This window comes from Paenibacillus glucanolyticus (assembly GCF_037333485.1).
In the GTDB taxonomy this organism is placed as follows: domain Bacteria; phylum Bacillota; class Bacilli; order Paenibacillales; family Paenibacillaceae; genus Paenibacillus_AQ; species Paenibacillus_AQ glucanolyticus.
In genome coordinates, this window is sequence record NZ_CP147845.1 from 5,238,186 (window position 1) to 5,295,856 (window position 57,671).

Sequence of the window (57,671 nt, forward strand, 5' to 3'; positions counted from 1 at the left end):
ATATCATATGCATGCTCACGGGTTTGCTTACATACTCATCCATACCCATCTCTAAATACCTCTCGCGATCACCTTTAATCGCATGGGCTGTCACCGCCACGATATATGGATCTCTTTCGGATGATATGGATTCTTTAATAGCCTTGACCGCATCCATGCCATCCATGAACGGCATTTGGATATCCATGAACACAATATCATACGGATGACGTTTAAATGCCTCAACGGCCTCAAGTCCATTGTGGACCGTGGTGGAATTGTATCCCAGCTTCTCAAGCATTTTCTTAAGGACCAGCTGATTAACCTCATTATCCTCTGCGATCAAAATTCTAAGTTCATTGCCGGAAACATGATTCTCTTGGATGGTCCCGTTGTTCTGTATACCGCTAGCATTTGTTTTAAATGAGAAATCAACCGTAAACGCAAACACAGATCCTGACCCGTTAAGATTCCGTTCGTACCATATATCCCCGCCCATCAGCTTAACGAGCTTTTTACAGATAGCCAGACCCAATCCGGTTCCCTCCACCTTCCGGGTCATATAATGATCCACTTGATAGAAGGGCTCAAATAAATGGGCAACCTTCTCTTCTGGCACGCCAATGCCCGTATCCACAACGGAGAATTGGATAAGGGGCGGATTACCTTCATGGTTGAGGCACTGAACCGAGATGGAGACTGCGCCATTGGGTGTAAACTTGATTGCATTGCTAAGCAGGTTCATCAATACCTGTCGAAGCTTGGTCACATCCCCATGGACCTGATCCGGTACTTCGGAGGCTACGGAAGTGGTCACCTCGATATTTTTCTCTAGCGCCTTCGGCAGAATCATGTTCATGGTTTCGGACAGAGCGATCCTTAGACTAAATGTTTCTTCCACCAGCTCGGTTCTGCCTGATTCGATTTTTGAAAAATCTAAAATATCATTGATTATGTTCAGAAGGGTTGTCCCGCTTTTCTTGATGATCTGAACATAATCCCGCTGCTCCTCGTCAAGCTCTGTCTCCAGTATCAAGTCCGTCATCCCGATGACGCCGTTCATCGGTGTGCGTATCTCATGGCTCATCATGGCGAGGAACTCGCTCTTCGCCTTGTTGGTCTTCTCGGCCGCTTCCTTCTCGATGATCAGCCGCTTCTGCTCCGTCATGTCCTTGGCAATGATGTAGAAGCCCACGTTTTGGTTATGAATGACGATCGGCGCCAAGGTGGCCAGCACTTCAACCGTATGCCCATCCCTGTGATGGATACCGTTAATCCCTTTCTCGACAGCAACATAATCAGCCGCGGAAGAGAGTATCCGGGAAAGGTTGCGTTCACCGATTAAACGCGAGATCTTCGTTCCGATTAATTCCGGAATTTTAAAACCGGTCAGCTGTTCTGCCATCTGGTTCCCGTTAATGATCTTTCCTTCGAGGTTGAAGGAGATAATCGCATCGTGGTTATATTTTTTCAGCGAGGTATAGCGCTCTATGCTTTCCTGCAGCCTTTGCTCGGCGACTTTACTATCAGTAATATCAACGATTTGCGAAATGAAAAATAAAGGGGTATTCTCCTTGTCATCCCGAACCAGGGATACGTGCATCGATGCCCAGATCTGATTGCCGTCTTTATGTGAGAATTGTTTCTCAACCGCTATGGTTGAGGACGTATCATCCAGGGAATGGAGCAGCTTCTCTTTATTATTAATGCAATTAGAATAAACATAATCGGATGCCGGCTGTGCCATTAATTCTTCCTCTGTGTAGCCGAACATTTTGCAAGCCGCAGGATTTACGCTGATCCAATGCCCTTCTACCGTAACCAGGGCAATGCCAATTGGGGCACTTTTGTAAACATGTTCAAACAAAGCTTGATGGCCAAAAATATTGACATCACTCATACTCTGCACCTCCTGATATCGATTATTATACATCAGCATGTTCAAAATGGGGACTTTTCAGGGATTTATCGTTGGAATTAATCTTCGATAGGATCATTCGATAGGATCATCGGCATCGGTATACCATACAATAGACGCCGTGTTCTGCGTGTTCGTCAATTTAACAATCGTTTCTTGATAGTCATAGGATCTATTCAGTCGGAGAGCCTCATCCGTCAGCCCCATATCTGCCATGCCCTTTACTACACATTCCCTTAATAGCGGACGATCCAGCAAATGCCTGGATTGAGCGTCCCTGATAAAGGCAAGTCTGGATTCAACCGTAGCAGTCTTGAAGAAAAGTTCCACGTCCTCCGGATCTGGTCCATCCTTCATCGCATCAATCATCAGCCGCTCGTGCTTGTGCTCTGATGAGGTCTGAACAATTCCGATCGGGTATCTTGTCGGATAGACTACTTCTGCTTGACGTCTCTGCTCCAACCCTTCTATGTATTCCAACATATCCGCAATGGGCTCAAGGGCAAATCGCTGCTGTAATTTGTGTTTGGCCCGAACAACGCTCTCTTGAACATCCTCTACTTCCCGGTTGATTATATAAGAGGCATAGTGGCTAGTTTCGGGAAAGTAGTGGTATAGTATACTGTTCTCTGTATATACCACGCGCAAGAATTCGTGAATATTAGCTGCTACAATCCAAACCTCCTGATCCATATTCATAGGAGACACACATACGATGTACGCTTGCTCTAAATCAGCAGCCAATCCGAAATCTGTTAAGAATCCATAATGTATTCCATCTACTCCGCAAGATGCAAACGGAATTACATCAGGCGGGGTCGACATATAGCGGATATCCTCTTGTGTCATGATCAAGCCCAAATTGAAATCAAGTGATAAGTCCTCCGCACGCAGTTCCTGTTCAAATTCAAACAGCTCCCTGACCGTTTCAGGAACAGCGTATTTGCCATAGTAATTCAAGTTCAGTTGATTCATATTCGTATCCACTCCATCCCGTTTTTGCGCGACAACTCGCTAATATGCATATAAAGCAGTCCCCTTTATTCAGTTACCCGTATTTTAATCCGTCACATCATGTGAAGGTCAATCCTGATGAAACTTTTATTTTAAATGATCCCAAACAGCATAAATCCGATGATGTTGATCGCCAGATTGGCAAACATATGGACCATCCAGGACGCATAAATGTTGCCGTTTCGCTCATTCAGCCAGTTGAACAGGAGTCCCGCCACAAACAAACTGACAATGAGCAGCAGGAACAGCTCTACGGAGAACCAGCTGGTCATCATGGCAATATGATACACGGCAAATGCCCCTGCACTGAACAGATAAGCAAACCTGCGTCCAACCTGTTCCTTCAGCGTGAAAAAAGCAAACCCCCGGAAAAAGAACTCCTCCAGCAGCGAATTGACAATCGATATATAAATAGCTACGAAGATGAAGTTGCCTGCATCTACCCCGAGGTTATTCTGCAGAGCTCCCGTTACCTTGGAAAAATCAAAGAACGGCCCGATTAAGAAGTATCCGCCCAGGATCAAGGCAAATACGCCGAGTCCCAGCAGCAGAGACCTCGAAAGCCCTTTTCTCTCGAAGGTAAACAGCCTGCGAAACGGTATCCCGCCCGTGATTAAGGCATAACCGATCGGCAGCGTCAGAAACAACATGACCTTGATAATGGATTTGACCGCGTAATCCGGACGGATTACCGCATCGACAAAACTCATGGCCAGGCAGCTCAGCACCATAATCGCTATGACGGAAATGATCTTTTTTCTGGATCTCATATCGTATCTCCTTCGGCTGCTTATCGCAGTTTTCGCTATATAAGAGTTCTATGTACGGAGCATAATGCCCTCTACCAAAAAAAAGAAAGCCTCTGATACAATGATCAGAGGCTTTCCACTGTTCTCTTATGATACATAGCGGCCAAGCGCCGCTTGATATACACTCTTAGGCCGGAGTCCGATTAGTTTGTCCGTCGGTTCTCCGTTATGAAACACAATCACCGTCGGCATGGACATGATGCCGAATTGGGCAGCAAGCTCCGGGGATTCGTCGCAATCCACCTGATAGATATCGAGGCGACCCGCTTCCTCATGACTCAGTTCTTCGAGAATGGGGAGCAGCACTTTGCAGGGCGGGCACCATGTGGCCCCGAATTCAACAAGAGTGACTCCGTTGGGTTTGATCGCGCTTTGAAAGCTTGATGACTCTAATCGTGGTAAACTCATTTGTTTTCCTCCGCTTCTTCCGATTTTCGTTCGTCCAGAATCGATTGCATGCGTTCCTCCAGATTTGTCTTGATATGATTCAACTGGTGGATTTGCGCCTCGATCTCTGCGATTTTTTGCCGAAAAATCGGAAACACCTCCGTACAAAACGCCTCTTTGTTCTTCAAGACGCAGTGCAGGAACCCGGCGATCTGCTCGGTAGACAATCCAAGATTCAGATACAACTGGATGGTTCGCACCTGATCCTCGGCAAGTACCGAATATTCCCGATATCCGTTTTCGTTTCGAGCCGACGTAAGCAGCCCTTGCTGTTCGTAGTAACGAAGCGAACGAATGCTGACGCCGGTACGGGCGGCAAGTTCTCCGATTTTCATGCTTTCACGCCTCCTGGATGAACGATTGAATTCCATTGTAAACCCTGACACTAGTGTGAGGGTCAAGCGTATTTCGCCCATTCGAATCGTCCATTATTTAGAATCGATGATTGCATCTTCTATTTTTCATTTTCTTTTCTTGGATTTGCTTCTGGAGTCCTTGCGAAGCTGGGGCCGGCGATACGGCGGCACATGCTGGAGCATCGTGTGGAACACGGTTCCCCACTGCTCCTCGTTCAGCTGACCCATGGGAAGCTCACGATCCACTCTCAGCAACTTGACCAGCCTGGCTATCTGGGGAGGGGTGAATATCTCCGATAGCGCTGCGTATAACGGCAGCTTCGGGTCCCGTAGTCCATAGGTTGCCAGCGCCGAGAACATCTGGTGATGCTGCGGGGAAACAAGCGGCTGTTCCCTCCGGCGGATGGAGAGGATGGCTGAATCCACCTTGGGCGGCGGTGCAAAATGATCGGGCGATACCGTCCGAACGAGCCGGATCTCATACTGCATCCTCCAGTTTAAAATTCGCGGATTCCGAATGGAGTGCGATGTGAATCCTTTTGCCGCTCCCTTTTCCACCAAGATTACGGCTCTCTGCATCGGAACTGCCGGATGGAGCAGCTTCCCGAAGATCGGCGTTGTGATCGAATAAGGGATATTGGCGACTACAACAAAGGGTTTCGAGGGCAACGATGTTTCAAGGAAATCGCACTGCTTGACCTCAATATTGCCCCTTTCCCCCATTTTGTCCAACAATTTATGGATAAGTACTGAATCGATCTCAATAGCAAGCACCTTGGCCGCTTTCTCTGCCAGCGGAAAAGTCAGCGCCCCGGCACCTGCTCCGATATCAAGAACGGTTTCATGAGGATGAATCCGAGCCAAATCGATCATATCATGAATCAAACGTTTGCTGATGATCATATTTTGCGACGGGAAATTTGAAGATGTCTTCAACGGATCCCGATGATTTTTATTTTTTTTAAACACAAAAAAGCACCTCATTCATTTGTATAGTAATGAAAAAGGTACAGCACAAATAATCCTTCACATTTTCACGAGAAAATGCCTGGAATTAGCTGGTCTGTACCGTCATTAGCGAATACGCATGAATGAAATGCCACACATGTAAATGGAATCCTCCTTGCTGCTGCCAGATAAAATGTAACAACCACAGTGTAGCACAGGCAGTCATTGAGCTCACGGGGACGTTCTATTAAAAAGATTCTTTACCACCCAAGGCAGGTCATAAATATGGTAAGTTGAAGAAGACGTAATCTGAATACCGATATCGACACAGATTGGTGTTCTGGCAGAACTTGAAGGGGAGACGGATATGGGACTCTATTTCACGAACGAAACCATCGAAGCGGATAGCGGGGACAACAACTATGTAAGAAACCAAATGATTGAATTTAATCTGAACCATTTTCCGGACGACTTAAAAGGCAGGTACCAGGAAATAAACTTGTTGTTAAGGAATGCGGACGGTGAGATCTTGGGCGGGATTGTTGGGGAAATATGCTGGAACTGGCTGGAGATCCACTATCTGTTTGTGGATGAGCGATTCCGTAAATCGGGGTACGGCGCCAAGCTGTTAAGCGAGGTGGAAAACATGGCGAGAGAGAAACAATGCGAATTCGTGAAATTGGACACGCTGAGCTTTCAAGCCTTGGATTTTTACATCAAGCAGGGTTATGAAATATACGGCAAGATCGAGAATGCCGGCCGGCATACGCATTACTATATGAAAAAGGATCTTTAAAAATAAAAAGAAGAAAACAGCTAAGCGCTGCCTTCCCTCTCAGCTCTCAGCCGATTTCTTCTTTTTCGATTTGCTTGCTGCCTTTTTAACTCGTCTTGAAATGCTTCAATCCCGCTGAGCGCGGGGTAAAAGCCGATATGTTTCTTAAACGCCGCAAAATGCACCAGATTCCCGTGAAAGTCGAAGGTAGGCATCTGATCGCTGATTTTTTCTCTGGCTTCTGGAGCCGACTCCCTGATTACATTCCTTAATGTCTGAAGGATGCTTTGCACCTCCGGCGTACAGCTCGTGATGTACTCGTCGGGGATGCTTTCACAATATCCGGGACTTTTCAATTACAAACAGGGGTTAACACCTTACATACTTGCGTTTGAATCCAAGCTTCCCTCTCTCAACTTCTTTTCTAATATTCTCGGAAGCATGGAGGAATTTGCTCTTCCCCTTGTCCCGATTGATTTCGACTCGGCCTATTGCCTCTGCGATCTTCACCGCCTTATCATGGAGCGGCAAATAAGATATGGCCACGGTGTAAATGAAAGTATTCATTGCAGACTTCGTTCGGTCAGGTGAATCGTGAATGGTTTTTTGCACCAGTTCGAGCATGTCCGAGATTTTGCCTTCCGGGAACTCGCGATCCGGTCTGCTGCCGAGCAGCCAGCAGTAACAGCTCCATCCTGCTGACATTCTCAGCTCTTCTCCGCTTGCGATCCATTGATCCGCAACGTCTTGGGCAATATCTGCCTCTGCCAGCGTTACAGCAACCACATAATCGGACAGCATATAAAAATAAGCTGCATCCATCCAACGATCATAATCCGCTGCAGTCATCGCTTGAGGGTCTGCAATGATGCCGGCAAAGTACATAGCGTCGTAGTTCCCCGTGGCGTAGAGCTGCTCAGCCAAAGGCTGATTGATTTTGATTGTCTTGGCCATCGGCTTCATGGCGCCTGTCGCCACGCCAAAGAGCGGTTCATGCGCCCCATTGGACAGGTACATTTTTTTGAGCCGTTCCTTGCCGAGTCCTTCAAGCTCCAGCATAACGGATTCTACATTCATGGTTCGACACTCACTTCCTTCATTGGCTTAATATACGGCTGCCGGATAAGCGACCCAGCATTTCACATGACTTGAGTGTACATGAACAATGACGGGTAAGCCTAGTCCCCCCTTGGTGGAAAATAGTTCTGGATTAAAAAACGGCAATCGTTCCCCGATTGGAATCGGGAAACGATCGCCGGCTGTAGAAGTTATATAGCCTCCGGTTGCTCCGTTTGAACTTTCGGTGTCACCACCGACACAAGAAGTTCGTTGGCCGAAGAGATCGGCACCACGCCTCCTGGCAGCTTGAGCTCCCCGACATGTAAAGAATCCCCGATCTCCAGTTCAGTGATATCAATTGGAATGGCGGCGGGAATATGGTCCGGGAAGGATTCAATCTCGATGAAGGTGCTTTGGATTTGGACAACTCCTCCAGCCTTGGCTCCCTTCGCGGTGCCAATGTAATCGAGATTAACTCTCGTGCGCACAACTTCGTTTATATGGATACGTAAAAAGTCGACATGAATGTATTCACGAGTTACGGGATCACGCTGAACGGACTCCAGCAATACGAGAATTGGCTCCTGATTGTCCAAACAAAGCTCAAGGATCCCTCCCTTGCCGTTCCTTGCCCATTTGCCGAACTCACTGGCTGACAGCTGAATCATCATATTATCTTCCCCTGCGCCAAATACAATCGCCGGGATTAGTCCCGATAGGCGAAGCTGCTTCAGTCCGGTTTTGTTCATAACAGCGCGCGTTTCTGCTCGTAAATTTACTCTCATCTCAACAACACTCCTCAGATTATTATGATTTGGGCCCACTCATCCATCAATCGTCCATCATAAACTACGGATTTCTCCCCCCGTAGCAGGGAAAGCGGGAGCACCATTGCATCACCTCCAAATAGACATTTAATGTAAAACGCCTTAAATACGCGAGAAGGCACCTCGTCCCAAGGGAACGAAATGCCTAATTACTTGGTACCATATCATAGAAAAGGGCAATTGTCGAACGCATCAGATTATAGAACAATCGAAATGTTCAAATTCCTACTTATCGGCAAGAAACAGCCTGTTATGTTTATTGAAAAAATCAAAGTACACTTTGGTGTTTTCCAATTCCCACCATTGCTTGATGTCGACTGGATTCGTGTCTAAATCATATATTTTGGTAAACTCCATCGCCAGTAAAAACGGGGAGTGCGTTGCAATGATAAATTGACATCCGCAATAGTGAGCCATTTGTTCTAACATCTTGACAAGTTCAAGCTGCATTTTAGGAGACAGACTGTTCTCCGGTTCATCCAAGCAATACAATGTGTCATTTTTTAATTTGGAATTGAAATAACTCAGGGCTGTCTCGCCGTTGCTGTTCAGCTTAACCTCAGTGCCGGCGACTCTGCGAATAAACTCTCTGCGTGAGACTGATTTTTTTCTTGAAAGCACCTGTAACCTCAGTGCTTCATAATCGTCCATGCTATTCATTTTCACTGTTTTGCCGTATTTCAGATTTCCGTTACGATCTCCCCATTCCAATCTGATATCTTCGGTGCTATCCGCGATTTCCTCGTTGTTTGTGCGGACTGTAAGCATATAATCAAAAACATCATCACTTGTGATGATTCTGCTTCCATTTGGAATTCGATATTTAAATCCCTCATCGTCAAATCCAAGTTCAAATTTACAATGTTCAACGTATAAATCAAACATTTCACTTGAATTGAATGGTGCAATACGGTTGAGTTCCAATCGATTTGCTATAAGGTTTAGGAGCGTGCTTTTTCCCGAGCCGTTTCCTCCATATAAAATAGTTATTTTTGAAAAACTCAATTCGGAGAACTGACTTTTCGAGAAAATGCCGCATGGGTAAGTATTATCGATATATCCAAATTTACCGCCATTTTCTACCATTCGTTGCTGTATCAACGAGGATTCTTCATCAATGGGTAATATGAATTTATCTAGATACATTTCACTCCTCCTTCATACATCGAATCTGCTCTGTCGATTCTACAAGGTGTTTAGTGCAGTTACTTCTCTACCCTGGTAAGCAATGCTACGCACTCCACATGGCTTGTCTGCGGGAACATGTCCACCGGCTGCACCCATTCGAGCTCATATCCGCCGTCCAGAAGGACCTTGCAATCTTTCGCCAAGGTTGAAGGGTTGCAGGATACGTACACAAACCGCTTCGGCTTGGTTCGAAGCACCGTCTCTAGGAAACGCGAGTCCAGACCGGTACGCGGCGGGTCGGCTATAATAACGTCCGGCTTCATGCCTTCCTTGACCCAGCGGGGCAGCAGCTCCTCGGCCTGACCGACGTGGAAGCTGGCGTTAGCCCGTCCGTTTCGCTGCGCATTCGCCTTGGCATCCTCCACCGCTTCGGGGATCGTCTCGATCCCGCGTACTTCCTTGGCATAGGGCGCCAGCCAGAGCCCGATCGTGCCGGTTCCGCAGTATGCGTCAATAACGGTCTCTTTCCCCGTCAGTCCCGCTGCCGCCCGGACCGACTCGTACAGCTTGACCGTCTGCTGCGGATTCAGCTGGAAGAACGCTCTCGGCGATAGCGAGAATTGCAGATCGCTCAGCGATTCCTGCATGCTCTCTGCGCCCCATAGCGAAATCGTCCGGTCACCGAAGATAAGCGAGGTTTTCTTCGGATTGATGTTGAGTGAAATTCCGCTAACCTCCGGAATGGATAGGCGCAGCATGCGGACAAGATCATCCTGCCTTGGCAGCTTGCCGCCGGCCGTGACCAGTGTCACCTGCAATTCCCCGGACTGGAATCCATGACGAACCACGATGGTCCGTACGCCGTCCTTGTTTCCATTCTCCTTGTGAAGCGGAATCCGCAATTCTTCCAGTACGGATTTAACCTTCTCCACCGCTTCGTTTACCTTCGGATGCTGAATCGGGCAGCCGCTGATGTCCACAATCGTATGGCTGTCCGCTTCATAGAGTCCCGCGATCACCTCATGGCCCTTCCGTTTGAGCTGCAGCTGCGCTTTATTCCGGTAATCCCATGGGTGCTCCATGCCGAGAATCGGCTTAAACTTAACATCCTCCCGTCCCGCATACCGGCTGAACGCCTCGCGCACGATATCCGTCTTGGCCTGCAGCTGGCCCTCATAGGAGATATGCTGAATCTGGCATCCGCCGCAGATGCCGAATACCGGGCAGGGAGGTTCGATCCGGAAACGCGAACGCTTCTCCACTTCCACCAGCTGGGCCTTGATAAATTTAGGCTGTACCTCTTTCACCTCGGCTTTGACCACTTCGTTAGTGATCGCGCCGTCGATAAACACCGCCTTGCGGCGGTAATAACCGACACCTTCGCCGTTAATCCCAAGCCGCTTGATGGTAACAACAATGACATCGCCAGCCTGCAGCTCATCCGCGTGCTCCCGCCCGGCTGAAGGCCGTGGTCCCCGGACCTCTTGCTTATATTTATGAGAGGGTTTCGCCTTCGAATACGATGACTGATCCCGATTCTTCCCATGTCCCTGCTTAAAAGCCGGCTTGGCCCCAGCTTGATTCGCTGCAGCCCTCTCACCCAGCTTCTTCCCGTATGCTGTTGATTTATGGTTGTTTTGGGTTCCTTGTCCGGAACGTTTCTGCTCACTCATGCCTTGATTTCTCCATCCTTAATGGTATCGTGTCCAATATACCATGCCGAACCTGTGAATGCTAACAAGCAATCATCCATATTCCCGGATTACAGCTGTGCTCTTCGTCATTGGCGGGGTCACCTCGCCCCTCGGTGTAGCGCAAAAAATATTTTTTTCCAATTTGGAAACCATGAGCGAAACTTCAACGTATAATCCCATTATCATACATTCTATTATGGGGGTATCTTTTATGTCGTTTTTTAACAAAATGCTAGCGAGTGTAGGTATTGGAGCAGCCCAGATCGATACGCACCTTGAGAAATCCTCCTATTATCCCGGTGAGGAAGTACGCGGGGTCATTCACATTAAGGGAGGCAGTGTCGAGCAGACGGTGGACCGCATTTACTTGAAACTGATGACGGAATATACCAAGGAAAGCGACGACAAGAAATACATAGAGTCCTATACCATTGCAAAAGTTAACGTCTCAAGCCGTATCACATTGAAGCCCGGAGATCATCAGGAAATCCCGTTCTCCTTCCCTCTCCCGCCGGAAACGCCGCTCACCATCTCCAGACAGCCGGTATGGATCCATACCGGACTCGATATCGATAATGCCATCGATCCCAAGGACCGTGATTTTATCGAGGTTGAACCGAACCCGGCTGCTTCCATCGTGTTTGATGCCGTAGAGGATCTTGGCTTCAGCTTCAAAATGGCGACATGCGAATATCACCCTCGCCTTGGCCGGGGCGTTCCTTTCGTGCAAGAAATTGAATTTTATCCAGGCTCCCGGTATGCCGGTCATATCAAAGAGCTTGAATTGATCCTGTACCCGGAGCAGGACGGCATCTCGGTCCTGGTCGAGGTTGACCGCAGAGGCCGAGGGGTATCCGGCTGGCTCCAGCGCTCTCTTGATATGGATGAGCAGCATTCCTGGCTGACGCTGGATGAGCAGGAGCTTGGGCAAGGTCCTTCCCATGTAGCAGAGCTTATCGACCGGATCATTCGCCGATCGATTTAATTAGAAATGACCCGCAAGCTGGATCACTTCAAGCCAAGTGTCCATCCTGCGGGTCAATTTTTTTCATTGTACTCGCTTCATATTAATAAATCATCCGTTTCAGCTCATCGCCAATGCCGGATTTCCGGTAAAAATACGTATTGATGATATCCCGCCACTCTTTCGAATGTTCCGCCTGATGGCGAAGCCGCCCCATCACAGCCTCATGACGCTTCGGATCAACAAGCCCTTCCAGCAGACGCCAACGCTCTATCAGTGCCTCCACCCCATCCGCTCCTTCAAAATGCGAATCATAGATGTGCTGTATCACGGTTTTGCCGGAATGAAGCCGGTGCGTGTAAGGAACATGGTGGAAAAAGAGCAGCAGCTCATCCGGGCACGAATCAAGTGATTCGTAGCGCTCGGCATTTTCCGCGAAATATTGCCCCGTGTAGCCTGTTCCGTCCTTCACCGTCCGGTTTACTCCCATGCCATGACAATCGGCAAAATGGTACGTACCCCACACCGAATACTCATAACCGTCCACGTTCGGCCCATAATGATGCCCCGGATTGACCATCCAGCCTACACCCAGCGGAGATGTATAATTCTCATAAATGCGCCAGGACTCCGCAAGCATGGTTGTCAGTTGTTCCACTACGGCAGCATGGGTGCCGAAGGTCTGCTTGATCCATTCCTCCGTAATCTCGGCCTCGGACAAATCCGGATTCCAGGCCAGCCGCCCGTAACCATACAGATTGGCCTGTGCAAGTGTATGTCCAGTCCAGTTCTCATCATCGCCTACATTGATGACTGCGGTGATTCCGCAGTGCTTGTAATCATACAGCTCACCCGATGCCACCCTCTGGATCGTGGAGCCTTCTCCCCGGGCATACGTGTCGAAATCCAGCACGTCCTTCCACTGGGGAACGAGGTAGCACAGATGTTTTTGCTGTCCCGTATATTCTTGCGTGATCTGGAATTCCAGCATCTGATTGGTTTGCGGCATGGCGCCCAGCAGAGGAGATACCGCTTCTCTCACCTGAAAATCCATCGGGCCGTTCTTGATCTGCAAAATGACGTTGTCCCTGAACTGTCCATCCAGCGGCTTAAAATGATCGTACGCTGCGCGTGCCCGGTCCGTCGCCCGGTCCCTCCAGTCCTGCATGCAGTTATATACGAAACATCGCCAGATGACAACGCCCCCGTATGGAGCCAATGCCTCTGCCAGCATGTTCGAACCATCCGCATGCGTCCGGTTATATGTAAACGGACCGGGACGGTGCTCGGAATCAGCTTTAACAACAAAGCCGCCGAAATCCGGGATATAGCGATAGATTTCCTCCGCTTTTTCCTTCCACCATTGACGGACGCCAGAGTCCAGCGGATCGGCCGTCGCAAGTCCTCCGAGCTGCATCGGGCTTGCATAATTGATACTCAGGAACAACCGTATTCCATGCGCGCTGAAGATCCCGGCGACTCTGGCGACTTGAGGCAAATACTCGGCAGTAATCAGCCGTGTCTCCGCTTCATGTACGTTGACGTTATTGATGGAAATGCCATTGATTCCGATAGAAGCCATAAGCCGGGCATAATCCCGAATTCGCCCATCATCCTCTATCAAGCGCTGATCCTTGAAGAAGATCGACCTGCCTGCATATCCCCGTTCAATCGAGCCATCCATGTTGTCCCAATGGTTCATCATCCGAAGCGGATTCCGTGGATTCTCCACGAGATCGATCCGCTCCGCAGGCACCTCCATTTGCAGCAGTCTTAACAGATGGAAAGCCCCGTACAGGATCCCCTTGTCCGTCCTGCCGACAATGTAAAGGCAGCCACCGTTCTCCTTATCAGCGACATGCTTGAGAAGATAGCCCTCCTCGTTCAAATCCTGTAGAGGCAAGTCCGAATGAAGTTCATTCGGCAAAGATTCCCTAACCGTAGCGCATCTGATAAATGCGCCTTGAGCCAAGCTTTCTCCTCCAACAACGATATCAGGTGATTGTCCGCTCATCTCGCGAATGCCGTATCGCAATTCGCGAACCGCAGCTTCTACCGTATCCGACCATTCAGAGACGAAAATTCTGGACCATACAGGCAGTCCCTGTAGAGAATCCCTTGGCTCGTATCGCAGCCAGCCGCGGTCAGCAGCCGAATATGGAAGCTGTAACTCCGTGATCTCCATGACTTAAGCCATCTCCCTCCATATGTAAGCGGCAGGTGGACACGGTCATCATGCTCTTTTAGAGCAACCCGTCGTTTACGTTCGGATCGGATATCATATAAAATAATGCGGATATTTCTCGCGCAAAATATCCTGCTCCACAACGACAAGGCGCAGATGACTCTCCATCACTTTCATGGCCTGCTCCGCTTTTTTATTGACAATCAACTGATACATTTCTTTATGCTGGGAGATGATATTCTCCCAGTTGGAATCCTTGGACAGCCGAAGGAGTCGCAGACGGTTGAAATGAATGTTCAACTGCTGCAGCATCTTCCAGGTCCGTTCTTTTTGCACACCCTCAAACAGAATTTGGTGAAACTCTTCATCCAGCTCAAACAGCTTATAGAAATTATGGTTGCCCGCGCATACATCCTGGAGCGCAATATTTGTCTCCAGCCGGAAACGGAACTGTTCGGGAAAAAAATCGCAGGCAAGCGCCACGATCTCCTTCTCGATCTTCTCCCTGATGAATCGGCCTTCCTCAACATGCCTGAGATTAATACGGGATACGATCGTCCCGCTTTGCGGAATGATGTCCAGCAGTTCCTCTTCAGCAAGCTTCATAAACGCTTCCCGGACCGGCGTTCTGCTGACATTCAATTCGTCCGCAATTTCTTTTTCCGAGATTTTCGTACCCGGCTCCAGCTCCAGATGCAGTATCCGATCCTTCAATAGATGATAAGAATACTCACGGGTAGAGCCTTTAATCTTTTGCTCTGTTGACATATATCGTTACCTCTTTCTCCTATGCTCTATGTTCTCTATACTTCGTTATTATCATCGGCAGTTAGCAACGCAACTCATGCGGATCATTTCTTCCGATCACTGTTGCTGTTAGGATATTCCTCCTCTATATTACCTGAATTAACGGCTCGGACGGTATAAAATGTATGGGAATATCCGGAAAAAGGTCGCGCAGCAGTCCTGCCACGCATTCCATGCCCGGCTCCTCGCTGGCAGCATGGCCCAGCAGAAGCAGGGACAGAGACCGGCCCTGGGCCGCTGCATCGCCGATGTATTCAGGTGTTTCCCATTCCGGCCCTTCACCCGTGATGAGCAGATCCAGCTGCTCATTCAGGCAGAGCGGGATCGCATGCGATCCGCCTCCCCTATAACCCACGGCTATGCCGATTCTGCTGCATACACTGCTCTCATTTCCGGTATATCGCAGGTAAGGAATGCCCAGCTTTTTTTTCACGTTCTCCGCTATATCCTGGACAATCATCGCTTTCGGCAAAGTGACGATGGCAGCCGTCGGAAGAAACTTGATGACATCGTCTTCATAGCCCAGCGCTCTGACAAGCCCTTGCGTAATCATATCAGGAACGTACCGGTGAGGCGCATCGTGAAAACGATAGATCGTCAGCTTCCCAGATTGGATCAAGCGGAGTTTATCCTGATAAACGGGGCTTTCCGTCATTCCTTCATACTCGGCCTCATGATGGCTGTAGAACACCCCCTCATGCGTAATCAGCAGATTCGCTCCCGCCTGAAGCGTTCTCTGGATAACTGAATGCGATGCGGCAAAGGTAACGGCAATTCCGTGGACAACGGCGGCCTCGCTTCCTGCAACGACCCTGTCCACCGTGGATGCATGGGGTTCCGTCGAACCAGTTAACCGATTGATAACATCCTGAACGGTAATGCTCAATCTACAACAACCTCCTTGGATCATCGCAGCCACCGAATGAAAACAGGCCGCCCTTTCCATGACGAAACGGCAGCCTGTGATCCGTTGGTTATTTCTGCTCTTTATAGGTTTTATACGTTTTATTCGCAATTTCCAGGTATTGACCCACACCCTGGCTATCCAGCTCTGCCACGAACTTGTCGTAATCCGCGAGATCACGGTCGCCCAGAATGAACTTCAGCGTGTTTTGATCCGTGTAATCCTTGAGCGGCGTGCTGAGCAGCGTCACTCGCTCGCGTTCTTCAACCGAGTAAGGGATTGGCGGCTCCGGCTTCACCACGGTTTTGGTCTCGCTCATGCTCTTCTGGAATTGCTGCTCTTCCTCGCTGAACATGGATTGCAGCAGCTCGGTTGTACCGCCATAAGCGAACACCCCTCCGGAGAAGCCGTTCTCAATCCGCAGATCCTTTGTGCCTTTCGGATTCAGTCCGTTGTAGTTAATGTCGTCCATCAGCTTGCGAACGCCGCCTTCTTTGGTGTACGTCACCCCTTCAACGCCCCACTTCGCGAATTCCTGGCCTTGGTCGCTGTAATAGAGCCAATCGATAAACTGCAGGATCGCTTTAAAATGCTCGCTCTCTTTCACTTTAGAAGAGATCATGACCCCGTTCTCAAGACGGCTGCCGGACATCAGCTGGCCTGCGGGACCGCCGGGAACCGTGATTTTGCTAATCGCATACTTGCCTTCACCCAGCGTTTTGTCCATGTCGTTACGGTGCTGAACGACGGTCTGGGAATTACCGTTAATGATGAAGGACTTGCCGGAGACAAATTTCTGCACGGCCTGATCGTCATCCTGGGTAAAACTCTCTTTATCCAGCAAGCCTTCAGCCACCAGCTTATGGAAGTAGGTCAGCATTTCCTTATACTCTTCCGTGGCTGCCGTATAAACAAACTCATCCTTGTCTTCCAGATAAGTCAGTCCGCTGCCGAAGCCCCATCCGGCTTTCGTGCCAAAGCCCGTTGCCGCGATGTTCAGCGTGCTGTTGAATTTAAAGCGGTCGGAGAACGGCGTTACATCCGGATATTCCTGCTTGAGCTGTTTCATGGCCGTATACAGCTCATCCCAGGTCGTCGGGATGGCAATGCCATGCTTCTCGAATATATCCTTCCGCACAATCAGCGTATAGTCCGGCCATACCGCTTCATGCAGGCCCGGAAGCACATAATATTTTTTGTCCTCCTGACGGAGTCCCTCCAGTTCGCTATCCATATCCCATTTCTCGACCTTGTCCTTGAAGTTCGGCATCAGGTCAATATAGTCACTGATCGGAAGAATCGCCCCGGAAGCCACAAACGCCGATTCTTCCCCCGGGTAAGTCTTTGGAATGACCAGCGGCGCGTCGCCGGAGCTGATCAACAGGCTGCGCTTCTGGCTGTAATCGCTCATTGGCACAATGGTCGGCTTCAGCGTCACGTTTGTCATTTCTTTTAGTTTAGCAAAAAGCATCCAATCCTGCTTGTACGGGTAGGCAGGCTGATCGCTGTAGAGAATCGACAGGTCAAACGGCTCCGTTGCCTTGAATGCATCGCCTACCGCATAGGTTTCCATGGCGCCCTTATCCTGTACTTCGGCCTCTTTGCCGCCGGTTTTGTCATTACATGCAGCCAATACCACAACGATCAGCGATAACAGGAACGCTTTGCCCCAAAACAAACGAGGATTCTTTTTCATCTTTCCATTCCCCCTAAGGTATCCATAATGGCCGTTCAGATGTCCTATTGCTTAACAGATCCCAGCATGATGCCGGTTACAAAATAACGCTGCACAAACGGGTAAATCGTCAAGATCGGCAGGATGGTCAGCACCATGGTCACCGACTTGATGTTAGCGGATATCTGCGTCAAGTTATCGGCAGAGGTAGCACCAGCTGAAGTGACACCCGTTGCACCGGCAATCATGTTGCGTAAATAAATCGTGACCGGGAAGAGCTCCTTCTGATCCAGATACAGAAAGGCTGGAAACCAGGAGTTCCAGTGCCCGACTGCATAGAAGAGCACCATCGTAGCGATAACCGCTTTACTTAAAGGCAGCACAATTCGGAACAGCATGCCATACGTATTCAGGCCGTCAATGGCCGCGGCTTCCTCCAGCTCTTCCGGCATATTTTCAAAAAACGATTTCATAATGAGCATGTTGTAGATGCTGATGGCTCCCGGAATCACAATCGCCCAGATGGAGTTGCCGAACCCGAGGCTGTTGATGAGTACATAGTTCGGGATCAGGCCTCCGTTGAAGAACATCGTGAACACCGCAAACATCGTCAGGAACTTGCGGCCCAGCAGTCTTTTCTTCGATAAGGCGTAAGCAAAGATTGTGGTCAGGAACATGGATATCGCGGTACCTACCACACTGTACACAACGGTGTTTTTGTAATTCGTCCAGAACATGGCATCTTTAGTTACGGTTTTGTAGGTATCGATATTGAAGCCCCTGGGAATCAGGTTGACCTTCCCGGAGTTGATGTACGACTCGCTGCTGAAGGACTGAGCGACCACGTTCAGGAAGGGATACAGCGTGATAAAGACGATAAACAGCAGAATGATGGCATTGCACACTTTGAACACCTTATAGGATCTTGACTCCTTCATGTATGCTCCCTCCTTACCATAAGCTTCGATCCGTGAGTCTTCGAGAGATCGCATTCACAGAGAATACGAGTATCAGCCCGATCACGGATTCGAACAGCCCGATCGCCGTGGCGTAACTGAAGTTGCTCGATACGAGACCGACCCGGTACAGATAAGTCGAGATCACGTCAGCCGTCTCATAGATGACCGGATTGTACAGCAGCAATATTTTCTCAAAACCTACTGCCAGGAATGCCCCCATATTGAGGATCAGCAGCGTAACAATCGTTGGCAGAATGCCTGGAATCGTGACAAACATCGTTTGCTTCCAGCGGTTGGCGCCGTCGATTCTCGCCGCTTCGTACAGGGATTCATCAATCGTTGTTAATGCCGCCAGGTACAGAATCGCGCCCCAGCCCATGCCCTGCCAAATTTCCGAAGAGATATAGATCGTTCGGAACCACTCGGCCCGCTGCATGAAATTGATTCTGTCTCCATTGAAGAATTCCACCAGAGAGTTAATGGAGCCATTGACTGAGGTCAATTGCAGGATCATTCCGGCAACGATGACGATGGACAGGAAATGCGGAAGATAAGATGCCGTCTGGACAAACTTCTTGAACCGCTTGCTCTTTACCTCATTCAGCAGCAGCGCAAAGATAATCGGAACGGGAAACGTAAAGAGCAGAGACAATGCACCAAGCAGCAAGGTGTTTGTGAACACATTCCAGAACGCGGGATCATGGATGAACATTTTGAAATAATGCAGTCCTACCCATTTCTCTCCATAAATGTTGCCTCCAGGCATAAATCGTCGGAAGGCGATTATGTTGCCGATCATCGGCCCGTATTTGAAAATGAGCAGGTATACAATCGGCAGTACCAACAGGGAGTACAGCTGCCAATCCTTTCGGATCAGCGCCGCGAGGATCTTAAGCTTGGGTTTCTTGGCCGCTTTCACGGCTGGCAAGGGATGATTTGCGACTTTTGGCTCCATTGACGTCATTCACTCCAATCCGTAAGGCCTTTCCTTATGCTTGTTCAATCCGAACAAGACCATCATTCTTCCCATTTCAATGCAACAGCAAAATAAGTAATCGCTTTCAAAACTGTCGTTATCATCGTTCAACTTCGGCAAGCCTGGGTATGATCCACCCGGTGCATTAATCCCCCCTTTTTATATTAAGCGCTTACATTGTTGATTTAAAAAATAGACTCCAATTCATGGATGTCCTTCCGGAAAAGAAAACCAGCCTGTTCTTCCTCCTATGTAGAGAGTCAATGATTGTATACTAGTATAACTAGTATGGTAGTTGGTTTCATTGTAATGGACGTTTTCTACAATTTCAACACCTTTTTTTATCATTTATAAATTTCCGATTCTAAATTTCCAAAAAAACCGTGAGCAGATTCAGGCTACGGCCTGTTGCGTCACGGTTTATCGGATTTCATTCCTACCAAGGTATTCATCATGTATAAAGGGCAGAAGTTCTCGCTTCTGCCCCTTGAGGTTTCCCTGCCACCATTTGATTTACTTCAGCTCCGTCACATTGCCGTCAATGCTGATGCTTTTAATATCCAGATCCCCCAGAAAAACGAGGTTATTCTTGCTGTCCAGATTATACAGCCACTGAAACCCGCTCTCTGTAGTACTTGTGGAACTAGCATGAAGCCTTGTTACGGAGCCGTCCACGGCAGTCACCTTAACCTCCGGCGTATATTCCGGTAGTTTATCCAGCTTACCATCCGTACGCTTGCCTTCAATGGCCACACCGATGGAAGAAACATGAATTGTGCTGAGAGACAGTGCCTCCTCACCTTCATGGATCGCCTGATTCAGATTCAACTCTCTTTCCTTGCCGGCAGAAATAGTAAATTGAACATCCCATGGCCCATCAACAGCTTGAGTAGCGTCCGCGGCCGTGATTCGATCAGCTGTGATCCGTGCCTTTAACCCTTCGAGGTCATTCATCGCATCCATCTCAAATACGCCGACCAGCTTTTTGTTATCGTCCACAAGCTGCTGTGCCACCATATAACTCACATCATGTTCCGCTTTCAGTTCAAGTCCGGGTATCGATGCACCCACGGGGAATGGCTTACCATCCTCCTTCGTGAAGCTGACTACCAAATAACCGCTGTTGCCGACATAAACGCCTTCTTCAACAATCATGCTTACCCCCGACACGGTATCCTTCCCTTGTATAGGTGATCGTTCATCTTCCGCAATGGACGCGGATGGACCGAAGAACTGCTTCAAGCTATCCATGTATTGGCTCGCAAAAGCGGTCGTGCTAAGTATCATGATCATCGCGGCAGCGATAACGATACTGGCTTTATATTTTTTCACTTTCCTGTTTTTCAACACTATTGTTTCCTCCTCTTGAATATGGTTCATCGCTCGGTTCTTGATCCGTTCCATACTGATCTGCTCCGTCAACTCGCGTTCCTCATCCTCCGTAAGGAGGAGATTATCCAGATTCTGATTGTCGATATTGGCCATAATATCTACAATTCGCCGCTTCACTTGCATCCATCCCCTTTCGTTATCGATTTGAAGCTTCACTTCTATAGACACCATCCTTCATAGAAATCCTACGGATTCTCGGTTTCATAATGAATGCGCAGTTTGTCCCTTGCCCGGCGAATCCGCGCGGTGACGGCTTTCTCCTGCATATTCAGCCTGCTTGCAATGTCGCGGATTTTCTCCAAATAGAAATACCTGCGGATGAATATTTCGCGATCAGGTTCGCCCATCCCCTGCACCATGCCGCTTATCGTTTCTTTCTCCTGCCGCAGAATAGCCAATGCCTCGGCAGAGGGACATGAAACTGCATCATCTTCCAATTCAGATTCAATGATACGCTGTCTTTTTCGCAATGCATTCAGGGTATGATTGCGTGCGGCTATGGCCAGATAAGGCCTGAGACTATCCCCGCGCAGAATGATTTTGGGCCCGTCTGTCCACAGCCTGATGAGCACATCACCGGCTATTTCCTCCACATCGTAGGAATTAAACCGCCCACCTGCCACCTTAGCGACCACCGCGGCTATGTAGCGTGAATAGCGCTCAACCAAAGTTTCAAAACATTGCAGATCTTTCCTTGCAAGCCATCCAACAATGTCCGATCCTCCATGGATCCTCCCCCCTTAATCATCTCTTTTGGTGAACCCAGCCCCATAGATCAGGTGCTACTATATAAGACACCTATAATTCTAAAAACCCTACACACCTTTTGATAAAATGATCCTTTCACAGTACGACCAACCCAATGGAATAACTTTGTCACGACAAAAAAAAGCCGATCCATTTCGGATCAGCTTTTCTGCAAGCACATTTGAAATTACTCCATTACTGTAATGAAGGAGAAGCCTCGGATTGTTGTCTCGATATAATAAACAGCACGATCCAGATCAACAGGAAGCCCAGGAGCTGCGGACCTGTTACAACCTGCTGGAATACGATCCAGTTGATGAGCACGCCTACCATAGGGAAACTCAATTCAGCGAGTGTCGCTACAGAGGCTTTGGTCGTGGTCAGCCCTTTATAATACACAAGCAAGCTCAGAAGACCTGGCAGCAGTGCCTGACCGATAAGATTCAAGGATACCAGGGCAAAGTCGCCTGTACCCCATGCCGGCATATTCCATGCAGCGCCCTCGCTCCACGTAATGACGGTCAGAAGGGGCAGTGCCAGCACAAAGCGCAGCGAGGTTACCGTCTCGTACTTCAGCTTGCCTACCATCAGGCGTCCCATCACCGTTGAACCACCCCACAAGGCTGCTGCGCCTAATGACAAGAGGCTGCCTACCTGAATAAATTCATTCCAATGTCCAATGGGCAGGGTTAAACCGAAGGTCAGCAAATACGTACCTGCCAGAGCAATCACGAGTAAAATCCCGAAATGACGGGGGAGCTTCTCCTTAAGCAGCAAGCTGGCCAGTATAATGGCAAATAGCGGCTGCAGCTTCTGAAGAAGCAGGACGGCATTCAGATTGCCGCTCGACAGTCCCATCGTAAACAAGACGGTAGCCAATGCCGAGCCACCCCAAGAGATGAACAGCAGTGCACCAACATGATTCCATCCAAGCCCCTTTAACTCCATGCGGTTCTTCCATAATACAGGAATAGCTATCAACGAAATAATGACGTGTTCAAGCAACACAATCTGAGCAGAAGTCAGATTCTTCAGCAGAATGACCCGGAATAAAGGATCAACGCCCCACAGGGCGGCTCCCAAAACGACGAGCCAAAACCCTCCCTTAAAACGTCGGCTTGCGTGTGTGTCGGAATCGTAGGGTTTAACCTCGACTCCGGTATTAACATTACTCATCTTGCCCTCTCCTGTCTTGAATACGGAGGTCTTGCTAGCAGAAAGCCCCCGTAGACGACATGTGTCGACATATACGGGGGCTGATCAAACAAGCCTACTGTGAAACGGATGTATTCCTATCCCGTTCCACAGCAAACTCATCTTTGATCTTCTCCCATCCGGACTTTACCGTCGGCCTTGGATTTGCACCAAGTCAGTCGCTGCATTCATATTAATACCAGAACGTAGCGAGTCGCGGGCTGAGGTTCGTTCTTGTTAAGGAACGAACCATCACCGCCGGTTAGGAATTTCACCTTACCCCGAAGATCCATATTCATGTTTTATTTGGTAACGCATTAATTAACCAATAATTCCTATGAGCTTAGTCGATATATTGAAATTATAACATGAATGGTTTCATGTAAATACATCTATTTTCAAAATAAATGATTTTCGCTCCGGATTCAATGAGAAATCTCACATTCAACTAATCTTACTGAGAATTATACAGCAAGTATCAATTAGTTACCACTATGATTTTTTGCCATTTTCCCGTGATGTCTCGAATACGGCTCCACCTATAATCCCTGCTGCACCTGCCTGAAGGTTCAACAGATGGAGTGCCTCCTTCGTATTCAGACTCATTCCGCCCGTTTGAGGCAAAGGCGCCAAGAGATGAGATGAATCGGCGGCAGCCTCATCCTTGTACTGCTTCGTTTCGCTTAACAATATCTTGCTCCCATTCGATTGAACGATGTATTGGCGCAAATAGCCGCCTTCCCTTACCGTCACAAGCCTGCCTTTGTTCTCTTCTTCTTTCTTGTTCTTCTGAAAGATCTCTTCAAACCCTTCCTGCCCCGGCTTTGCGATCTTCAGCCGGGCAGAATTCCAGCTCGAATAGTCGGATTCGATACGCATATGGCCACATCCTTATCAGCTTATTCATTCACTGATATTATCGGTGACTTGGCGCTTCTGTTTAATTCATGGCAGCGCTGACCTTCACCGCAGGACAAGATCGCGCTTCAATACACGGACAACGTCAATAATTTCACAGCAGTAATAGACTGCTCCTGTGTTTGATGCTGTACGAAAAGACCGTCCTTAAGGCTCATAGAGAGCCTTAAGGACGGTCTTGTGGTTGCATGACTTCAGTTTGATTCTAGTCCATCCATTGGAGCTGGACCAGAGCACGGTTCAAAACCAGCGCCGCTTGAGCGCGGGTAACCGAGTCGAGGGCCCCATAGTTGCCACGGTGGTCACCCTGCACAATGCCTTGATCTGCCAAGCGACCGATATTTGCCGCCGCCCAGGCCGGTATGGAAGCTTGATCCTTGAATCTGTTAACAGCGTCCGTACCCTTGCCAGCTGGAGCAGATGGACTCACCGCCTCCATCGCACGGGTCAGCATCACGGCCATCTCGGCACGCGTCATGCTGGCGTTTGGCGAGAAGGCTCCTCCATTACCGCCTTCAATAATACCGTAGAGCGAGGCCGCACCAATCTCGCCAGCATAAGCGGCGTCATCACGGACATCCTTGAACTTCCCGCTCTCGATTACAGGACTGAGGCCCATGGCGCGTACCAGCATAGCTGTAAATTCGGCACGCGTGATCTCTCTGCCAGGCGCATATGCATTCGCATTCACTCCGTTCACGAGCAGTTTGGAGGCCATGGATTCAATCTGTTCCTTCGCCCAGTGACCATCAAGATCCGTAAACGTCTTCTTGAACTGCAGCAGCGTATAGATGCCGTTCCCGGCATGCTTCACTTCCATGGCAGGTTTACCGTTCCATGTGGTCTTTACAGCCGGAACAAATCGGAAGATCCCTGCTGCATCATCATAGATCACGGCTGTAACGGAATCTGAATTCGCTCCTGCCGGAAGCGGTAAAATCCGGCTGACCATCTTCTTCCCGAAATCTTTCACTTCTTGCTCTTGCCCCTGTGCTCCAACGGCAACACCGAACTTGACGGCTGTACCGTTCACCGGAGCTGCACCCATGGAAGCTGCCTTGCGTGACATATCGTTTGCCATCTCGGCGCCAATCGGACTCACAGATACTTTCACCTGAAGGCTGCTTGAACCCTGTGTCTGCTTCAATGCTCCATCCAGATTCAGCGCTGCCAGTGGAAGACGGTAAGCGCCAAGAGCGGTTTCCACAACCACGACTGCTTGCTCATTCTGTTCCACCGCTTGAATCAGCCATGCAGCCGGTATGGCCGCTTCTGCAGCGCCGGTCAGGTCGGAAGCCCGAATCACAAGCTCCTGCTGACCACTGGCTGACAATCCGGCAACGGCTTTCTTCCAGGCTGCTTCATTAACGGTAATCTGAGCCGTTGACCCACCGGAGACGTCGATCTTGAGATCATCGCCTGTCATCACGTTCGCTGCTGAATTGCCACCGGTCGAAGGAGACGTTGGCCCGGTTGTTGGCGGTGTGACAGAACCGCCGCCTCCCGATCCGCCTGATCCTGTGCCAGGCTCTGGCGACGACCCGCCATCACCAGGGTTTGCCGGTTTCTTCTGCTCGATAATCCGTCCCTCTACCTTAGGCGATACGGTTCCGCCCAACTTCGTTACATACTCCATAAAAATTTCGTAATCCGGATAGCCCAGATCCTCGTTGTATTTCCCTTCGGCAATCGCGTCGGCAAAGGATTTGTATCCATCCCCGCCCTTGGCCACAAAGCTGTTCGTAGCCATGCGGTACGTCTCCGACAGTACCAGAGGTTTGTAACTTCCGTCCTTCATAATCTGAACATCAAACACTTTGTTTCCAGCCGGTGCCGTTGAATCCCACTTGAATTTCATGCCGGCGATTTGCGGGAATTTACCCGGCAAATCCGTCAGCTTGGCACCACTGATTCCATTCTCCAGTCCGTCCTTCAACTGCTGGCCTGTAACATCCAGTACAAACAGGGTATTTCCGAAAGGCATCACCGTACGCAGTTCGCCCATCGTGATTTCACCTTCGTCGATGGCGGCGCGGATACCACCACCGTTCATTAGAGCCACATCGGCATTTTTAAGCTCTTTGGCTTTTGCCAGCATGCCGTCAGCGATGAGATTGCCCAGATTTGTCTCCTTGGAACGGACATTCTCGCGATTCCCGTCAAGCACGACTGCTGCAATACCGACAACCTGCTTCATCAGCTCTTCCAATTCCGCTTTATAAGGATCCAGCATGTCCTTGGCCTGCGTATCTTCTGCTACCGTATTGTCAACAGGGATCAACTTGCCGCCAAGCTCGCCTTCCCCAACGAGGACAACGCCGTTGTTGTCAAATTGCAGATCTACCCGGCCCAAGAATTTGCCCCATTCATTGGCTTGCACGATAACCGTTGGTGTCTGGTGATCGTTGTCGATAACCACTTCCGGTGCATTCAGCGTTGTATGGGTATGACCGCCAACGATGAGGTCAATGCCTTCAACAGCCTTCGCAAGCTCCTGGTCCCTTGCGTAACCAAGGTGGGAAAGGGCGATGATTTTGTTAAGTCCATCCTTCTCCATAGCTTCCACCGTAGCCTGAGCGGAAGTCACCGCATCCTTGAATATAACGTCTTTACCCGGGCTGGAGGTTTCAGCCGTATCTTCGGTCGTTAATCCGAACACCCCTACCTCCTGACCGTCAACCAGCAGGGTCACATAAGGATACACCCCACTGTTGGCCGTCGTTTTCGGTTGCCGGGTGTCGATCAACGCCGGATTTTTAAGCAAGTTCGAAATGTTGATATCCCGGCTCAGGTCCACGTTAGCGCTAACCAGCGGGAATTGTGCCTTGCTCACGAAATCTGCAAGCGCCTGGGTCCCTTGGTCGAACTCATGGTTTCCGAACGTCATGGCATCATAGCCCATGTAGTTCATGAAGGCCAGATCGGCCAATCCGAACCATTTGGTGAAATACAGATCGCCCGAGAATACATCCCCTGCATCCAGCAGCAGGTTGTTTCCGCCCTCGCTGCGCACTTGCTCGACCAGCGTTGCCCGTCTGGCCACTTCACTCAGATGTGCATGGGTATCGTTGGTATGCATGACCGTCAGCTTCCATGGCTCGTCTACGTCCGAACCATCCGTAACCCGGACGGGTACTTCCGCTGCACCGTAACCGTCCTTGCTCAGGACGGTGATCACGGCTTCACCCACGGACAGTGGCGTTACCAGTCCGTTCTGATCCACGGTGGCTACCGCTTCATCGGTAGAGCTCCAGACGAGCTCTGTTGAACCGCCTTGAGTCGGTTCAACCGTCGCTTGCAGCTGCGCCTTGGCACCGCCTGCAGCCAGTGTCAACGAAGACTTATCCAGCGAGATTCTACTAACTTTGAGCTCTAGCAGAGCCACAGTTCCGCTAACCTCGTTGGCAACCAGCAGCAAGGGACGTCCTGTCGGACTGTCGAAAGCCGATATAAAGTCCAATCCCTCCGGACCGGAGTCCGAGGTAATGCCGGCTGTAAAATCGCGTGTGTTGATATAGTTCAGGAATGTCGGAGCCGACGGATCACTTACGTCATATGTCATAACTCCGCCAATACGCTCCAGTCCGACAAAGGCCAGTGTTTTCTGCCCTACCTTGCCCACCGTTACATATTCCGGCTCTGGTCCTTTCTTGGAGCTGCGGCTGTCCAGATCGATTTTGTCATTACTTGCATTAAAGTATTTCGGCAGACGCTCAGCCGTAATCTTCTCGAAATCGCTGCCGCTGTCGTAGACGGGGGACATATGGTCTGCATTCCATATGGAGAATGAACGGGCACCATACATGTACAATCCGTCATTGCCCATATCGCTGGCAACCTCAACCTTATCGTAGGTACTCCCTTTGTCCGCCAGGAATTGGGCAGCCGCCGAGGATGGATTCAGGCCGGATTTCAACTTGCCAACGTCACTTTCATTGCTTCGATCGTCCCAGCCAGTTGCGTCCCCTTCATTCGCAGACAGAATGTATTGCTGTCCGTTTACGCTGTAGGTCGCGATTCCGTCCGGCATATACATCCCGTAAAAAGGGACGTTCTCAAACTTGATTTGGCCGTCCTTCAGGAGATCCAGCTCGTTCCCCGTTTGATTGAAGTCCTTGTATCCCAGTCCCCGAACCGATGTAATCGACTTGGAGGCGATATCGACTACTGCCATCGCATTGTTCTCCTGCAAAGCGACATACGCAGTCTGCTCATCCTCGGACAAGGCAATGTATTCGGGCTCCAGATCGTGGATGGCAGACGTTTTCGGTCCGCTTGTTATAATCTTGCCATCCGTTTCTACGGCTCCGCGAATGTGGACATTGTCATCGATGATCGACGGATCATCAAATTTCAGTTGGCTTACTTCGCTTGATGTTGTATCGATGATCGTGATGCTGCCTTCCGGATCTGGAGCTGTCTCTGTGCGAGGCTCACCTTCATCCGCCGTCAGGATATAGCGGCCATCCGACGTGTATTTAACCATATCCGGTTGGATGCCCGTATCGTATGACGTGATCAGGCTGCCCTCATAATCGAGGACGAGAACCTTTCCAGGCTTGGTATGATCCAGCTCCTGGACAGCAACCACAACCTTCTTGGTCTTGTTATTGATGTCTACACTGGTCAGATCGCCGTACTGGAAGCTGCCCGTTTCCGCCAGGGCCTCTACGTTAATCTGTTTATCTTTGACAAGGCTGCCATCGGCATGAAGAGATACAATCTCCAAACTTGCCGGCTGGGTAGAGCCGTTCACCAAATACAGCTTCCCATTGTCCTTGTTGTACTTCACAATCTCCGCGACACCGCCATCTTTGTTGGAGGTGCCTACAGCGTAATGTCCAATCATCTCGACAGCCAGCTTGTCTGCAACCGGCTCCGAACGTTTACCGTATACTTGCAGCGTGACCTGCGACTGCGTCGTTGCCGGTACAGATGCGCTGTCTTGCGCTGTTACATCAATTGTATATTCGCCCTTTTGTCCAGTTGCAGGTGTTCCCGTAACGATCCCTGTGTCTGCTGCCATCGACAAACCTGCCGGCAAACCTGCCGCGGTGAAGGTATACGGTGCTTGTCCGCCATACACATCAACCGTAACCGTGTAAGGCTCCTCTTCATACGCATCCGGAAAAGCTGCAGTAGAAATGCCAAAATTGGCAGCCAGTGCAGTTCCACCCTGCGCTGCTTCCACGTTGACTGGCTGAGATGCTGCCTGATTGGTATCCGCCAGCACGGTTCCCGCCGAGAATAGAGAGGCCATCGTTATTTCTGCTGCCATCCATAGCGAGACGACTTTCATGACATTACGTTTCAAGTTCATTTCCCCTCTTCTTAGACCTTATTATATTTTCAAGTGTACGTCCGAAGTGTTAACTCTCCCTCAATATTAGTCGCGGATTATGTAAAATGGCGCCTGGACGACAAGAAAACCGCCAATCAAATGACGGCGGCTTCCTTCAAAGCAGCCATTAATTAAGCCAAGCTGCCAACGCCAATTACGGTAAACACGATTCTCACGCGGCTATCCCGCCCTCCTCCAGACCCCATGTATATGCCTCTTCATTCTGCTACTGTAATACAAATCATATCATTACATTTGGAATATATAACTAATTATTCGAAGGCAAAAACGCGATGCGAAAAACCTCTCCGCACCGCGTCTATGAATCTCTCTGCTTACTCTGCCTGGTAGCGGTCATACGCCGCCTGATACACTTCCATATAGCGGTCCAGCCCCATTTTGTTGAGTGTGTTCACATACTCTTCCCACTGGCTGAACGAGGCAGATCCGTTTACGAATTTGGCTTCCATCTCCGTTACGTAGTCCTGAATGTCCTTGCCGATCGAGGACATGACATCCGTCTCCTCGATCGTGAAATTGAAGTTGTACAGAATCTCCTTCACCGCATACGGCTTTGCTTTTTCCGCAGCGGCCATGGCGCTTGGCAGTGTCTCCGAGCCCTTGAACCAGCTCTCCTTAACCAGCCCAGGGTAGCTGCCGCCGAGCCAAGTGAAATACTTGGCAAGCGCCTGATCCTGCGTCAGCCCATTGGAATTCTCCGTAATCTCCTTCACGTATTCCAGTTGACCGTCTCCACTCTTTGTATAGGTCTCGCCTTCCTTGCCCATGAAATAGAACTGGGCTCCTTCATCCCCGTAGAAATAATCCATCCAGCGAATCGTCGCTTCCGGGTTCGGATTCTTATCCGTAATGGCAAATGCGCCCACATGCACCATCGGGACTTTTACGTGAGAGTAGAGCTGATCTCCGTGCGGTCCCTTCAGCGCTCCAAGCCCGATGTATTCCTTGCGTCCCATAACGGTCTCCGGGTTCGGCACGATGGTGGAACCGAGCAGTCCCTCCTGCCCCTTGGCATTCAGTGCGCCGCCTTCAATCGTGAAAATCTCTTTGTCGAGCAATCCTTCCATGTAGAGCTTATTCACAAACTCCAGCATCTCCTTGTATTCCGGCAGCGCTTTGGTAAAGCGAAGTTTGCCTGTGTCCGGGTCCACATCCACGAATTTATGGCCGAGCCCGCTCGTTCCAAGCCCCCATGAACCCTTCAGATGGTCAATGATTCCCGTAATGCCTGTTGAAGAGAACGGAATTTCGTCATGCAACCCGTTGCCGTTCAGATCCGTTTCTTTGACCGCCTTCAAATATGCATAGAACTCTTCCGTTGTCTGCGGCTCTTTCATGCCGAGCTGGTCCAACCACTCCTGATTTATCCACAGCGGAGTGCCGATCAGCATAGACAACAGGGCAGGATCATAGAAGGAAGGCAGGGAATAAATCTTGCCATCCGGCATCGTCAGTCCTTTGCGAATATCGGGATATTCTTCCATGAGTTTTTTGAAGTTCGGCGCATACTTGTCGATCAGATCATTCAGCGGTATGAATACCCCCTGCTCGCCATAACGCGTCAATTCCGCAGAGCCCACCCTGGCCGAGTAGAACACGTCCGGGTAATCCCCCCCGGCCAGAGCCAGGTTCCTCTTCTCGGTCAATGTCTCAAACGGAATGAGATTCCATGTCACATTCACGTTCGACATCTCCTGATAGGTTTTCCATACCAGCGTTTCCTCGAATTTGCTTCCGTTTGTCGGCGATTTACCCGTGAAAAAGGTCAGATTTAGAGGCTCGTTCACAATCGGCATTCCGGTCTCGTTGAGATTAGCCTGCGGCGTTTCTCCCTTATCCGCTGCGTCTTCCCCGCTCTTGCTCCCACAACCGGCCAGCAGCCCGGCAGCCAGCACAGCTGCCAATGCAAGTGAAGTCCATCTTTTCATAACCATAAATTTCATATCCCCCTCATCAATTGTCCGTACTCAACCTTTAATCGCACCAATCATAACACCCTTCACAAAATACTTTTGCAGGAACGGGTACAGCAGCAGCATCGGCAGATTCGTAACAATGACCGCCGCATATTTGATCGCTTCCGCATCCATCAGGCTTCGCGCCAGCGAATCATCGCTGATATCAACCATCTCCTGCATCTGCCCCTGAACCAGAATCTCGCGCAGGAACAGCTGCAGCGGATAATTCGCCCGATCCGACAAATAGATCAGGGCGCTGAAATACGAATTCCAGTGGCCAACTGCATAGAACAGCACCATAACGGCCAGAATCGGGCCGGATAACGGGAGGACAATCCTCAGAAGCACTCGCATATTGGAAGCCCCGTCGATAAACGCCGCCTCCTGCATCTCCTTCGGAATCGAGCTTTGGAAGAAGGTTCGCATAATGATGATGTTCCACACCGATACCGCTGAAGGGATGATCATCGCCCAGATCGTATCCAGCATCCCAAGCTCCTTGACCAGCAAGTAATTCGGAATCATCCCCCCGCTGAAGAACATCGTGAACACAATTATCGCCGTAAAAAGCCCGCGGCCGTTAAAATCAGCCCTCGAAAGGGGATAAGCTGCCGCAATCGTCATCATCACATTCAGCGCCGTTCCCGTCGCGGTATAGAGCAGCGTGTTCAGGAATCCTCGCATGAGCTCCGAGTTGGCAAACAACCGCTCGTAACCGACAAACGACAACTCCTTGGGCCATAGCCACACTTCTCCCCGCATCACCGTTTCCGGAGCACTGATGGAAGCAATGAGAACAAAAAATAAAGGATACAGTACAAGGAGCGTAATAAAAGAGAGTATAATGTAAATACATATTCCGGCTATTCGTTCACTCCGGCTCTGCGGCATATGCCATCATTCCTCCTTACCATAGGCTGTTCTCGCTGACTCTGCGCGCAATCCGGTTTACGGCAATCAGCATGATGAAGTTGACGATGGAGTTGAACAGGCCAACCGCAGCCGAGAAGCTGTACTGGGCCCCAAGAATACCGCTCCGGTATACATTGGTCGCAATGACGTCGGACGCTTCCATGTTGAGCGAGTTTTGCATCAGGAAGATCTTCTCGAAGCCGACACCCAGAACGGAACCGATGTTCAGGATGAGCAGAATCGTCATCGTGGGCGCTATGCCCGGCAAATTAATGTGCCAGATGCGCCGGAGCCAGCCTGCGCCGTCCACCTTGGCCGCCTCATGCAGCTGCGGATCAATCCCGGCGAGCGCTGCGAGATAGATAATGGAGCTCCAGCCCATGCCCTGCCATACGCCCGACCATACGTAGATGCTCTTGAACCAGGAAGGTTCCGTCATGAAGGAAACAGGCTCTCCGCCAAAGGAGGTAATGATGAAATTGACGAGGCCGCTGACCGGCGACAGGAACATCATAATCATGCCAACGACAACCACCGTGGATAAGAAATGGGGTGCATAAGTTACGGTCTGTACAAATCGGCGGAATCGGCCCGATCTGGCTTCATTGATCATTAAGGCCAGAATAATCGGAATCGGAAATCCGACCGCCAGCTCATATAACCCGATACCCATCGTGTTTTTGATAATCCGCCAGAAATAAAAGCTGTCAAAAAAACGTTCAAAATGCTTGAACCCGACCCATGGACTGTCCATGATGCCTTTGTTGGCCATAAAATCCTTAAATGCAATCTGGACGCCATACATGGGTACATAGTGAAACAGAATGAAGTAAAGCAGAACCGGTGCAAATAGAGCATACAGCTGCCAGTTTCTGCGTACCTGCATCATCCAGCTTCGCCAAACGCTTTTTTTGCGAATTTTTGAATGCGCTTCCACGCTGTTGAGCTGACGTTGTAAAATCGGTTATCCCCTCGCTTTCGTCTATACTGCGTCTACGTGTGTATTCAGGTTCACGCTTGCATCATAACCGACCCGAACGCAGCAGGGGTATTGACCATTTTATTGATGTCTCGCCTTTCATTGGATGGAGGGGCAGAATCACCGTTTTCCTAAAGCAATGCCTAGAATCTAAAATATTGACTATCCATTTTTTACGGAATATTAACATGAATCGGGCACCATCCTTAACACTCGTCCTATATCATGATGGGAAACCCTGGACGTCGGATAAATATAAGGGGGGAATGCTGTGAATTGGATCAAACATAAAAGCCGCAGTTTATTTTTCAAGATTTTTTTGAGCTTCCTGGCCATCATTGTGTTATTCGGATTGTTCTATATGATGATCTTCCAGCTCTTTAAGACCAGCCTGCAAAAAGAAATCATTGATACAAGCCAGCGTGCGGTTCACGATACGGCGGAACGGTTCTCCAATCAGTTCAGCAGGCTGCAGGTGCTCATGTTTGATATATACAATCAATCCGATTTGATCGGTTTCCATAACCAGCTTCGCCACCAGACCGGAAATGAAGTGAATTATCTGAAGGCACGTGAGGTGATGCTGCAGATGCGAAGCGATATCTATAACCCGCTATTCTTTTTGGAGGATACGCTGATTTACTTGCAGGAGCATGATTTTGTGCTCAGCAAATCCGGCAGCGGCGATGCCTCCTATATGTTTAATCGCTCCTACGCCAGCCCGACGTACTCCTATTCATTCTGGAGCAGCTATGAGGATCGCCTTGAATCCTTCACACTCCTCCCTGCGGAAACCTATCGGATCAACAACGATTTATCCGAGAAAAAGCTGATGCCCTTTGTGTACAAACAACCTGATAATCGTTATGAGGTCATTGCCCTCATCGACATTGACAAGGCTGCTCAATCCTTTTTTGGCGATTCGAATGATCGGGCACTGGCGATTCTGGACGCTGATGGCAGCGTGTTATACAACTGGGGTTCCATCCGCCATGAACAGCTGCCTTTATTTCAGGCAGGGCAGGAAGCCGTGCTTCAAGATGGAACCTACTATTTTACCGAAACCGGATCTGACGGACTCACCTACGTCTCGGCTGTGCCTTACAGCCATGTGTCTTCTCAGTTAAGCAGGTTAACCGGTGGCTTGCTGCTCATATTCTTTCTGTCTCTCGGAGTAGCTGTTGCCGCGTCCTATCTGTTCAGCCGCAGATTGCACAAGCCGGTGAAACAGATTTTAACGACAGTACTGAATAGAGCCCCCTTCTCTTCGATGCCGGAACCTGGAAGCATCACGGAATACGATCTGATCCAGAACCGCATTCAGGAGCTGTTCCGGGAGAAGGAAGAAATTCGGGACCGCATGAACAAACACAAGTCCGTTCTAACCAGTTATTCCTATATCAGCCAGCTGAAGAGCATCAACACCGATATCAGCGAGTGGGAGGATTTCCTGTCAGATGACGGAAGTTTTATCGTGGTTCTGTACCATATCCGTTTCCGCATGAATCCGGCTTATGAGCTTCCGCTGCAAACCGATCAGGCTGTTCGTCATATGCTGGAGCATATTCATCTGATCACGGCCGAGCGCTATCCCGGCTCCCACACGTTCCAGATCGAGAAGAATGAGATCATCTCCATCTTCAAACGCGAAGAAGCTGCCCGGCTGGAGGAGCTGCTGGCCGACATCAGGGGAATGCTAAACGAGGAGCGGGAACTGTTCCTTGTCACGATCGCGGTCAGTTCTCAGGTGAGCCATTCTTCCGAATTCAATCAGGCCTACCATCAGGTCAAGGGCCTGACGGCGCAGGCGCCGCTTCGCGACGAATCCCAGCTGGTAACCAAGCAGCGGGCGCTCCCGAACACCGTCAACCTGAGCCCGTCCCAGGAAAAGGGACTGCTCGACGCACTCCAATCCGGCAGCGACAGCCGCTCCTTGCAGATCATCGATCAGGCGCTGGAGACGCTGCAGCGGAAGGAAGCAGGCATCGCGCAGTTTCGCTTCTTCGCTGATTCCGTCGCTTCCAAGATTCTCAGTTATGCCGAGATGGCACAGATAGATAAATCCTCTGTTCAATCCTTGAAGCAGTGGAGCGGCAGGCTGGCCGAATGCCATTGTCTTGCCGAGTACTCGGGTGTATTCCGTCAGCTCATCGAAGCAGCATGCGCCCTCATCCGCAAGAAAAAGGATACCGGCGAAGAGCCGCTGATCGCCATGTTCATGAACATTATTCATAACCAATATGCCGACGATCTGTCTCTCGACTATTTGTCCGCCAAGCTGAACCTGTCGAGCGCTTACCTCTCCGTTTATATCAAGGAGAAGACCGGTCTCAACTTCAGCGATCATCTGCTCGGCATCCGCATGAACAAAGCGAAGGAACTGCTGGCATGCACAGACTTGACCGTGAACGAGATCAGCCAGCGCGTCGGCTATCTCAACATCACTTCCTTCAACCGGACGTTCAAGAAGGCCGTCGGCATGACGCCGGGAGCCTACCGCAGGCAGCATGTGGTACAGACCCATGCAAGCGGTTAACAACCTGCAACAGGAATAAAAAAAGAGGATGGTCCGCTTCCTTCGCGGCTCATCCTCTTTTGGCTTGTCAGCTTTATCAAAGACTGTGATAGCTTCCATAATGTAATAGATTATATTACAATAATCGATATCCAATAATAACCAGAAGGGATCCCTTGTATGCTTGTTAACAACGTTCTTGAATTAAGAGCGTACTTCACGGATTTCGAAATATAGCCGTATCTGATTCCATTACAGTACTGAAGGGAGATCAAATTCCGATGAATATAGCCGCCAAGTTCATGCAAAAATTCAAAGATTACGATACCCGGCAAAAGCTGAAAGGTTATCGGGAGAAAGCGGAGCTCATCAGGAAACGGAATTTAGAACCATGGGACGAGATGCAGCTGCAAGCGGAATCTCTCCGGCTCAAAAAGGAAGCCTCATCGGGTACGCCTCTGGACGAGCTGCTTGTCGATGCTTATGCGTTAGTCTGCGAGGCGGCGAAGAGACAGCTCGGATTACAGCCTTACGATGTCCAGATCATGGCTGCCATCGCTCTGCACGAGAGATTTTTGATCGAGCAGCATACCGGCGAAGGAAAAACGCTCTCTGCTGTTATGCCTGCTTATCTGAATGCGCTGACCGGCGAGGGCGTTCATGTGCTGACATTTAACGATTATTTGGCCAATCGGGATGCGCATTGGATGGGCCCGATCTATCGTTTCCTCGGGTTAACGGTAAAATCGGTTCAAGCGGGCATGAGCTTGTCCGAGAAACAGGAAGCGTACGCCGCGGATATAACCTATGTTACGGCCAAAGAGGCGGGATTCGATTATTTGCGCGACACGATTGCACTAAACGAAGCCGATACTGTGCATCGTCCTTTCCACTACGTCATCGTCGACGAAGCGGATTCGCTGCTTCTCGACGAAGCGCGGGTGCCGCTAGTCATCGCCGGCGAGCCGGGCTTTTCCGAGAGCGACGGCACTCGTTTTGCCGAAGTGGCCAGGCAGCTCGAGCAGGATGCGCATTACGAGTTCGACGAGTTCAAGCGGAATGTTTATTTGAATGAAGCTGGCTCTGCGAAAGCGGAAGAGCTGCTGGCATGCGGGAATTTGTACGAAAGCCATAATACTTATTTGTTATCGTCGTTGAACTGCGCGCTGCATGCGGAATCGTTATTAAAAAGAGACGTCGATTACATCGTCCGTGACGATAAAATCGAGCTGATTGACGAATATACCGGCCGCGTGGCGGAGAACAGACATTTGCCGGACCGGCTGCAAGCCGCGCTTACGGCCAAAGAAGGGCTGCAGCCCTCAGCCGGCGGAAAAATTCTCGGTACGATCACCCTCCAACACTTCCTTAGCCTGTATCCGAAGATTTGTGGAATGACGGCTACCGCTCACGTTTCCGCAATGGAATTCGAAGATATTTATGCGCTGCAGGTCGTGCAAATTCCACCCAACCGGCCAAACATACGAGTGGACCATCCGCACCGGATTTATACCCATAAAGAAGCCAAATTCAAGGCGCTTGTACACGAAATCTCGTCTGTCCACAGGGTGGGACGTCCCATTCTCATTGGTACGTCAAGCGTCGAGGAATCTGACAGGCTGGCCGAAGCGCTGGCGGTTGCCGGCGTACCTTGCCATGTTCTGAATGCGAGTAACGACGCAGAAGAAGCCGATATCATTGCCAAAGCGGGAGAAATCGGCGCCGTGACGGTGTCTACGAATATGGCAGGACGCGGCGTCGACATTCGGCTCGGCGGCGGCAACCTCGCGCAAGCAGAAATTGTGGCCAAGCTGGGCGGGTTGTACGTGATTGGTACGCATATGAACGAAAGCGTGCGGATCGACAACCAACTGCGCGGGCGTTCTGGCCGCCAAGGGGACCCTGGAGCTTCCGTATTTTTCATAAGCCTGGAGGACGAGTTGCTGCTCCGGTTCGGCATCAATCAAGCGATTCGTGCTCCCAGGCAGGATGAGGCTCTCGAGGAGCCGGTGCTCCGCAGTAAAATCGTACATATTCAGCGTGTTGTTATGGGCCAAAACTTCCATATCCGCAAGGAATTAAACGGTTATTCGGATATGGTGGAGGATCAGAGGCGCATTCTATACGAGGAGCGGCTCGGAATATTGACAGGCGAGAAGCCGATGAGCCCTTCGGAGCAGCGGGTACGGCTCTTTTATATCGACGAGTTCTGGGCTGACCATCTGGCATACGTTTCTTACCTTCGCGAAAGCATCCACTTGGAGAGCCTTGCCAGCCGCAATCCGATCGACGAATTTCATGTGCAAATCACCCAAGCATACGAGCAAATTTCGGCTAAAATAAATAGCGAGTCTGCGAATATGCTTGTAAGGCTCGGAGGTTCGAATGATCCCGCGAAGTGGGAAGAGTTCGGTTTGAAGAGTCCCACTTCTACTCGGACTTATATAATTAGCGATCAATACATTCAGAATACGCGCAGCTCATGGACCGCAACGACCGTATTGGCTTATTACATTCGCAAAGTGTTTAGGCCGATATTCGGGTGGGAAAAAGCTTGATGCAGCGCAGCTTCTTCGACGGTGAGGGCAAGTGTCAGCGTGTTATCGTTTGCCGCATAATTGGCTGCAAGAAATTTACCCGCCAAGCACTTGCCGCAGACAGCATGTGGTGCAGACCCACGCCAAGGCGGTTAAACTTCATTCCAACTTGACAACAGGGCCCTCCGACGCCCTGTCGGTGGCAGCTCACATGAGCCATAGGTATCCGGCATTGAACGAGCTAGGGCTCGACCTTGCCGTGGACCAAGACCTCACCCCCTGGATCCTCGAAGTGAACACACTCCCCGACCCATGTCCATTCACCAAACTGAGGGAACAGGATACGATCCAGCGAATCGTGGCTTACGGCAGAGCATACGGAAGACGGTATCCGCTCAACTGTACCAAATCGAAGCAGGGTGAATAGAGTCCTCGAATGGAATAAGACGATCTGAAACGAGCCAAGCACTAGAAGAGACACGATAATGAAGCAGTCAGCAAAGGGACTGCCTGCTATCCAAATAACACCTATTCTCGTACAATGGATGGTGACTATAATCTTATTTAGAGAAAAAGGTGATACGCATGCCCTATGTAACCTGCCTGATGACCATAGACCTCGCCAAGCAAATTCTGCAGTGGAAATACGAGCCGCCATATGACCTGTACAATCAGGATGATGATGAAGAGTCGCTGCAAGAGCTGTTGGAACAGCCTTACACCGCTGTCTTGAATGAAGCCGGTCAACTGATCGGATTCTTCTGCACCGGTGTCTCCGCCCAGGTACCTGCAGGTGTCAGACTTGGTGTATACGATAAGGATCTGCTCGATCTTGGAATCGGAATGCTCCCCGAGTGGACGGGACAGGGCCGGGGGCGTGAATTCTTCACCTTCGTGCTGAAGTCCATCTCGAACCAGCATAATACCCAATCATTTCGCTTAACCGTTGCCGAGTTCAATGCGCGTGCCATCGCCCTGTACACCGCCACAGGTTTCGTTAAAAATGAGGCGTTCTCTAATGGAAGCCATACGTTCATTACGATGGAAAAGGTGTAACGCCCAATTATCTCTGGCTCTGGTGAAGAGCAGGTGGGATTCCGCTCTTGTCTGCTCACGAAAACGAACCCAACAAAGCCCGGAAGCAGCATGAACACTGCTTCCGGGCTTTTTAGCTTAGAGTCTATGCTTGTCGAATTCTAATAAGGCGTATTCCCGGACTGGGTCGTATTGCCTGACGCAAAACCCTTGAACAAGGTCGGCACACCGGAATACCTCGTATTCACGATCCGCCCTGTCGTCGTGCTGCTGTCCGTTCTCAGAATCGCATCCTTCACTTGGGAGATATCGCTATTCTCCACATTCATGACCACTTTGAATGAGGTGCCTCCATTTTGCCGAACCAGCTTGCCGATATCGTTTGCTTTGAAGTTCTTAATGTTAATTGTTCCCGCTGCATTGATCTGGAACACCTTATCGTAGGCTTTATACGCCCCGCCGCCCGTGATATTCACGGTTCCCGACGATTTCAGTGTCAGCGCATCCTCGCCTACATCTGCCCATGTCACATCGAGGATTGTGCAGTTGCCATAACAATGAACTCCGTCCGCGGCTGGTGCTCCAATTGTGAGATTCTTCAGGGTAGCTCCTGCCTCCAGCCGGAAGACCGGCTTCTGATTCTCGGCTTGACTTCCATCCCCCAGCGTGTCCGGATTGGCTACATACGTCTGGCCTTTTCCGTCAAAGGTTTGCCCGGCCTCAACGCGAATCGTCTCATTGACAACGGTGGAAGCCGCCTCCGCCGTTGATGGCGCTAAACCATACCATGACACGGCCAAACCAGCAGATAAAATCAAACTCCATATTTTTTTCATCCATCTCATCCTTTCGAATTTGAATTGGGCGGAGCCCTTTATTCCAAAGCTCTTGTCTCCTTTGCATTGTCATTGAATACACGCATCATATGAATACACAATCGATGTGCACCTCGTTATGTATTCGCCACAACGATATCAAATTAATTCCATAACAGGAATAATCTTTATATTAGATTTCATCGCTTACATATGGAGTCATATCTGAAGATTGCTCATGAACTGCCCGTCGCTGCCTTATAATGAAAAAAACTCACGCCCTACGCCTGTTGCACAGACATAGGAACGAGAGCTGTAACTTCCCATAATAGACGGCTCCTTACATGCTGGAGCCGCTTGGTGCTTGATTACGATTCAATGGCGATATACACATCCACCACAGTATTGGCGGGATCAAACTGCAGCGTATCGTATCGTTCATAGTCTCCTGTGAACGTCCTTTTCTCCTCTGCTTGCTCGAAGTAGCTCCAAATTTCATACCATACCTGCGGTACGATCTCCATTAAAGGGCCTCGCCTTGTCCGAAACACCAAATACTTGGATGCCGGGACGTGCGCTTGAAGCAGTTCATCGGACGGTTCGGCAGCTGCGCCTTCATCCATCCGGTTACCGATGACCAGGGTGTACGCCCGGGACGCATCGCTCTCGTAATCGGTATATAGAGCATAAATAGCCTGATCCTTATCGGACAATGATGCCTGCAGCCCGCTTTGGAAATATCGATCCCATAATGAGGGTATCTTGGCTAACGGTCCTGCCTCCGCTTCATTTGTCGTTCGTACACCGACACCCTGAATCGACATGGCGGGTCTGACCTCTACGAATCGCTCGATTTGCTTCTCATTGCTATTACTCATGCTGTATCCTCCTTGAAATGAATATAACTCCATTCTACAGAGGTAACGTGGACATCTATCTGTCCTGGTTATCGTAGCGCCGCATGATTAATTGCGCCCTTCGCTTCACTTCCTCGGCTGCCTCGGCGGGACGCTCGACCATCACCTGATCCCCGAAGCTTAGCACCATGCCGTAAAACCAATCATCCAATCGGTATAACACGTGCACGCGTAAAGACCCGTCCGGGTTAACGGATATCTGCTCCGGCGAAAACATATCCGCCACCCTCTGCCGCGCGTTGGAATGGAATAACAGCACCGTCTCCTCCTCCCGGGCGTTTGACCAGGAGGACTCCCATTCCAATCGCTCCAGACTCGGCAATGGTCTTGGCTTGTAAGTCTCACTCAGGATCTGAATATCCTGCATTCGTGACAACCGGAATACGCGATGATCTTCCCGCTCCAAACAAAAGGCATGCACATACCAGATATTCCCCTTCAGAATCAGTGACGCAGGTTCTATGTTTCTTTGCTCCGCAGCTCCTTTGGCATCTATATATGCCATGCTGACTCGGCGCTTTTGAAGGATTGCCTTCTTGAGCAAGCTCACGGCAGGTTTCAAACCTTGACGCTGTCCCCATGGCTGGAAATCCATAATAACCGGATCCTGCTCCCTCCGGTATTCATCTCCATGTCCCTGCTCTACCCGGTGCAGCAGCGCTTTTACCTTCTCAAGCAGCATGTCCATCTGCTGATCATCCAGCGCACTGCTGAGCCCTTTGACCGCTGTGACAAGCGTACTCATCTCCTCAGCCGATAACCAGTACTTGTCTATCATATAATGTTCCATAATCTCGAATCCGCCGGATATCCCTTGGTGGGCTGCAATCGGAATTCCAGCCCGGCATAGCGTATCCATATCGCGGTAAATGGTTTTGCTCGATACTTCAAACCGCTCGGCAAGCTCTTTGGCGCTGAGTCTCCCCCGATTAAGAAGCAGCACGGTAATGGCTAACAGTCGATCTATTTTCATGACACGCTACCCTTTCATTCTGCAATCACTTCATTATATAGGAAACTTCACGCTCAAGCCTTATGAGAGTATTTCAGAACATCTGTTTATACTGCCTTCTCGAAGGCAACACTCCTATCGGGAATGCCTGACGATTTCCTTAATTCCAGCTTAACCAATCCGGGATGTGTTCAAGTAACCGTTAGGTCAGGTTCAGAGCGTCGTTAAACTGTTATGCTACAATGAGGGCACGGCCATTCAAAGGGGAGGATGAAACGCTCCTTTCCCAAGCAACGTAGACATACATAGAATACGCAATGACTGTTCGATCTTGTTACATCAAGGAGGAACCTATATGAACAATCGACTCGACACCATGCACAGGTGTCACCCGGACTCGGTAACCATCTCTCGTATATCAGGCTTCATTACAGATGGGGTTATTCTACTTGCGGCAACCGCTTATCTCATTGTGGCTGGCATGCTGGGATGGACCTTGATTCCGGGATGGATCACGCTCGGACTGCTGGCTATCGGGGCCTGGTTTACTTGGGCTGTGCCTTCTTTCACCTACAAGCAATTCGGCTATAAGGTAAGTGAGGAAGAATTGGAGCTGCGCTCCGGCTGGATCTGGCTCAGCGATACCCTCGTCCCGATGACGCGCGTTCAGCATGTCGAGCTGGAGCGGGGACCACTCCTACGCAAATACGGCTTGGCCAAGGTAAAAGTCGTTACCGCTGCAACAACACATGTCATTCAAGCGCTTAAGCTGGAGGAAGCAGAGGAACTGAAAAAACAGATTGGCGAGCTGGCAAAAGTGGTGGATCACGATGAATGAACCGACAAGGCTTCACCGGCTGTTCATCCTGTTTCCGCTCGTTAACAGCGTAAAATCGCTCATTCCGATTGCGGCCCTGGTATCCATCAAATTCCTGAACGGAAAATCGCTGCGTGACATCCCCTGGTACTGGCTATCCGCTGTCATCGTGATCATCGCCGGGCTGCTTCTGTTATACGGATACCTGAAGTGGAAACGCTTCGTCTATACGTTAGAGGAAGACAAAATCCTCATCCGCCGAGGCGTTCTGTTCCGTGAGGAGTTATCCATATACACCGGCCGCATTCACTCCATGAATATGGAGCAGCCTCTACTGCAGCGAATACTGGGGCTTACGCAGGTTCGCATCGAAACTCCAGGCAAAACGGAAGGCGGCGGCTTATTGCCTGCCATCACCAATAGCGAAGGTGAACGGCTCCAGCGCTGGTTGCGAGAGCGAACCCGAACCAGACAGACGGAACGTGAGGTTCAGCAGCAAACTTATGAGGGCCGCGAGCAATCTGAACACAACTTGCCCGACGAGTCGGAAGGGCTATCTGTCCAGCTGCCGGAGCCACAGACGATCCATGAATCCGTTGACCCGTCAGCCCTTAACATGAGTCGGCAAAACACTCCGGCCATAAACGCCGATCCTAACGCTGCAGATAGAAGAAACGCGGGCGATCCATTCACGGTGGAGGAGGAACGCAGCACGCTGCTGCAGCTATCCACGGGACGACTGCTCATCGCGGCGCTGTCCTCACCCAATTTGTCACTGGCTTTAGCCTTTGTGGGCGGTATTCTGTCTTTTGCCGATGACCTGCTGCCCGATCAGATGTACCAGTCGGCGTTTCAATCGGCAGGCAAGCTCTTGCCCGGCAGCTGGATCAGCATCGCCGTATTGGCGCTTGTTGTGTCCTGGCTGCTCTCTGCCGTGCTCTACACGATTAAATATGCGGGATTTACGGTCGAGCGTATCGGCAAACAAATCTCGGTCAGCTGCGGACTGCTGGAGAAAAAAAGATTGCTCTTCTCTCCTGAGCGAGTACTCGCTATTACAGTGAAGGAGGGCGTGTTCCGGCGCTGGTTCGGTTACGCCGAGGTGAAGGTTCATGTGCTTACTTCAGAATCCGATAAGCATTTCATGCTACACCCTCTGCTGAAGACCACGGATATTCCGGAGCTCCTGGAGCGGGTTACACCCCAATTTACAGCTCAAGCCATTTCGGCTTCTCCTCCTTCCCGTGCAAAGTGGATGTACCTTCGGTGGAAGCTCGGCTTTGCCGCAGCGGCAAGCGCTGCGTGTATTTGGTATTTTGAAATGCCGGGTATGTTATCGCTTCTGCTGCTTCCGCTGGCTGTAAGCTGGGGGCTCCGCTCACACAGGGATTCCGGTTTAAATGTAACCGATAAGCAGCTTACGATCCGCAGCCGTTTCGTTGCGCTGTCCACAAGGTATATTCGCCGTCCACAGATTATTGCCTTGGAAATTTCGGGTACCCGCAGGCAGCGCAGAAGAGGTCTTCTGTCTCTTCAGGTGAAGATGATATTCAGCGAGATCAACGAAAGTTTAAGCGGGATGGATCAGCAAGAGATCGAGGCCGTACGAGCGTGGTTCCAAAAGAAAAAGGGTGAGGCCACCGTCCCGACAGAACGGAATAACCCACCCATTGAGTTGCTATAGCCGTTCGGCCTCCGTTCTACCTGAACGGCCAAAGCCCGACCATCGGTATACGAGAAGCGTTACGGCCAGAAAGACTCCATACACACCTATAGTTATGATGATATGGGAAGGGTCGGTCATCAGATTATCTCCTACCATCGAGAACAGCAGCATCGCAGGGATTTTACCCACGGCGGACGCCATGGTGTACGATGTAAACGTCACCTTGCTGAGAGCGGCATACACATTGATAATGATGGAAGGAATAAACGGAATCAACCGGGTAAAGAGGATGGTCAAAAAGGCATTCCGTTCGAACATCGTTGTCACTTTTCCTAAACGGTCATAACGATGAAGCATCCGGGTGCCCCATTCCTGATAACCGTATCGAATGAACATAAACATAAGGATGGAAGCGGCGGTTGACCCGACCCAAGTGATCAGTCCGCCGATAACCGGACCCAAGGCAGCACCGATAACACCTCCAACAATCGGATACGGAATCACGGGGAACAAGGCCATGATGACCGCCATGAACATAATGAGCATCATGCTGTCCGTCGTCTGAATCCATGCAAGAATAGCATCGCCGTAAACGTAAATAAGACCGCCTATGGCAATGTACACCAATGCCATTGCTAATTTCTTGACCATGCACCACACTCCAGCTCGTAATACTTCTATTGTACCATGGAGCATGTCTACCTGAACAAAGCGGCAAAAGGGACATCCCGAGGCTTATGGCCCGGGATGTCCCTTTGTCACTCTTATCACCCTAAAGATTCAACAGATTATAGATGATCACCGCTGCCTGAGCTCGATTGGCGATTCCTTTCGGCGTGAACCGATCATTTCCGGTTCCTTGGATCACGCCTTTCTCGGCCAAGAGTGCCACTGCGTTTCTTGCATAACCTGCAATGCTGCTGCCGTCTTTAAACTTCGCCAAGGTACCATCCTCATCCTGTGCCTTCATATCGGTGAATAATGTCAATGCATTGGCGCTCATGATCGCCATTTCCTGACGGGTTATCGGCCGGTTCGGCTCGAATTTGCCGCCGCCGATGCCTTGGGCCAGCCCGGCCTCTACCGCAGATGCGATGATCGCATAGTGCCAATCGGATGGCCTTACATCGGTAAATTCAAGCTCTGCCTCCCCTGTTAGCTGGAAGGCTCGGACCAGCATGGCCAGAAATTCGGCTCGTGTCACCGATTTCAGCGGCTGGAACGAATCCTGCCCCACTCCCTTTACGATACCAAGCGCAGCGAGTTCCTCAATCGCCGCTTTCGCCCAGCCTATGCTGTCCACATCGTTGAACACCGGAGGTTTCGGCGGAGTCGGCGGCGTTACGGGAGGTGTCACCGGCGGAGTGACCGGTGGAGTGACCGGTGGAGTTACAGGCGGGGTCACTGGAGGCGTCACCGGTGGACTCGGATTCCCCGGCGGGTCAACCGGCGGCTCGCCGCTGTCTCCCGCTGTTATCGTTACGGATGGACTCTGACTGCTCTCGTTATGCAAACGATCGACAGCCGTCACAACATACGTGTAGGTTTGTCCCTTTGCGACAGTATGATCGATATAGGACTGCGTTATACCGGCTGTTTTCCTGAAGGTCCCTAACAAATGCGCCGGGTCCTGCATATTGCCGGCGGCTCGTCCATCAAAACGATAAACCGCGTAATATGTCTCGTCGTCAATCGAAGACCAGCTGAGCTTCACACCTTCCTGTGCTCGATTGGCCCTCGGCTGCTTGGGCGCAGAGGGTGCCGCCGAATCAATCCAAGGCATAGCCGGGATGAGTGCCGGATATCGGTACAGATCGTTCTTCAGTCTGTCCGTGAATCCGAGCTGATTCAGCGCGAACCATTTGGAGCTGAAATACATGCTGCCCCGGACTTCCTCAAAATTGCGGTTGTACTTCACCTGGTTCGGCATTTCCTCGGGATTGGACCATTCAGGTGTTGTCCCGATTCTATACACCGCCTGTCCGCTGTACAGATGCACATTCTTACCGGCAGCGACACCGCTCCACCAATCGATCAGCTTATCGTAGGCCGCTGCGGAGTACCCGATATTCCAATAAATCTGCGGCGTAATATAGTCGATCCACTCTTCTTCGACCCATTTCTTCGAATCCGCGTAAATCGCATGATAGCTCTCAAGGCCCGTCGTTTCGGAGCCGGCCTGGTCGCTGGATTTGTTTTTCCAAATACCGAACGGGCTGATGCCGAATTTCATGTAACTCTTCTCTGCCTTGATGGCTTCGTTCACGTTCTGAATAAATTCATTGACGTTATTTCTTCTCCAATCACTCTTATTTGTAAAGGAGCCCTTGTATTGATTAAAGGTATCCGTATCCGGAAAATCCACGCCGGTTACGGGATACGGGTAGAAATAATCGTCAAAATGCACGGCATCGATATCGTAATTCCGAACGACTTCCAGGACTCCATCAATGATGAACTGCTGTGCCTCCGGCACCCCTGGATTGAAATACAGCTTGCCGCCATATTCCTCAACCCATTCCGGGTGCTGTCTGGCCGGGTGATCCTCTACAAGCTGGTTGACGTCCCCTTGAAGACTGATGCGGTATGGATTGAACCAGGCGTGAAACTCCATGTTTCGCTTATGCACTTCCTCGAGCAGGAATGCCAGCGGATCATAACCCGGATTCTTGCCTTGTTCACCTGTCAGCCATTCCGACCAAGGCCCATACTCTGACGGATAAAATGCATCCGCGGTTGGTTTGATCTGCATAATGACCGCATTCATCCCCGCATTCTCCAGCTGATCAAGCAGGCTGATAAACTGCTCCTTCTGCTGGGCCGGATCGGTGACCCCTTTGGCTGGCCAGTCAATGTTGTCAACGGTAGCGATCCATGCTGCCCTCATCTCCGTTTTCGGATGCTCCGGGGTTTCATTTACCGTAATGTAGAGCGAGCTGCTCTTTCCCTGGAATGTGGCTGTTATTCTAGCGGAGCCTACCTTCAAACCGCTTACAACCCCTTGATCCGTAACAGAAGCGACGGTTGAATTGCTGCTGGTAAACGTAACGTCTTCTTCTATAGTTACCGGCTCATTCATCCAGGAGTACGTAGCCGATACAACCGTTTCAAAAGAATCTCCTACCGTCACGGACGTAAGTCCTTGAAGTTCAATGCTCTGCAGAACAGAAACAGGATCTGTCACCGTAATGGTGTGTTGTGTTGCAGCTCCCCGATACGAGGCGGTAATGGCTGCCGTTCCTTCGGAAACCGCGGTCAATTGACCCGCTTGGTCGACCGACACAACGCCTGGCTGATCGCTTGTATAACTGATCCCTTCGGTCATCCACACAGGATCGGTCTGGTTTCCGTAGACGGAGTAAACCACGCTGGTTCTCATGTCGCCGGTAACGCTAGTCTCCATATGAAGCGGTCCGGATAACAGCAATTCATAGGGAACCGGAGTATCCTGCGTAATATGAAGCTCATATTGAGCCCTAGGCGCATCGCCGTACTCAGCCGTGATGGTCACCGTTCCCGGCTTCAAGGCCTCAATGGTGTCGTATGTAGCGCCCGTAACGGTAGCGATGGTTTCGTCACTGCTGGTCAGTTTCACGCCGGATGTCAATAAGGCTGGTTCCGTCTGACCTTCATAAGTTGCATAGACTTGCGGCATGACCGATTCTCCAGCACCCATGGGCGTCAGCCCGCCGATGTCGAGCCCGTATACCGGGGAAGCCGTATAGAATGCGGTTAGTCTGTCGAAGTATACAGTACCTTTGTTTTTATTCGTATCCTTTAATTCGGTGACGTAGATTTGATTCACTTTGAGAGGAGTCTTGATGCTCGAGGGAACGTTAAATTTGACGTATTTCCAGCCCTTCCAGCTAAAACCGGAGGTGGTGGCTGTTAAATCAACGGCATGCTTACCGCCTGCAGAATCCTGAAGCTGCGCACGGAGCCAGTGGTTGCCGCCGTCGCCGTAAACCCATAAGCCGAGTGCCTTCGGTGATCCGGGAATGCTTCTGCCTGTTGATCCATCCGGGTCTTTGAAGTTGAGATAAGCCGCCGAGGTGCCGGATTCGCTGCCTACAAAATCATAAGTTAAAGCTGCAGCGTGACGCCCGTAATAGATTCGCTCCGGCCTCTCCGCTAAATCCAACTCGGCCTTCCCCCTTACGGAAGACGCAAACAGATTCGTTACTGATTCGAAATCCTCCAGCACCACCGCTCCCGGCTCTCCGCCGCTTGCATTCGTTTCAATGGAATTGCCCCACGCGGAAACGGCCGAACTGAACATCACGGCTAACGCCAGTGTCATGGACAGGACAGACTTGCTGCTTCGATAGACACGCCTTTTGGTTATCATTCATCAATTCACTCCCTATAGTATGAGTGCTTACAATCCTAAACCTTAATCCCAATCTGTAAGTAAATCGGGCTAACACTCACCTCCGATCCCTCGCTAGAGTAGATGATCGCGATGGACCTGATCTCTCGTTCATCTCTAGCTCTATCATATTGAAATTTTATTTCAAATTTCAATAGTTTTAATAAAATAAAATTTTATATTTTGAGCAGGAATTTTCATAGTCCTTGACGTAGACGGCATAAAAAAGCCAACACGGGACAAAACTCCCGCATTGGCTTCTTCCAACTCTTCCTTTATTTCGTATATTCAAGAAGTCCGATAATAAGTGTTACGGCTTCCGCCCGGGTGGCGACCTGCTGTGGAGCAAAGCGGTTATTGCCCACTCCACCTACAAGCCCTGCTTCAACTGCAGCGACTACATAAGGCCGCGCCCAAGCCGGGATATCCTTCGTATCGTTAAAGCTCAGCTTCGTTGCAGAATCGGTACCGATCCCGCTGGCGCGAACAACCATAGCAACCAGCTCTGCTCGGGATAACCCTTGATGAGGGCCGAAGGATCCATCCTTGTAGCCGCTTATAATGCCGGCTTCTGACGCCTGGGCTACAGCATCCTTCGCCCAGGAAGGGATCTTCGCTGTATCTGTGAACGTCAGGGCAGTACCACCTGCATTCAGACCCAATGCACGTCCCAGCATAGTGATGAATTCTGCACGCGTTACATGTTGATTCGGACGGAAGGTTCCGTCGCCATAACCGTTCACGAAGCCTGCTGCCACGGCCTTATCGATGGCTGATTTGGCCCAGTGTCCCGCCGTATCCTTCAGGACGGGCGGATTCCCGTTGCCGGAACCCGAGCCTGGATTGGTGCCAGGCTGAGAGCCTGTGCCCGATCCATTGCCAGGATGGGTCTCATTACCGGAACCGGAGCCTGGATTGCTGCCCGAGCCCGGGTTGGTTCCTGATCCTGGATTGGATGTGCCAGGACCCGGATCCGGTGTGCCAGGATTAGGAGTCCCTGGATCCGGATTCGGCGTCTGAACATCCTTCTTCACAATTCCGAATTGATCGATAATAAATGGCTGCGCTCCATTCAGGTTCTGATCGATTTCGTACGTAACAGCCGTCAGCTTGCCGCCGTCAATCGTAATGCCGACGAAATTTTGCACCTGGCTGCGTTTTGGTCTCCGGTTATCGCTCGGGTCCGGACCGTATTTGGCAGCGTGATTTTCGTCTGCAATTTCGAAGAGGTTGTAGTACGCTTCCCCCAGACTTGAGCTAGGGTTCTTATAATAGACCTTCGGACCTGCGGTTGCCGGAATCAAATAGATTGTACCGTCGGGATTTACCGAGTATTCCAGCTTCTCACCGTTTAACATCTCCGTAATTTTCACCGGTTCTTCCGCCTTGCCATCCGACTTGATCGGCTTGGTCCGTGCATAGATGTGATCATGACCCTGCAACACAAAATCAATGCCAAGCTCTGCCATTATCGGAGCTATCTTGGTGCGAACACCGTTAGCCCCCATAATATCGGAGTCTGTTGCATGGTTCGACGTGGTGTACGGGCCTTTATGGATGTTAACGATCACCCACTGCGCACCGTCCTTCTTGGCTTTTTGGACATCTTGTTTAAGCCATTCTACTTGCTCTACCGAGAAGTTATCGTATTCCGCCGAGCCTTCATTCGAATTCAACACAACGAAATGTGCGTTGCTGTAATCGTACGAATAATAAGCTCCGGTCTCCGTTGCTGAATGCTCCGGCTGCTGCAGATTAAAATGCTCAATGAAAGCATAGTTCTCATCCTCATGATTTCCCGCGGAAGGGGCCAGTGTTGTATGAAGCAGGCTTTCCTGCGAGTGTCCTAACAGCCAATCCCACTGCTCTTCTTTGACGCCATTGTCCACGATATCTCCATTGTGAACGACAAATTGTGCCTCCGGAACCGTAGCAAGCGCCTTGGCAAGCGTCTCGGATGAAAGCACCGCTTCATCTTCTTCCTTCGCCTGCGTATCCGCCAGATCAATGAATGTAAACGCTCCGCTCTTCGGTGCAGTCTGGAAGGTTCCCATGTCACTCCAAACGCCGAGTGTCTCATCGCCTACGCGGAAATAGTAGGTCGTATTCGGCTTGAGTTTGGCTGCTTCTGCTTTGTGTACAAGTTCTGCTGCCGAATTCGTAGAAGGAGCCGAACGTCCGCTAAACGAATTGGCGTTTGTGAAATCCGGTGCGGCAGACGTCTTCTCCACAACTTGAAGGTCACTGCCTGTCACCTGCTGGGAAGTATACCAGGTGAAACCCTTGGATGTTGTGGCATCGCCGTGGAATGTAACGGTCACCTTGCTCACTTTCTCCTGAACAGGATCCGGCTTCGTTTCCTTCATGATTCCGAATTGATCCACGATGAAAGGCTGCGCGTTTTTCTGGTTCTGATCGATCTCATACGTAACAGCCGTCAGCTTGCTGCCGTCGATTGTAATCCCGACGAAATTTTGTACATGGCCTCTGGCTAAGCTGGTTGTGTCCCCGTACAGACGGGCATGATTCTCTTCCGCGCGCTCAAACAAATTGAAATACGCGTCCCCGAGCTCCGGCTTCTGGTTCTTAAAATAAACCTTGGCCCCGGCGGTCGCTGGGATCATGTAGATCGTTCCATCCGGCTTGACCGCATATTCAATGCTCTCACCGTTCAGCGTCTCGGTAATTTTGGTGACATCTTCAGCCGTTCCGTCACGCTTGATCGGCTTCGTACGCGCATAGATGTGATCATGACCCTGGAGCACCATATCGATTCCAAGTTCATTCATTAGAGGCGCGATTTTACTACGCACGCCATTCACGCCAATGATATCGCTGTCGGTTGCATGATTCGAAGTCGTGTAAGGACCCTTGTGGATGTTTACGATAATCCATTCTGCCCCTGCAGCCTTCGCTTGCTCCACATCCTGCTTCATCCAAGCTACTTGCTCCGCGGAGAAGTTCGCATATTCGGCCGAATTCTCATTGGAGTTGAGCACGATGAAATGGGCATTGCTATAGTCGTAAGAGTAATATGCGCCGGTCTCTGTTGCAGCGTTATCCGGCTCCTTCACATTGAAGTGCTCATAGAAAGCGTAATTCTTGTCCTCATGATTGCCCGCGGACGGAGCGATTGTGGTATTCAAAAGGCTGGACTGTGAATGGCCCAAGAGCCAGTTCCACTCCTGCTCCGAAGTCCCGTTCTCCACCACATCCCCATTATGGACAACGAATTTGGCATCAGGGATGGTCGCAAGCGCCTTGGACAAGGTAGCTGCGGACAGCATCGCCTCGTCTTCCTCCTTCGCCTGCGTATCCGTCAGGTCGATGAACGAGAAGGCTCCGCTTACAGGTGCCGTCTCGAAGGTACCAGCCTCGCTCCACAGATTCAGACTTTCGTCCCCAACTCTGAAATAGTAGGACGTATCCGCCGCCAGACCGGTCGCTTCCGCTTTATGAACATGTTCGCCCGGAGAGTTCGCAGAGATGGAAGTCCGTCCGTGAAACACTTGCGCTTGAGCGAAATCAGGCGTACTGCCGCGATTCTCCACAACCTGAACATCGCTCCGGGATGATCCCAGCGGAGTATACCAGGTGAATCCTTTCTCGCTTGTTGTGTCTCCATGGAAAGTTACCGTAATCTTGGAGATATCCAGCACCGGAGCCTGTTCTAACGCGATAAGCTCCATATCGAAGTACAGATCCGAGCTGCTGTCGCTCTGCTGGTGAACCTCGACCGCAATTTCGTTGCTGCCGTCCTGCAGGTATGTTTTCAGCGGCTCTGTCAGGTCCACATCCGCATATACAACCGGAAGGTCCTTATTGGAAGTGGCCTTGGTGGAATACGTGATTTCACCGCCAGGCATCCCCATACGTCTGATTTCATGTCCATTGACATAGAGCACGGCGCCGTCATCAACGCCAAACGTTCCGAGAATCTGGCCGTAACCGTCGATTTGATCCTTGTTAACCTGAAGATTTGTACGGAAGTAAGTCGTGCGGTGTTTGAGTTCTTTGTCCGTTCCATAGTCCATTACGGTCTGAAGCGGTCCAAATTCCGCAGTGGTTACACCACTTCCGTTATCCTTATAGCCGAATGGAGCCAGTCCATTTGCCCAAGAGGAGTCGTCATAGGTAGCGCGCCAAACGGTCGTTAAATCTTGTCCCTGATCAAAATATTTCCAATCGGCATTACGCTGCAGCAAAATATCCGGCTGACCCGGTGTTGCGGCTTCCGCCACCGCCGGGAATCCGAGACCTGCAAAAAATCCAAACACGAGTGCCGTGGATAACAGCATGGATAATAGCTTTTTGTACACGTGATTAATCATTAATTCTCTCCTTTTATTATGTAGGATGGGTCTGCAACACCGCTCTCAAACAGCTCCAGCATAACAAAGGGGAGTTAATGGCTTGTTATCTCTCCGTAAAACTTATGTAAATAATGACACCTGCGCTTAAAGAAGTTGCGCTGCTCCTGGGCCTATCCATATTTAATCACAAAAAAAAGCAGTGCGGGAAGTTCCTTCCACACTGCTTCGCTGCACACGAACCAACTTATCCTTCCGAAGGGTACTTAAGCCCCCATTGGCCCCGGATCTGATCCAGCAGCCTCATGATCGCAAGGGACTCATCCAATGACATCACGTCGCTCTCTAGCCGCCCTTCCAGCAGACACCGTCCCACTTCGTAAGCTTCGAAGTTATAACCCTTCGCCTGACGATCATCTAGGGCCCGTACCGGTTCCGCTCCATCTACATGAAGAGAAGCGGTTGTTGCGTTCAGGAAAGACGGAATATGAATATACCCGCCTGTCCCATATATATAAGCTTCATTCGTCAATCCGAGACGGATTGCCCCGTTTAACGAAGCCGTCTTGCCCGATTCATAGGATAGCACAACCGAGAACTGCTCATCCACGCCCGTTACTCCAATATGCGCAGTACTCCATATCTTCTCAGGCTGGGCGCCAAAAATCATCGATGCAAACGACACCGGATAAATCCCTGCATCCAGCAGCGCGCCTCCGCCGAGTTCAGGATTGAGCAAACGGCCTTGCGGATTCCAACCGCTCCGAAAACCAAAATCGGCCTTCACTAACCGAACGTCGCCGATAAGTCCGTCCTTCAACCATGCTTGCACCTGCCGAATGGGTGGAAGAAAACGCGTCCACATGGCCTCCATCAGGAACAGCTTCCGCTCCCGCGCAGCCGATACCAGCTCCTCCAGCTCATCCTCGTTGATCGTGAAGGGCTTCTCGCACAGCACGGATTTCCCTGCTTGAAGACACAACATGACATTGTCCCGGTGCAAGGGATGCGGAGTTGCGATATACACAACGTCGACTTCGGGATCTGACACAAGTTCCTCATAACTCCCATATGCCCGCGGAATATCATATTTAGACGCAAACTCACCTGCACTGCTGGTCGTACGGGAACCGACAGCCAGAAACTGGGCGTTCTCCACATAGGCAAGATCGGCGGCAAACTGCTCCGCAATCCAGCCTGTCCCCATGATTCCCCATCTGATCTTACCCGAATTCTGCATCATCATCCTCCTCTTCCTCTTCATGATCAGGTCTTGCCTAGAGCTTATAGAAGCTGTCCCGCTCCACCTTGCAAATTCGCAAGCCAAAGCTTTCATACCACTCGTTCTTGCCCCGTTCCTGCGCTACCTGATGAGCCGCGTTCTCCTTCCATAAACGTATGGCCTCCAAGGAGTCCCAGTACGAAACTGTGATCCCTAGACCCTCATCCCGAGCGGATTCCACCCCCAGATAGCCGGGCTGCTGCGCAGCGAGTTCCGCCATTTTATCGGACATCGCTCCGTAACCCCGGTCGCCCTCCGTTCGTTTGGACACAAAAATGCAGGCATAATAAGGCGGCTTCGGCGTATTCGCGTATTCCGTCATCCTCTTCCCCCTTTCCAGTTGCTGAATAGGTGTAACTTCGGCTTACGTTTCGTTCATTGACCCTGTATATCATTATATCGGAACTTCCGCCATACTTTAACCTGAAAAATAAACACCTCTCTCCTCTGCGATGTTCTACAGGTGGAGAGAGGCGTAATCGCCTAAGCCTTACTTCAGCTTATTCAACAGATTATAGATAACCTGCGCGCTTTCCGCACGCGTGGTTAGTCCTTCCGGTGCAAAGCGGCTCGGCGTGCGGCCCTGGATAAAACCGAGGGCATACGCAGTTTCTACCGCTTCCTGAACCCAGTCAGGAGATTCGGCGATATCCGTAAATCCGCTGCTCGCGCCCAGGTTCTCCTGCTGCTGCTTCATTGCATAGGCATAAGCGCGCACCAGCATGGCCGCCATTTCCTGACGTTTAATCGGGGCTTCCGGTGCAAAACGGTCTTGGCCGAGTCCGTTCACGATTCCGGACTCGCTCGCCGCTGCAACAGCCTCCGCGTACCATTTGCCTGAAGCTACATCCGCAAACGGTGCAGAACGTTCTGCTTGAAGGTCAAGCAGACGAACCAGCATCGCAGCAAATTCGGCTCGGGTCACTTGCTGAGCCGGTGCGAAGCGCTCCGTGCTGATGCCTTGGATAAGCTGCTTCGCGGCCAAATCACCGATGACCTTCGCAGCCCAGAACGATGAAGGCACATCCGCAAAGGTTTTCTCATAATCAAGCAAACCGTATGCACTGAAATGACGTATTCCCGCTGACATGCGACCGTCTTTGCTCACACCGCCAATGTACTCCAGCTCTCCATGGCCGGACAAATAGTACATGGAGATTCTTGAACCCTTGGCATCTGAGAATAACGGCAGTTCCAGCGTCATCGGATGATCGAACTCGGTTAAGCGGTGGACCTGACCATCCGCTGTCGTCAGTGCAAGCTGGAACTCCAGCATAGCTCCGGCTGCTGTCAGCTTCGCTCCGGAGACACGGACGGCTTGCGCGATGCGCTCCTTCATCTCCGCATCCGACAATGTGACGGCTCTCAGCTTGATGGTGCCCTTCTCAAGCTGGCCAGCATCTGCAAGACCACCCAGCTGGCGGAGCACCTCGGATGGAATCGTTATGGCCAAGTTGTTCGCCTCGATTCGTATGGAGCCGTCCTTAAGAATGTCAGCCGCATTGCCCGGCAATGTGAGGTCCGTAAAGCTTCCATCCACTGACAAGGTCACTTGCCCGTTCGACAGCTTAGCTGCAAGCTCACTGGCCGACAAGGTGATACTGCCAGACGGCGGTGTCACGGGCGGCTGTACTGGTGGATTTATCGGTGGGTTCACCGGTGGATTTACTGGCGGCTCCGTTCCCGGATCGGGATTGCCTCCGCCACGGGTGATCACCTTCAAGGCGTACTCCGACTTGAACCCTTCGTAGGTTGCCGAAATGACAGTTGCCCCTTCTGCTAAAGCCCGTACCAAGCCCTGTTCATCAATCGAGGCTATCTCCGGCTTACTGCTCAGATAAGTTACGCCTTCGATTAAGCGGATACGGCTACCGTCGGTATAAACCGCCTCCGTAACCGTCTTATCGGTATCCCCAGCCTTCAGCTCGGATTTGCCGCTTAAGGCGATCGATTCCATGCTGCCATTCGGGATTCGATCTACCGAAATATTCAGGTCTGTATACACATCCGGTGCCGCCGTGCTGGTTGCTCTTACGACCGCATTCCCCAGTCCTTGAGCCGTCACAATGCCGTCTGCTGATACGCTGACGATGTCATCCGACGGTTCGGAGCTGTATACGGACCATACTACGGTTCGTTCGGCCCCGCTTGGCTTCACCTCAGCCTGCAATTCACGGCTTTCGCCGACGGCAAGCTTAAGCTGGTCCGGGCTCACTATAATCTGCTCCGGAGCTGGCTTCGTTCCCGATTTCGTCAGCGTAAACTCGTCCACAATACGTCCACCAACCGTTTTGGTTACAAAATGAAGCTCGTCTCCCTTCACTTCCACGGAGGCGTACATCTGAGTCTGTTCGTCGTCGACCACCTCATGCCATCCCCGCTCCGTATGGGAGTAGAATTTGGGACCTGACGATCCCGCTACAACGTAAGTCGTGCCCTGACCGTCCGCAGCGATTTGATTGTCCATCATCGGGTAGGAACGAATATAAATATGATCATGACCGTTTAATACAAGATCCACGCCAAATTCCTCCAGCACGGGCGCCCACAAGCTGCGCACCTCGGCGGTATCGTAAATGCTGCCGTAAGGCCCGCGGTGGAACATCGCGACGGTCCATTTCTTGTCATTGTCAGCGAGATCCTGCTGGAGCCATTGCTTCTGCTTCTCCAGCTGATACTCGCTGTTCAGCATGATGAAATGAACGTCTTTGTAATCAAATGAGAAGTTCGTTCCCTTCAGGCTGTCCAAACCATTGCCCGGCTGGTTAAAGTGAGCCAGGAAATCCCCGTTCTCCTTGGTCCCCATCACTTCATGGTTGCCGATGGTCGACACTAACGTCGTATTCAGAAAATGCTTCTGGGCCTCATCGAACCAATAGTTCCACTGTTCTTCCAGGAATCCCTTGTCCACCATATCACCGGCATGGACCATGAATTCGGCATCCGGATGCTCGGCTGCCGCTTTGTCGATTGTGTTCCCCCACAGCTCGAATTCTTTGGCGGTAGAGGCCTGAGAATCCGCAAAATACAGGAATTTCGTGGTGTCTCCCGCAAGCTCGGTCGTTTTAAACGAGCCTTGAGCACTGTAATGGCCTTGGCCGTCACCGACACGGTACACATACTCTGTGCCTGGCTCAAGGCCGGACGCTGTCGCTTTATGGACGCGGACCGTCCCAAGATCCAAGGTATGGTACAGCTCGCTGGTTCCATCGATTTTCTGGACATTCGGGACATCGAAATCCGTAAATTCGGATTTCTTGGCCAGTTCCACGATGGTCCCGTCCGTTGCCGGGTCTGTATGCCAGTTGAACATCCGCGACGTAGTCGGATCTTCGCCCATGCCTACGCTGATGTTGAACGGCGTCGGGCTTCCGGCCAGCGGCGAAACCTTGAATTCCAGTGCCGGACTGTATTGATTGCCTTTCACCGCCTGCACCGTATACGTCTTGACCTGGGAGGTCAGAGTCCCCGTCTTCAGGATACCCGCTGCATCCGTTGTTCCCACCGCTGCTGCATCAGCCATGATCTGTACACCTTCCACAGGCTGACCCTGGGCATCGCTCACTTTAA

At 50.6% G+C, this 57,671-nt stretch carries 41 protein-coding genes, 1 pseudogene and 1 riboswitch (2 of these 43 cut by a window edge); of the genes and pseudogenes, 8 read left to right on the forward strand and 34 right to left on the reverse strand.

From position 1 onward, the window contains the following. The 6 genes from WDY75_RS24610 to erm all read right to left on the reverse strand — a co-directional run. Nucleotides 1–1,879, reverse strand: the 5' portion of a protein-coding gene (locus tag WDY75_RS24610) for a PAS domain S-box protein (protein ID WP_063478785.1). The gene continues 41 nt to the left of window position 1, outside the view; 1,879 of the gene's 1,920 nt are visible here — the first part of the coding sequence; it begins with the start codon at nucleotides 1,877–1,879; its stop codon lies off the left edge, out of view. Between the two features lie 93 nt (nucleotides 1,880–1,972). Beyond that, nucleotides 1,973–2,872 carry a hypothetical protein gene (locus WDY75_RS24615; protein ID WP_063478784.1) on the reverse strand — a complete coding sequence of 300 codons (900 nt, stop codon included), beginning with the start codon at nucleotides 2,870–2,872 and terminating at the stop codon, nucleotides 1,973–1,975. Nucleotides 2,873–3,003: 131 nt separating this feature from the next. Then, the gene (locus tag WDY75_RS24620; protein ID WP_063478783.1) at nucleotides 3,004–3,681 is read right to left on the reverse strand and encodes a CPBP family intramembrane glutamic endopeptidase; all 678 of its coding nucleotides are present in this window, start codon (nucleotides 3,679–3,681) and stop codon (nucleotides 3,004–3,006) included. A 126-nt stretch (nucleotides 3,682–3,807) separates the two neighbouring features. Further along, nucleotides 3,808–4,128, reverse strand: coding sequence for a thioredoxin family protein (locus WDY75_RS24625; RefSeq protein WP_006208604.1), 321 nt, complete (start codon nucleotides 4,126–4,128; stop codon nucleotides 3,808–3,810). Next, a complete protein-coding gene (locus WDY75_RS24630; RefSeq protein ID WP_063478782.1) occupies nucleotides 4,125–4,502 on the reverse strand; it encodes a MerR family DNA-binding transcriptional regulator in 378 nt (125 codons plus the stop codon). The genes WDY75_RS24625 and WDY75_RS24630 overlap by 4 nt, the downstream gene beginning before the upstream one ends. Before the next feature lie 126 nt (nucleotides 4,503–4,628). After that, the gene (gene erm / locus WDY75_RS24635; RefSeq protein WP_006208602.1) at nucleotides 4,629–5,492 is read right to left on the reverse strand and encodes a 23S ribosomal RNA methyltransferase Erm; all 864 of its coding nucleotides are present in this window, start codon (nucleotides 5,490–5,492) and stop codon (nucleotides 4,629–4,631) included. Nucleotides 5,493–5,838: 346 nt separating this feature from the next. On the opposite strand from erm, the gene WDY75_RS24640 reads away from it, so the two are divergent. Continuing rightward, on the forward strand, nucleotides 5,839–6,267 hold the full coding sequence (locus tag WDY75_RS24640; RefSeq protein ID WP_063478781.1) for a GNAT family N-acetyltransferase: 429 nt from the start codon (nucleotides 5,839–5,841) through the stop codon (nucleotides 6,265–6,267). A 65-nt stretch (nucleotides 6,268–6,332) separates the two neighbouring features. Here WDY75_RS24640 and WDY75_RS24645 read toward each other — a convergent pair. The 5 genes and pseudogenes from WDY75_RS24645 to rlmD form a co-directional block, all read right to left on the reverse strand. Then, a pseudogene (locus WDY75_RS24645) lies at nucleotides 6,333–6,602 on the reverse strand (iron chaperone); the annotation flags it as partial. A 13-nt stretch (nucleotides 6,603–6,615) separates the two neighbouring features. After that, entirely contained in the window at nucleotides 6,616–7,323 is a 708-nt protein-coding gene (locus WDY75_RS24650; RefSeq protein ID WP_063478780.1) for a DNA alkylation repair protein, read from the reverse strand. A gap of 191 nt (nucleotides 7,324–7,514) precedes the next feature. Then, nucleotides 7,515–8,090 carry a 50S ribosomal protein L25 gene (locus tag WDY75_RS24655; protein WP_063478779.1) on the reverse strand — a complete coding sequence of 192 codons (576 nt, stop codon included), beginning with the start codon at nucleotides 8,088–8,090 and terminating at the stop codon, nucleotides 7,515–7,517. 267 nt (nucleotides 8,091–8,357) lie between these two features. After that, on the reverse strand, nucleotides 8,358–9,278 hold the full coding sequence (locus WDY75_RS24660) for an AAA family ATPase (protein WP_006208597.1): 921 nt from the start codon (nucleotides 9,276–9,278) through the stop codon (nucleotides 8,358–8,360). Nucleotides 9,279–9,337: 59 nt separating this feature from the next. Then, entirely contained in the window at nucleotides 9,338–10,933 is a 1,596-nt protein-coding gene (gene rlmD, locus WDY75_RS24665; protein WP_063478778.1) for a 23S rRNA (uracil(1939)-C(5))-methyltransferase RlmD, read from the reverse strand. Nucleotides 10,934–11,165: 232 nt separating this feature from the next. Between rlmD and WDY75_RS24670 the strand changes: the two genes are divergently transcribed. After that, nucleotides 11,166–11,939 carry a sporulation protein gene (locus WDY75_RS24670; RefSeq protein WP_006208579.1) on the forward strand — a complete coding sequence of 258 codons (774 nt, stop codon included), beginning with the start codon at nucleotides 11,166–11,168 and terminating at the stop codon, nucleotides 11,937–11,939. Between the two features lie 82 nt (nucleotides 11,940–12,021). On the opposite strand, the gene WDY75_RS24675 is transcribed toward WDY75_RS24670, so the two are convergent. The 14 genes from WDY75_RS24675 to WDY75_RS24740 all read right to left on the reverse strand — a co-directional run bounded on the left by WDY75_RS24675 (nucleotide 12,022) and on the right by WDY75_RS24740 (nucleotide 32,793). Next, nucleotides 12,022–14,103: an alpha-glucuronidase family glycosyl hydrolase gene (locus WDY75_RS24675; protein ID WP_063478777.1), complete on the reverse strand. Its 2,082-nt coding sequence runs from the start codon at nucleotides 14,101–14,103 to the stop codon at nucleotides 12,022–12,024. A 93-nt stretch (nucleotides 14,104–14,196) separates the two neighbouring features. After that, nucleotides 14,197–14,871, reverse strand: coding sequence for a GntR family transcriptional regulator (locus tag WDY75_RS24680; RefSeq protein WP_006208577.1), 675 nt, complete (start codon nucleotides 14,869–14,871; stop codon nucleotides 14,197–14,199). Between the two features lie 124 nt (nucleotides 14,872–14,995). Continuing rightward, complete coding sequence (locus WDY75_RS24685; RefSeq protein ID WP_063478776.1) at nucleotides 14,996–15,796, reverse strand: Nif3-like dinuclear metal center hexameric protein; 801 nt, start codon at nucleotides 15,794–15,796, stop codon at nucleotides 14,996–14,998. Nucleotides 15,797–15,884: 88 nt separating this feature from the next. Next, nucleotides 15,885–17,510: an extracellular solute-binding protein gene (locus WDY75_RS24690; RefSeq protein WP_063478775.1), complete on the reverse strand. Its 1,626-nt coding sequence runs from the start codon at nucleotides 17,508–17,510 to the stop codon at nucleotides 15,885–15,887. A 44-nt stretch (nucleotides 17,511–17,554) separates the two neighbouring features. After that, on the reverse strand, nucleotides 17,555–18,427 hold the full coding sequence (locus WDY75_RS24695; protein WP_006208574.1) for a carbohydrate ABC transporter permease: 873 nt from the start codon (nucleotides 18,425–18,427) through the stop codon (nucleotides 17,555–17,557). 13 nt (nucleotides 18,428–18,440) lie between these two features. Further along, nucleotides 18,441–19,403, reverse strand: a complete 963-nt coding sequence (locus tag WDY75_RS24700; RefSeq protein WP_006208573.1) for an ABC transporter permease — start codon at nucleotides 19,401–19,403, stop codon at nucleotides 18,441–18,443. Between the two features lie 534 nt (nucleotides 19,404–19,937). Beyond that, on the reverse strand, nucleotides 19,938–20,987 hold the full coding sequence (locus tag WDY75_RS24705) for a hypothetical protein (protein ID WP_231888021.1): 1,050 nt from the start codon (nucleotides 20,985–20,987) through the stop codon (nucleotides 19,938–19,940). Nucleotides 20,988–21,001: 14 nt separating this feature from the next. Then, nucleotides 21,002–21,439 carry a sigma-70 family RNA polymerase sigma factor gene (locus WDY75_RS24710; protein WP_338841093.1) on the reverse strand — a complete coding sequence of 146 codons (438 nt, stop codon included), beginning with the start codon at nucleotides 21,437–21,439 and terminating at the stop codon, nucleotides 21,002–21,004. A 319-nt stretch (nucleotides 21,440–21,758) separates the two neighbouring features. Beyond that, complete coding sequence (locus WDY75_RS24715) at nucleotides 21,759–22,739, reverse strand: DMT family transporter (protein ID WP_063478774.1); 981 nt, start codon at nucleotides 22,737–22,739, stop codon at nucleotides 21,759–21,761. A 142-nt stretch (nucleotides 22,740–22,881) separates the two neighbouring features. Further along, nucleotides 22,882–23,050: riboswitch (FMN riboswitch) on the reverse strand. Between the two features lie 199 nt (nucleotides 23,051–23,249). Continuing rightward, a complete protein-coding gene (locus WDY75_RS24720; RefSeq protein WP_063478773.1) occupies nucleotides 23,250–23,636 on the reverse strand; it encodes a hypothetical protein in 387 nt (128 codons plus the stop codon). A gap of 244 nt (nucleotides 23,637–23,880) precedes the next feature. Next, entirely contained in the window at nucleotides 23,881–28,995 is a 5,115-nt protein-coding gene (locus WDY75_RS24725) for a choice-of-anchor I family protein (RefSeq protein WP_063478772.1), read from the reverse strand. Nucleotides 28,996–29,351: 356 nt separating this feature from the next. Then, nucleotides 29,352–30,971 (reverse strand): extracellular solute-binding protein, encoded by a 1,620-nt coding sequence (locus WDY75_RS24730; RefSeq protein WP_006208566.1) that lies wholly within the window; start codon nucleotides 30,969–30,971, stop codon nucleotides 29,352–29,354. 33 nt (nucleotides 30,972–31,004) lie between these two features. After that, nucleotides 31,005–31,886 carry a carbohydrate ABC transporter permease gene (locus tag WDY75_RS24735; protein WP_006208565.1) on the reverse strand — a complete coding sequence of 294 codons (882 nt, stop codon included), beginning with the start codon at nucleotides 31,884–31,886 and terminating at the stop codon, nucleotides 31,005–31,007. Nucleotides 31,887–31,902: 16 nt separating this feature from the next. Beyond that, nucleotides 31,903–32,793 (reverse strand): ABC transporter permease, encoded by an 891-nt coding sequence (locus tag WDY75_RS24740; protein ID WP_006208564.1) that lies wholly within the window; start codon nucleotides 32,791–32,793, stop codon nucleotides 31,903–31,905. Nucleotides 32,794–33,157: 364 nt separating this feature from the next. Between WDY75_RS24740 and WDY75_RS24745 the strand changes: the two genes are divergently transcribed. The 4 genes from WDY75_RS24745 to WDY75_RS24760 all read left to right on the forward strand — a co-directional run bounded on the left by WDY75_RS24745 (nucleotide 33,158) and on the right by WDY75_RS24760 (nucleotide 38,994). Next, entirely contained in the window at nucleotides 33,158–35,422 is a 2,265-nt protein-coding gene (locus tag WDY75_RS24745; RefSeq protein ID WP_063478771.1) for a helix-turn-helix domain-containing protein, read from the forward strand. A 260-nt stretch (nucleotides 35,423–35,682) separates the two neighbouring features. Beyond that, on the forward strand, nucleotides 35,683–37,959 hold the full coding sequence (locus tag WDY75_RS24750; protein WP_063478770.1) for a DEAD/DEAH box helicase: 2,277 nt from the start codon (nucleotides 35,683–35,685) through the stop codon (nucleotides 37,957–37,959). Nucleotides 37,960–38,008: 49 nt separating this feature from the next. Next, on the forward strand, nucleotides 38,009–38,365 hold the full coding sequence (locus WDY75_RS24755) for a YheC/YheD family protein (protein ID WP_231888019.1): 357 nt from the start codon (nucleotides 38,009–38,011) through the stop codon (nucleotides 38,363–38,365). A 158-nt stretch (nucleotides 38,366–38,523) separates the two neighbouring features. Then, entirely contained in the window at nucleotides 38,524–38,994 is a 471-nt protein-coding gene (locus WDY75_RS24760) for a GNAT family N-acetyltransferase (protein WP_063478769.1), read from the forward strand. Between the two features lie 140 nt (nucleotides 38,995–39,134). Here WDY75_RS24760 and WDY75_RS24765 read toward each other — a convergent pair whose 3' ends face one another. From WDY75_RS24765 to WDY75_RS24775, 3 genes are all read right to left on the reverse strand, one after another. Then, a complete protein-coding gene (locus WDY75_RS24765; protein ID WP_006208559.1) occupies nucleotides 39,135–39,809 on the reverse strand; it encodes a pectate lyase in 675 nt (224 codons plus the stop codon). A gap of 347 nt (nucleotides 39,810–40,156) precedes the next feature. Further along, nucleotides 40,157–40,666 carry a GyrI-like domain-containing protein gene (locus tag WDY75_RS24770; protein WP_006208558.1) on the reverse strand — a complete coding sequence of 170 codons (510 nt, stop codon included), beginning with the start codon at nucleotides 40,664–40,666 and terminating at the stop codon, nucleotides 40,157–40,159. A gap of 55 nt (nucleotides 40,667–40,721) precedes the next feature. Further along, a complete protein-coding gene (locus tag WDY75_RS24775; RefSeq protein WP_063478768.1) occupies nucleotides 40,722–41,678 on the reverse strand; it encodes a YafY family protein in 957 nt (318 codons plus the stop codon). A 334-nt stretch (nucleotides 41,679–42,012) separates the two neighbouring features. Between WDY75_RS24775 and WDY75_RS24780 the strand changes: the two genes are divergently transcribed. Next, complete coding sequence (locus WDY75_RS24780; RefSeq protein ID WP_006208555.1) at nucleotides 42,013–42,495, forward strand: PH domain-containing protein; 483 nt, start codon at nucleotides 42,013–42,015, stop codon at nucleotides 42,493–42,495. Further along, the gene (locus tag WDY75_RS24785) at nucleotides 42,488–44,158 is read left to right on the forward strand and encodes a PH domain-containing protein (protein WP_063478767.1); all 1,671 of its coding nucleotides are present in this window, start codon (nucleotides 42,488–42,490) and stop codon (nucleotides 44,156–44,158) included. The genes WDY75_RS24780 and WDY75_RS24785 overlap by 8 nt, the downstream gene beginning before the upstream one ends. Here the strand turns inward: WDY75_RS24785 and WDY75_RS24790 are convergent. From WDY75_RS24790 to WDY75_RS24815, 6 genes are all read right to left on the reverse strand, one after another. After that, nucleotides 44,153–44,791 carry a TVP38/TMEM64 family protein gene (locus WDY75_RS24790; RefSeq protein ID WP_006208553.1) on the reverse strand — a complete coding sequence of 213 codons (639 nt, stop codon included), beginning with the start codon at nucleotides 44,789–44,791 and terminating at the stop codon, nucleotides 44,153–44,155. The genes WDY75_RS24785 and WDY75_RS24790 overlap by 6 nt on opposite strands. 121 nt (nucleotides 44,792–44,912) lie before the next feature. Next, nucleotides 44,913–48,488: a family 10 glycosylhydrolase gene (locus tag WDY75_RS24795; protein WP_063478766.1), complete on the reverse strand. Its 3,576-nt coding sequence runs from the start codon at nucleotides 48,486–48,488 to the stop codon at nucleotides 44,913–44,915. 296 nt (nucleotides 48,489–48,784) lie between these two features. Beyond that, the gene (locus WDY75_RS24800) at nucleotides 48,785–52,840 is read right to left on the reverse strand and encodes an S-layer homology domain-containing protein (RefSeq protein ID WP_063478765.1); all 4,056 of its coding nucleotides are present in this window, start codon (nucleotides 52,838–52,840) and stop codon (nucleotides 48,785–48,787) included. Nucleotides 52,841–53,066: 226 nt separating this feature from the next. Beyond that, entirely contained in the window at nucleotides 53,067–54,062 is a 996-nt protein-coding gene (locus tag WDY75_RS24805) for a Gfo/Idh/MocA family protein (protein WP_063479756.1), read from the reverse strand. 34 nt (nucleotides 54,063–54,096) lie between these two features. Beyond that, nucleotides 54,097–54,423: an antibiotic biosynthesis monooxygenase family protein gene (locus WDY75_RS24810; RefSeq protein WP_006208549.1), complete on the reverse strand. Its 327-nt coding sequence runs from the start codon at nucleotides 54,421–54,423 to the stop codon at nucleotides 54,097–54,099. Nucleotides 54,424–54,591: 168 nt separating this feature from the next. Next, a protein-coding gene (locus WDY75_RS24815) for a phosphodiester glycosidase family protein (protein WP_063478764.1) crosses the window boundary here: on the reverse strand, nucleotides 54,592–57,671 show its 3' portion. It continues 2,995 nt past the right edge of the window; only the last 3,080 of its 6,075 coding nucleotides appear in the window; its start codon lies beyond the right edge, outside the window — the gene reads right to left on this strand; it ends in the stop codon at nucleotides 54,592–54,594.

Excerpts from the sequence above, each read along its gene's own strand:
- WDY75_RS24705 (WP_231888021.1), bottom strand. The coding sequence starts at position 20,987 with ATGGTGTCTATAGAAGTGAAGCTTCAAATCGATAACGAAAGGGGATGG.
- WDY75_RS24660 (WP_006208597.1), bottom strand. The coding sequence starts at position 9,278 with ATGTATCTAGATAAATTCATATTACCCATTGATGAAGAATCCTCGTTG.
- WDY75_RS24630 (WP_063478782.1), bottom strand. The coding sequence starts at position 4,502 with ATGAAAATCGGAGAACTTGCCGCCCGTACCGGCGTCAGCATTCGTTCG.
- WDY75_RS24675 (WP_063478777.1), bottom strand. The coding sequence starts at position 14,103 with ATGGAGATCACGGAGTTACAGCTTCCATATTCGGCTGCTGACCGCGGC.
- WDY75_RS24785 (WP_063478767.1), top strand. The coding sequence starts at position 42,488 with ATGAATGAACCGACAAGGCTTCACCGGCTGTTCATCCTGTTTCCGCTC.
- WDY75_RS24720 (WP_063478773.1), bottom strand. The coding sequence starts at position 23,636 with ATGCGTATCGAATCCGACTATTCGAGCTGGAATTCTGCCCGGCTGAAG.
- WDY75_RS24810 (WP_006208549.1), bottom strand. The coding sequence starts at position 54,423 with ATGACGGAATACGCGAATACGCCGAAGCCGCCTTATTATGCCTGCATT.
- WDY75_RS24655 (WP_063478779.1), bottom strand. The coding sequence starts at position 8,090 with ATGAGAGTAAATTTACGAGCAGAAACGCGCGCTGTTATGAACAAAACC.
- WDY75_RS24615 (WP_063478784.1), bottom strand. The coding sequence starts at position 2,872 with ATGAATCAACTGAACTTGAATTACTATGGCAAATACGCTGTTCCTGAA.
- WDY75_RS24740 (WP_006208564.1), bottom strand. The coding sequence starts at position 32,793 with ATGCAGGTACGCAGAAACTGGCAGCTGTATGCTCTATTTGCACCGGTT.
- WDY75_RS24625 (WP_006208604.1), bottom strand. The coding sequence starts at position 4,128 with ATGAGTTTACCACGATTAGAGTCATCAAGCTTTCAAAGCGCGATCAAA.
- WDY75_RS24725 (WP_063478772.1), bottom strand. The coding sequence starts at position 28,995 with ATGAACTTGAAACGTAATGTCATGAAAGTCGTCTCGCTATGGATGGCA.
- WDY75_RS24770 (WP_006208558.1), bottom strand. The coding sequence starts at position 40,666 with ATGAGTAATAGCAATGAGAAGCAAATCGAGCGATTCGTAGAGGTCAGA.
- WDY75_RS24670 (WP_006208579.1), top strand. The coding sequence starts at position 11,166 with ATGTCGTTTTTTAACAAAATGCTAGCGAGTGTAGGTATTGGAGCAGCC.
- WDY75_RS24700 (WP_006208573.1), bottom strand. The coding sequence starts at position 19,403 with ATGGAGCCAAAAGTCGCAAATCATCCCTTGCCAGCCGTGAAAGCGGCC.
- WDY75_RS24640 (WP_063478781.1), top strand. The coding sequence starts at position 5,839 with ATGGGACTCTATTTCACGAACGAAACCATCGAAGCGGATAGCGGGGAC.
- WDY75_RS24765 (WP_006208559.1), bottom strand. The coding sequence starts at position 39,809 with ATGAAAAAAATATGGAGTTTGATTTTATCTGCTGGTTTGGCCGTGTCA.
- WDY75_RS24805 (WP_063479756.1), bottom strand. The coding sequence starts at position 54,062 with ATGATGCAGAATTCGGGTAAGATCAGATGGGGAATCATGGGGACAGGC.
- WDY75_RS24680 (WP_006208577.1), bottom strand. The coding sequence starts at position 14,871 with ATGTCAACAGAGCAAAAGATTAAAGGCTCTACCCGTGAGTATTCTTAT.
- WDY75_RS24750 (WP_063478770.1), top strand. The coding sequence starts at position 35,683 with ATGAATATAGCCGCCAAGTTCATGCAAAAATTCAAAGATTACGATACC.
- WDY75_RS24730 (WP_006208566.1), bottom strand. The coding sequence starts at position 30,971 with ATGGTTATGAAAAGATGGACTTCACTTGCATTGGCAGCTGTGCTGGCT.
- WDY75_RS24715 (WP_063478774.1), bottom strand. The coding sequence starts at position 22,739 with ATGAGTAATGTTAATACCGGAGTCGAGGTTAAACCCTACGATTCCGAC.
- WDY75_RS24795 (WP_063478766.1), bottom strand. The coding sequence starts at position 48,488 with ATGATAACCAAAAGGCGTGTCTATCGAAGCAGCAAGTCTGTCCTGTCC.
- WDY75_RS24735 (WP_006208565.1), bottom strand. The coding sequence starts at position 31,886 with ATGCCGCAGAGCCGGAGTGAACGAATAGCCGGAATATGTATTTACATT.
- WDY75_RS24760 (WP_063478769.1), top strand. The coding sequence starts at position 38,524 with ATGCCCTATGTAACCTGCCTGATGACCATAGACCTCGCCAAGCAAATT.
- WDY75_RS24695 (WP_006208574.1), bottom strand. The coding sequence starts at position 18,427 with ATGAAGGAGTCAAGATCCTATAAGGTGTTCAAAGTGTGCAATGCCATC.
- WDY75_RS24790 (WP_006208553.1), bottom strand. The coding sequence starts at position 44,791 with ATGGTCAAGAAATTAGCAATGGCATTGGTGTACATTGCCATAGGCGGT.
- WDY75_RS24780 (WP_006208555.1), top strand. The coding sequence starts at position 42,013 with ATGAACAATCGACTCGACACCATGCACAGGTGTCACCCGGACTCGGTA.
- rlmD (WP_063478778.1), bottom strand. The coding sequence starts at position 10,933 with ATGAGTGAGCAGAAACGTTCCGGACAAGGAACCCAAAACAACCATAAA.
- WDY75_RS24775 (WP_063478768.1), bottom strand. The coding sequence starts at position 41,678 with ATGAAAATAGATCGACTGTTAGCCATTACCGTGCTGCTTCTTAATCGG.
- WDY75_RS24800 (WP_063478765.1), bottom strand. The coding sequence starts at position 52,840 with ATGATTAATCACGTGTACAAAAAGCTATTATCCATGCTGTTATCCACG.
- WDY75_RS24620 (WP_063478783.1), bottom strand. The coding sequence starts at position 3,681 with ATGAGATCCAGAAAAAAGATCATTTCCGTCATAGCGATTATGGTGCTG.
- WDY75_RS24650 (WP_063478780.1), bottom strand. The coding sequence starts at position 7,323 with ATGAATGTAGAATCCGTTATGCTGGAGCTTGAAGGACTCGGCAAGGAA.
- WDY75_RS24690 (WP_063478775.1), bottom strand. The coding sequence starts at position 17,510 with ATGAAAAAGAATCCTCGTTTGTTTTGGGGCAAAGCGTTCCTGTTATCG.